Origin of the sequence: Actinoplanes sp. NPDC051343 (assembly GCF_044455125.1) — a bacterium.
Classification (GTDB): Bacteria; Actinomycetota; Actinomycetes; order Mycobacteriales; family Micromonosporaceae; genus Actinoplanes.
Genome location: NZ_JBITEL010000005.1, coordinates 511,077 through 565,403, shown reverse-complemented (window position 1 = coordinate 565,403; position 54,327 = coordinate 511,077). Strand labels below are relative to the sequence as shown.

Genomic DNA, 54,327 nt, shown 5'->3' with positions numbered 1-54,327 from the left:
TGGTTCGTGGCCCGGACGTTCCGGTCGACCGGTCGCCGCCTGGTGCCGATCTTCTTCGCCTCCTCGATGGCGGCCATGGTCTGGATGGGCGTCTCGATGCCGGCCCAGGCCTCAGCGGGCTCTCACCCGGGCATGGCCATGGACGGCATGTCGATGCCGGCCGGTCCGATCGGTGTCACCGGATGGGTCAGCGGGCTGCTCGGCGGCTATCTGGTCGCGGTCGCGTTCTGGTGGATCTTCCGGGGGCTACGGCTCGGGCCGGCGGTCGGCCGTCCACAGCCGCTGAGCTGGTCGTCGCTCTGCCACGGCCTGATGAGCATCGGTATGGGGCTGGCCCTGCTCGCCATGGCCTGAGGTCTCTTCCTGGACCGACGAAACGCGGGCACGCGGTCAGGCCGGTAGGCGGACGGCGAGCGCGGCGACGTCGTCGTCGCGGTTGGCCGCCACGTGCGTGACGATGTCGGCGAGCAGCTCCGGCAGTGGTGTCGTGGCGTGCTGCCGGAGGCGCTCGTGCAGCCGTGCCGAGCCCTCGTCGACGGTGCCGGTGCGGGTTTCGATCAGGCCGTCGGTGTAGAGCAGGAGCGTGGATCCGGCCGGGAGCGGACTGAACTGGTTGCGCCGGCGTACGAGCAACTTGGAGCCGAGCAGCAGGTCGCGGCCGGCCAGGGCTTCGACGGTGCCGTTGGGTTGCAGCAGGACCGGCGGCGGGTGCCCGGCGTTCGACCACTGCAGCTGATAGCCGCCGCCGGGTTGCGGGTCGAGGTAGCCGACGATCGCGGTGGCGATGGTCGAGTCTCCGAGCGCGTGGTTGGCGGTGTCGAGGCGACGCAGCAGAGCCGACGGTGGTTCGTGGCGGTCGATCAGGAAGGCGCGCAGCATGCTCCGTAGCTGGCCCATCCGGGCGGCGGCGTTCATGTCGTGGCCGCTGACGTCGCCGATGACCAGGGCGAGACGGCCGTCCGAGTTGGGGACGGCGTCGTACCAGTCGCCGCCGATGTGCTCGCCGGCGTTGGCCGGGTAGTAACAGGCGGCCAGCTCGACGTAGGAGATCGAGGGCAGGTCGGGCAGCATCGCCTCCTGCAAGGTGCGGGCGGCGTCCGCGCGGGCCTGCAGCTGCTGGGCGCGTTCCAGGGCGAGGGCGACGTAGCCGGCAAGCGTGGTGATGACGGCCTGCTCGCCGGTGTCGAAGGCGTGCGGTTGATCCCAGGCGAAGCGCAGGGTGCCGAGGACGCTCGACGTTCCGAGCAGCGGTGCGCACACCAGGGCATGCCAGCCGAGGTGCTCGACGTCGTCGGCGAGCTCGGGATAGAAGTGGGCGAGCGTGGCCCGGTCGCCGAGGAAGACCGGCCGTCGGCTGCGCACCGCGACCGCGGCCGGGTGCTCGCTGTCGAGCGGAGTCGTCGACCAGTGCGGCGGCGTGCCGGGCGGCAGCGGATGCGTGGTGACCAGGTCGAGTCGTTCGCGGCGGCTGTCCCGGAACATCACGGCGACGTGTGCCGGCGCGAGGTCGCCGCTGACCAGGCTGGCTACGGCGGCGACCACGTCGGTGACCGTGCTCGTGTCGGCCAGGGCCTCGCTCGCCCGCAGAAGCAACCGGCTCCGGGCCAGCGCGAGCTGGACTTCCGCCGACAGCCCGCGGGCTTCCTCCTCGGCGCTGCGGCGTTGCTCGAGGAGCAGGCCGCTCTCCGTCCGGGCTTGCTCGGCCTGGTGCGCGGCGATCCGCAGCCGGAGTTCGGACGCGCAGGCGGAGGCGAGGTCGGCCAGGGTTTCGAGTTCGGCGCTGGTCCAGTCGCGAGGGCTGGTGTCGATCGCGCACAGCGACCCGAGGACGTTGCCGTCGTCGTCGGTCAGCGGCATGCCGGAGTAGGCGACGACGCCGAGGTCTTTGATCGCCAGGTTGTCGCGCAGGAGTGCGTCGGTGCGGGCGTCCGCGACGATCAGCGGCCGGCCGGAGAGCACGACGTGCCGGCAGAAGGAGTGCGAGAGGCCGGTCTCGCGGCAGCGCTGCCACGGCTGCGCGAGCCCGGCCGCGCCGGGAAAGTATTGCCGTGTGTCGTCGACCAATGAGACGAGGGCGACGGGAACCCCGAGTGTGCGGCGGACCATTCGGGTGAAACGGTCGAAGGCCGGGTCGGGTCGCGGACCGAGGCGAGTGCTCGCCAGAGCGTCGAGCCGGGCTCGGCCGCTGAGGCCGCCGGCGGCTGTCGGGTCGGTCATCGGGGCAGCAGTGCCACTTCTCGGCAGAAGTCGTTGATCGCCTGCACGTCGCCGCCTCACGCCTCAATCGGTCACCAGAGATGATTGTACGAAGCCCAGGGCCGCTGAGCGTCGACCGCACGCCTCATGATGCGCGGTGCGCGGCGGTCGGCGGCCGCACGGGAGGTCACGATTCGGCCGTTACTTGCCGTTCGTCAATTATCGAGAACATCCTGGTCGGCCGGTGGTTCGGGGCCGCGTTTGGACTCTCCGGCTCCGGGCAACCCCACCGCGAGGTGGGAAGCCCCGAACGGCCGACCCGACAACGAGGAGATCCCGATGAAATTGCTGACTTTCGCCGCCGGACTGGCCGCGGGCTATGTGCTCGGCAGCCGAGCCGGCCGGGAGGCGTACGAGCAGATCGTCGCTCAGGTCGGTCAGGCGCGCCGCCACCCCACCGTGGTGCAGGCGCAGGAGAAGGCGAAGGACGCGCTCGGCACCGGCGTCGACGCCGTGAACGCCAAGCTGCACGCGGCCGCCTCCGACGAGCCGGCGACCCCGCGGCCGGCCAAAGCCACCCCGCAGCGCCCCCGGCACGCCAACACCACGGCCACCGACCGGCCGGCCGACGGCGTCGCCTAGGGCAGACCTACGGGTCAGGCCTGCCGGGCGGCCTGACGTCGTGAGGTCTGACGCTGTATCTTCGCGTCCACCCCGCAACCGTCCATCGTGCACCAGCGGCGACTGCGGTTCTTGCTGGTGTCGAGGAAGAGCCCGATGCAGCCGGCCTCGGCGGCGCAGGCCTTGACCCGGTCCAACGGCCCGTCGGTGAGCAGCCGCACCGCCGAGACCGCGACCGGCCACCACGCGCGGCGAGGGTCGTCACCGGTGAATTGCCAGCCGTAGGCGATCTCGCCCGGGGTGAGCCGGGCGTGTGCCATCGCCTCGGCATAGTCGGTCTGGAGCCGGCCGAGCGCCGCGGCCGGAACAGGTTGCCCGCGGCCGACGGCGGCGAAGACCGTGAAGACCGCTTCCCGCAGCTCGATGGCGGTGCGGAGGTCGGCGTCCGTCCCGCGGTGGTCGAGTCGCGCGGCGGTCCCGGCGTCGATCAGCCCCGCGTACGCCGACCAGGCGCTCAGGTCGGCGTACGAGTGCAGGAGTTCCTCCGGTTGTGCGGTGGCGCGTCCGTCCACCGTGTTGGCGAAGTCCAGGCAGGCGACGCCGCCGAAAAGTTCGAGGAACATTGATTCCACCTAAAGAGGTTTTACCCGCATCATCGGCGGTATGTTTCTGGTCAATGAAGCTTAGCCCGCATCAACCAGGGGGATACCGTGTTGATACTCAGCGTGCTGGCGTTGGGCGTTGCTGACTCGATGGTCGGGCCCTACCTCGTGCTCTTCGGCACGCAGACGGCCCACCTGTCCCCGTTGCAGGTCGGCGTCTTCGTGTCGCTGGTCTCGGCGAGCGGCCTCGCGGTGAGCACGTGGCTGGGCCGCCGGTACGACCGGGGTCCGAGCCGGTGGCCGGCGCTGGTCGCGGTCACCGTGGCCGCCGCCGGATACGCGGCGCTGACCACGACCACCACCTACCCCGTCCTGCTGCTTGTCGCGGCCGGACTGCTGAGCGCCGGAACGGCGGCGTTTCCGCAGATCTTCGCCCTGGCCCGGACGCACGACGATCTCGCCGGCGAGGCGACCTCGCGCCGGCGCACTCCCGCCTTGCGCTCGACCTGGTCGCTGGCCTGGGCCGCCGGACCGATGATCGGCGCTGCCCTGCTGGCGTCGGGCGGCTACCGCCGGCTGCTTCTCGTCACGGCGCTCGCCTTCCTGCTGGTCACCGTGCCGCTCCTGCTTCTCGGCCGCACCCCGCGGGCGCGGCGCGACGGACACGCCCGCCCGGGCGGGGGCCGGCCCACCCGGGCGATGCTCCTGGCCGCGGGCAGCTTCACCTGTTTTCACACCGCGATGCTGGCCGGGTCGGTGGTGCTTCCGCTCTACGTCACCGGCACGCTGCACCAGCCCGACAGCAGGGTCGGCCTGCTCTTCACGGTGTGCGCGCTGGTCGAGATCCCGGTGGCGCTGGCGATGATGGTGGTGCCCGCGCGCGTACGGAAAACGGTCATCCTGGCCGGCATGGCACTGTTCGCCGCATATTTCGTGCTGGTGGCGGTCTCCACCACGGTGCCGCTCCTCATCGGTACGCAGGTGGCCCGGGGCGTGGCCCTCGCGTCCGCGGGTACGCTCGGCATCACCTTCGTTCAAGATCTTGCGCCGCAGTCGCCGGGTCGTGCCACCACCCTGTTCTCCAACACCGTCACGATTGGATCACTGGTGTCGGGGCTGCTGGCCGGGGCGGTCACCCAGACGCTCGGCTTCCGCGCCGCCCTGTTGACCTGCGCCGCGCTCGCGATGTGCGGATGGGTTCTGCTGGCCCCGGTGCGCCGCGCCGCACCGGCGACCTTTCAGGGTGCTCACAGTTTCGACGAGGGTCAAGGCAAGCTTCGAGCCCGTACGCTTGAACGGCACGCAACCTGCGGCAACCCTCAGAGGGAGGCTGGAGAAAGTGAAATCTTCCAACCCGGTGCTCTCGCGCCTGGGCCGGGCCGCTGAGCAACAGCGGACCGGATACGGGGCCTACGGCCCTCCCGGTGAACCGGGCTACGGCCAGCCGTACCCGACGGCCGCATACCCCGCCGCACCGCCTGCCGTGCAGCCGATGACCATCGACGACGTGGTCGTCAAGACGGTCACGCTGCTCGGACTCACCGGCATCGCCGCGATCGCCGCGTGGAACCTGATTCCCGACGGCTACATGGGTGCCGCCTGGATCGGCGCTGCGGTGGTCGGCCTGGTCCTCGGTCTGATCATCTCGTTCTCCCGGATGGCCAACCCGGCCCTGGTCGTGACGTACGCGGTCGTCGAGGGCGTCTTCGTCGGCATGGTCAGCAAGACCTACCAGGAGTTCCTCGGCTACAGCGGCATCGTCCTGCAGGCAGTGGTCGCCACCTTCGGCGTCTTCTTCCTGATGGCGGCGCTCTACAAGTTCAAGGTGATCCGCGCTACGCCGAGGTTCACCCGGGGCATGATCGCCGCCATCGGCGGTCTTTTCGCGCTCATGCTGATCAACTTCGTGCTGTCGCTGTTCGGTTTCCACACCGGCCTTCGTGACAACGGCGCGGTGGGCATCATCTTCAGCCTGGTTTGCATCGTGGTCGCGTCGCTCAGCTTCATTCTCGACTTCGACCAGATCGAGCAGGGCATCCGCATGGGCCTGCCGCAGCGCTATTCGTGGACGGCGGCGTTCGGCATCCTGGTCGGCCTGATCTGGCTCTACCTGGAGATCCTGCGCCTGCTGAGCTACCTGCAAGGCAGCAGTCGCGACTAGCTGACCGATGCGTCAACGCCCGGCCCGGCTCTCCACGGGCCGGGCGTTGTCCTGTTCTAGGGTTTTCCGGTGACCGATTTCGCCACGTCCGTGGACCGTCTGCACAACCAGGTCCGCCACTGGGAGCAGGGCCGCTGGTGGTCCCGCACCTCCGGCGCCACCGCCACCCGCGGCGACCTCACCTTCGCCCTGATCCAGCGCCTCGCCGACCTGGGCGCCGACGCCGAGCAACGGCCCCGCCGGCCGGTGCCCCGCGAGCACGACATGGTGCTGCCCGACCAGTTGCGTGTTCTCGCCGACGATCTCCTCGCCGCGGCTCGGTCCGAGCCCCGGCGGTCCGAGCCTGCCCTGGCCGAGCCTGCCCTGGCCGAGCCTGCCCTGGCCGAGGCCATCCTGGCTGAGGCCGCGGCGGCGGTCGACGAGCTGCGGCTCGCGATCTGAGCGGGACGTTTCAGGCGGCCGGGTCGTCGGCCAGCCGGCCATAGATGACGTCGTCGGAGAATGCGCCCTCGACCCAGCCCGCGTGGCGCCGGACGCCCTCTTCGGTGAACCCGGCCCGGACCGCGGTCGCCCGCATAGCGGCGTTGTCGGCCAGCGTCTCGATCTGGATGCGGTGCAGGCCGCGGGTCTTGAAGCCGTAGGTGCACAGAGCCTGTACGGCGTCGATGGCCAGGCCCTGGCCACGGGAGCCCGGCAGAAGGGCGAGCCCGAGGGCCGCCGAGCGGTTGTGCAGGTCGATCCCCCATAGCCCGCATTCGCCGGCCAGTTCGTCGCCGTGCAGCGTGACGATCGAGAAGACCGCGTTTGCCGGATCGGGGTCGCTCACCGCGTAGAACTCCCCGGACCGGCCGGGGGAGACCGGCCACCAGGGCCGGACCGCGGCGCGGGAGTAGTTCGGCACGTCCTCGTACAGTTCCCGCTGCAGAACCGCCACGTCCGATTCGATGCGGGCGCGCAGCCCGATCTTGCGACCTCGAAGCATGGTGACCTTTTAGCCCGCTCGCGCGTCTTTCATCAAGTCAATAAAGGCGGGTACCGCCGGGCGCGGCGAAGTGCCCGGCGGTACCTGATGTGCCCACACGAATTCTCAGAGGAAAGCCAGCGGCAATGCGCCTCCCGAATTCAGCTCGTCCACCGCGGTGCGGTGAGCGTCAGTGGTCAGCGGTGGTGGCGGACCGGGCCCTGGTGGTGGCGGACCGGGCCCTGGTGGTGACCGAACGGGCCCGGACGACCGGGACGGAACGAGCCCGCCCAGACCGGCCGGAACTGGCCCGGGAAGCGGTTGATGGCGCCGAAGGGCACCCCGAACCCGACCCGGTTCCAGTCGTCGTCGCTGGCGACCTGCAGGGCCCACGCGCCGCGACGGAGGCCGATGCGGACGATGCTGCAGTTGTGGTCGTCCCAGTTGCCGGCCCGCTCACCGAACTGGCCCGCCAGCTCGCAGTCCCGAAGGTTGCGGTAGTAGCCGACGATGTCGTCGCCCGAGCGCCACTGGGTGTGGTGCGCCACCGTCTTGCCCTCGGGAGCGGCGGTGCCGGCGGTCGCCGCGTTAGCCGGGCCGGCGCCGGTTGCCAGCGCGGCGAGCAGGCCGAAGCCGCCCATGGTCAGGATGCGGGTGAGGTTTTTCATCGCGATTCCTTTCATGCGGTGTTTCGCGGTGCATTTCGAGATGGAAAACCGCATTCGCACTACGTCGGTTGTCGCCGGAATGACCGCGACCGGTTGACCGTTCGGCCGACCTTTTTGGTCGTGTTGATCCGCATACGCCCGAAGAGGGCAAAATACGAGGCATACTTGTATATCAAGCGGATCGAGACCACTTTCGCCGTCAGTAACCGACTGACTACCCGTTAGATGTAGTACTAAGGGGCCATACAGCCGACTGATCGCATCGGACTGCCTGCCCTTCGGGTCACCCCGGCGCCCGAACTCGCGACGGGCAGCTGACCGAGAGTTGGTCATCTCCCGTCGGTACTAACTCGAAATAGTGCAGATCTGCTTTTGCGCCCCATTGCTTTGCGACTTCCCCGCTGATAGCACTGGGCCAAAAGTCGGAAATAGACTGTCATGACGGACCCGCTCGCTTCTGGCATGTTGTTGGCATGCCCAAAACGTCTGGCCTTTCGGCCGCCATCGTGCTGCGCCCGTCTCGTGCACTGTGGACAAAGCGGACCGGCTTCGGGTAGCCGGCTGTGATCAACGCCCGCCGCGCCCCGGAGTGTCGGCTCCGGCGGCGTCGCGGGCTGAATTTCGATACATCCGGGACTGGTCGACCCCGCGTGGGGTAGAGGGGCGAGCCACCGGCCAGGTAAACGCGGCAAGGAATCGAACTTCATGGAACACAGGAACATCGCTCTTCCCGCTCGATGGCGGGCAGCCTACCGGGCGGCGCTGGCACTTCTGGAAAGCGACCAGCCGTACAGCGATCCGGCAGACCCCGTCACGCGCGCTCGAGTGCAACGTCTGCGTACGGATACCCGCAGGTGGATCCGCGAGCAGAAGATGCTCGCCTCGGCCGGCGTCCTCACACCCGTCCAGACCTTCTTCATCGCGCAGATCCCGGACAACTGGCGAGAGATCGACTTGCGTCGGCGCCAGCGCCGGAGGTCGTGACCCGAGTGACGACCGCGCGCCCATGAAACGGCAAAAGGCGTCTGAACCGCGATACGTCGCGGTTCAGACGCCGAAACCGTCGGTACCGTCAGCTCGGCTCGGGAGAACCGACCGGTCCGCCGGGCAGTTGTTCTTCGACGATCGGCACCGCACGGGCTCCGGACTGCTCGATCCAGAGCGCCCGTAGCTGGGTATGCATGAACGACGCGAGTCGATGACGGTAGTCGGAGTCGAACGTCCCCAATGCCTCGATCTGTTTCTGCAGTGCCTCGCGCTTGATCGCGAGACTCCCGACGGCGTCCTCGTAACGTTGTTTCGCTCGAAGGTCCAACTGATCGGCGCGGTCCCGGCCATCGGCCACGATCCGTTCGGCTTCGGTCCGCGCGTCCGCGAGGGCCGACTCGGCCCGGCGCCGGATCTCGGCGGCCTGGGCATCGGCTTCCCGGCTGCGAAGCTCGGCCGCCGCCCGAGCCTCGTCACGGAGCCGGTCCGCCTCGGCGCGGACCTTCTCGGCGTACGCATGTGCCTCGAGCCGGATCTGCTCGGCCGCGGCCTGGGCCTCGGAGCGGACCTTCTCGGCCTGCCGGTTCGCCGCGGTGATGTGATTTTCGGCCGTGCGCTGCGCCAGTGCCAGAACCTGAAGTGCTTCGTCCGGCGACATCATGATCGATGCCGGCGGGTTCGGCACGGTCTCGGTCGCCGTTATCACCGGAACCACAACGGCCGCGCTGCCGACGGCGCCGCGATGGACCGTCACCTTGACCCGTTCCGCTTTTTGATCATCCTTCACGACCGTCTCCATGATCTTCGGCGAGGCGAATGCGGTGATTCCCCGATGCGGTGGCGTAGCGCGCGTCATCGTCCATTCCCATCGGGCAGGTAGCCGCTGTGGTAGACCGTTCCGGGCGGTGCCGCCGACGAGGCGGACAGGCCCGCGCGGCTCGCGCCGCTCAACGCGGGCGGCGCCGAGCGCCACCACGACACCGACCGGTCCTGGCGCTGGTGGTACGCGGCGAGTACGGCCGGATCGTTGACCAGGTGATGGAGGTGTCGCGTGGCAAGCGCCAGGATGAGGACGCCTACTCCGGTGATCGACGCGTAGGTGAGGCGGCCGTTCCGGGCCAGGGATTGCACTGAACCGGTGATACCGGCGTCGGGGTACATGCGCGAGAACCTTTCGGATCGGCGATGGGGACGCGGTGGCGGACCGCGAAGCCTCGGCGCGAATGCTGGCAAAATCGCGCAAAGTTGGCAAAGTAAATCTGTCCCTTTGCCGGAAATCCAGTCTTTCAACGTCGAATTCGCGCACCGCGGTATGGCCCGGCCGCACGCGCTCTCGTCCAAACAGGTAACGAGGTATTCCTGAACGGGTGAGCGGGCGCGTCGGATAAGTCACTGAATCCGGCCTACGCTGTTCGGATTAATGCTTATGGCTGGACATGATTGAAGTGTCGGCGAGGACAGCGACGCGTACCGCTGAATGCCTGCGTAGGCCGCCAACTGTTATTCAGGTAGGGCAGCCAGAACGGGGACAACCGAGGGAGCCGAGCCATGCCAGAAGCCGACGTCACCGACGGCCGCGAGCTCTGCTGTGCCGGCGACCGCTGGCGACCGCTCGCCCAGCAGCTCGCGGCGCGGTTCGCGGCGGCCGGAGGCAGCGACGAGGGGATGATCCAGGCGGCCATCGGCGCGATCCTCGACGTCGAACGCCGTCTCGGTTCGCGGGGGCCGGAGTGCGCGTCCCTGGTCGTACCGCTGGTCGTCCGGGCTCTGCGGCGCCACCGGCGCGAGCAGTTCCGGCGGCGGCCGACGAACGCCCGGCCGTGTCCGGCGCTGCTGGCGGCGATCGCGTCGGCCGAGAGCGAGTTGTTCGCGCGCCTGCGCCGGTCACCCACGGTCGACGAGGTCGCGAGCCACCTGCACCTGGCCGAGCATCACGTCATCGCCGGGCTCGAGGCGGGATGGTCCGCGGTGGCGACCGGGTGAGACCCGACGCCCCGGATCCGCCGATCGGTCAGCCCCGGACGTCCTTTTGCCGCCAACCGTAAACCTGCGACCGAAAACCCGCGTCGTGGAATGGCAGTTTTTCGTGTCGCAAGAAGCGGTTCGTGAAGCGATAGGGCCCATTCCCGTAACGGCACGCCCTTAACCGGCAGTGGTGCCGGCGGCACTCGTCAATCGCGACGCGAACCACCCCGGGGATTCCCGGATCCGGTTAACGGGAATCCCCGGTTCAAAATCGACGTAGCAGGTGAACGATGACGGCCCCCGGCAACGACCCTCTCTTCCTCGCTCTCACGCTCGGCCTTCTCATGTCGACCGCGTACGCCCTGGGCCGGATCCATCAGTGGCACCGGCACGGTCTTCAACGGGACGAGGCGTACCGCCGGGGGTACGACCGGGCCTCGGTGTCGATTCTCAGCATCATGACCCGGCGGAGCCCGGTCCGCGTCGGCCGGCTTGCCGCCGATCGGCCGCAGCTTTACCGGACGCGGCACGAGGAATGCGACCGCACCGGCATCTGAACAGCGAAGACTTCCCTCTCCCGACCGATTCTGCGACCACCTCCATCGCGGGTTCGGTCGGCGGCGAAAAGGGTGGTCCTTCCCCCGCGAACCGGGAAGGGCCACCCTTTCGTCGTGCTCGGAGCGGCCGCGCGAAACCGTCGGAAAAAGTGGGATGATCGGCGGAAAGGGTCACCGTAGACGGCATTTCGTCGCGTTGTTTCAGCGCTTTAAGCTTGGCCCATGCTGACCGGTGACAACAGTGTCTTCCAGCTCATCGCTTGCATCCTGATTTCGGTGCTGGGCGCCTATGGCGGCGGACGCATCCATCAGTGGTACAAGCACAGCATGGACCGCGACAGATCTTTTCGCGAAGGATACAGCCACGGCTATCACACTCTCTTTGCCGTGGCTGCCCGCAACACGCGGCTCGACGCCGAACTGCACGACATGATCGGTCCGGACGGTTCCGGCGAATGAAACGCCGGCCGGGAAGAACAGCGATCAGCTGAGGCGTTCGAGGACCATCGCCATGCCCTGCCCGCCACCGACGCACATCGTCTCGAGGCCGATGGACTTGTCGTGCCAGTCGAGGGAGTTGAGCAGGGTGCCGGTGATGCGGGCACCGGTCATGCCGAACGGGTGGCCGACCGCGATCGCGCCGCCGTTGACGTTGAGCTTGTCGAGCGGGATGCCCAGGTCCTTGTACGACGGGATCACCTGGGCCGCGAACGCCTCGTTGATCTCGACCAGGTCGACGTCGTCGATGGTCATGCCGGCGCGGGCCAGGGCCTGCTGGGAGGCCCCGACCGGGCCCAGGCCCATGATCTCGGGGCTGAGGGCGGTGACGCCGGTGGAGACGATGCGGGCGAGCGGCGTGATGCCGAGCTCGCGGGCCTTGGTGTCGCTCATGATGACCACCGCGGCGGCGCCGTCGTTGAGCGGGCAGCAGTTGCCGGCGGTGACCCGGCCGTCGGGGCGGAATACCGGCTTGAGCCCGGCGACTGCCTCGACCGTCACGCCGGGGCGGGGGCCGTCGTCCTTCGAGGCGACCGTGCCGTCGGGGAGAGTGACCGGAGTGATCTCACGTTCCCAGAAGCCGTCGGCGATCGCCTTCTCGGCCAGGTTCTGCGAGCGGACGCCGAACTCGTCCATCTCCTCGCGCGAGACGTTCTTGATCTGCGCCAGGTTTTCGGCTGTCTGCCCCATGGTGATGTAAATGTCCGGAGCGGCACCGTCGAGCCGCGGGTCGTGCCAGGTGCTGCCGCCGGTCGCGGAGGCGGCCGTGCGGGCCATCGCCTCGGAGAAGTACGGATTTTGCCATCCGCCGCCGACCAGGGCCTGCGCCTCCGACGGCAGCCCGTCGGAACTGCCCCGGGCGAAGCGGGAAACCGTCTCGACACCGGCCGAGACGAAGATGTCGCCCTCGCCGGCCTTGATCGCGTGGAACGCCATGCGGGTCGTCTGCAGCGACGACGAGCAGTAGCGGGTGATGGTGGCGCCGGGCAGGCCGTCGAGCCCTAGCTTGATGGCGACCACGCGAGCCATGTTGAAGCCCTGCTCGCCGCCGGGCAGACCGCAGCCCAGGTAGAGGTCTTCGATCAAGGTGCGGTCGAGCTGCGGCACCTTGCTGAGCGCCGCGTCGACGATGGTGGCGGTGAGGTCGTCGGGACGCAGGTCCCTCAGCGAGCCCTTGACGGCGCGGCCGATCGGGGAGCGGGCGGTGGCGACGATGACAGCTTCCGGCATGGCACCACGTTAACTCGTCGGTAACTTAGCCGGAAGTATAGATAAGTCACACCCCTGACATGGCCGCCTTGGCTACCGCCGGGTACAAAGCGTGGGCCCAGACGCGGTAGCCGTCGGCCGACGGATGGAAGCCGTCGTAGCAGAGCGTGCCCGCGTCGGCGCGAAACACCGCACCGGTCTCCACGCCCAGGTCGACCACCACCCCGCCGGCCTCCTGCACCGCTGTGGCCTGCGCCTTGGCCATGCGGCGACCGAGCAGGCCGGCCACCTGACGCAGCGGCGGCGCGATCGAGCGGATGGCACCGAGGTCGGGGCAGGTGCCGACGACGACCCGTACGCCTGCGTCGCGCAACCGGCGCACGGCCTGCCCCAGCTGAGCGGCCGCCTCCTCGGGCGCGCGCATGCTGGTCGCGTCGTGCGCGCCGATCAGCACCACGGCCACGTCGGGACGGTCGCCGAGCAGCGCCCGCGCGACCTGGGTGGCCAGGTCGGCGGCCCGGGAACCGGCCACGCCGACGCTGGAAAGCAGCACGTGACGCTCGCCCGAATCGGGGCCGCCCTCGGAGAGCAGCCGCGCCAACTGGCCGCCGACCGTCTCGGAGAGCCACTCGACGCCGACCCCGATCGCCGCCGAGTCGCCGAGCAGCACCAGCCGGAGCGCGGGAGCCGACACCGGACCCATCGACGTGCGCAGGGCGAGGCCCATGGTCGGCTTGGCGTAGCGCCGGGCCTTGGCCGCGAGCACCTCGCCGGCGAGCAGGGCGAACCCACCCACCCCGGCGGCGAGCAGACCGGCCGTCGCCGCCTTGCCTATGCGTGCATTGAGCCCGGCCATGTCGCCTCCCTGCTGAGCGCAGTCAGTGATCCTCTGGCGTCCAGCCTACGGCGCCCGAGGCGGAGCGGCCGCTCGGAACGGATGCGCTGTCGTCATGAGAAGGGGTGCGATGGTGTCCGAACCAGAGCCGCGGCTCGCCGAACCAGGGATGCCGTCGCAGCACCGCCCAGCGCCCGGCCGGTCCGCGAACCGGGCTGACCTCGGTGCCCGCCGCGCGTACCGCCTCCTGCGCCGCCTCGGGCAGGCTGCGCACGCCGACCTCGGCGGCCGGGCGGTCGTCCTCGCCCAACGCGGCCAGCAGGGTCGGCAGGACCACGGCGGCGGCCCGGGCGTAGCCCTCGGCGGACGGGTGGAAGTGGTCGGACGAGAACATGCGCACCGGGTCGGCGGCGAACATCGGGCCCAGCAGGTTGCCCAGCGACACCGTGCGACCGCCGGCCTCGACCACCGCCACGGTCTGCGCGGCGGCCAGGTCACGGCTCCACTTCCGGGCGAGCCAGCGCAGCGGCGGCTTGATCGGCTGGATCGCGCCGATGTCGGGGCACGTGCCGACGACGACCTTGCAGCCGGCGTCCCGCAGGCAGCGAACGGCGTCGGCCAGATGGCGTACGGCGGCGGCCCGCACCGAGGCGTGGGTGACGTCGTTGGCGCCGATCAGGATGACCGCGACGTCGGGCCGGTATTCGAGGGCGGCGTCCACTTGGTAGGGCAGGCCGGACGACATCGAGCCGACGACGGCCACCCGGTGCAGCCGCACCGGGCGGTGCAGCCGCCGGGAAACCCCGGTGGCCAGGAGCGCTCCGGGAGTCTCGCGCGGACGGTGTACGCCGTACCCGGCGGCCGAGGAATCACCCAGGATGACCATGCTGATCGGCTTGCCGCCGAACTTCGCCCCGTAGACCCCGTCGCCGCGCGGCGGGGGAGCCTCGGCCATCGGGATGATCCGGCGGGCGTCCGCCGCCTGGCGCAGCAGCAGACCGACCGACAGCGCGGCCACGCCGGCGATCGTGCCGGTGACCCCACCCGCGATCTGCCCGGCCACCTTGATGCGGCGCCAATCCTGGTTGCTGAGCTGGATGACGCTCACTGTGCCTCCCCCGTCCCCCTTGATTCGAGGCTAACGCGTGGCGGCGACCGGCAATCATGGCGCGCTTAAGTAATGCTTGGGGGACGGAGAGGAGTTGGAGAATGGCTAAGACGCTGAAACGAACGGCCGCCTTCACGGCGCTGACCAAGGCGTTGGTCTCCGGTGCCCGGGGTGGTCCCTCGCTCGGCAAGCGGGTGGCCGCGCTGCCCCGCATGCTCAAGGCCACCGCGAAGGGGGAGTACGACGGCGGCATGCGGGTGGCGTTGATGGCGGCCGCCACGGCGTACGTGGTGTCGCCGATCGACCTCATCCCGGAGGCGATCTTCCTGGTCTTCGGGCTCGCCGACGACGCCGTGATGATCGCCTGGCTGGCGGGCACCGTGCTCAGCGAGACCGAGCGCTTCCTGGAGTGGGAGAAGCAGCGGGCGAGGACCGTCGTAGTCTGAGGTGTGAGCTATTACGACAACGTCGTCGAAATGATCGGCAACACGCCCCTGGTCAGGCTCAACAGCGTCACCGAGGGCATCGCCGCAACCGTCCTGGCCAAGGTCGAATACCTGAACCCGGGCGGTTCGGTGAAGGACCGCATCGCCCTGCGCATGATCGAGGACGCCGAGGCCGCCGGCCTGCTGAAGCCGGGCGGCACGATCGTGGAGCCGACCAGCGGAAACACCGGTGTCGGCCTGGCCCTGGTGGCTCAGCGGCGCGGCTACAAGTGCGTGTTCGTCTGCCCGGACAAGGTCAGCGAGGACAAGCAGAACGTCCTTCGGGCGTACGGGGCCGAGGTCGTGGTCTGCCCGACCGCGGTCGCCCCGGAAGACCCGCGTTCCTACTACAACGTCTCCGACCGGCTGGCCCGCGAGATCCCCGGGGCCTGGAAGCCGGATCAATACAGCAACCCGGCCAACCCGCGTTCCCACTACGAGGAGACCGGCCCCGAGCTGTGGAAACAGTGCGACGGGCGGATCACCCACTTCGTGGCCGGGGTCGGCACCGGCGGCACGATCAGTGGCGTCGGGCGCTACCTCAAGGAGCAGGGCGACGTACGCGTGATCGGCGCCGACCCGGAGGGTTCGGTCTACTCCGGCGGCACCGGCCGTCCCTACCTGGTCGAGGGCGTCGGCGAGGACTTCTGGCCCACGACGTACGACCGCGGCATCTGCGACGACGTCATCGAGGTCTCCGACTCGGACTCGTTCGAGATGACCCGCCGGCTGGCCCGCGAGGAGGGCCTGCTGGTCGGCGGCTCGTGCGGGATGGCCGTGGTGGCCGCGCTCGAGGTGGCCCGCAAGGCCGGCCCGGACGACCTGATCGTGGTGCTGCTGCCGGACGGCGGCCGCGGCTACCTGTCCAAGATCTTCAACGACGACTGGATGGCCCGGTACGGCTTCCTGCACGCCGTCGGTGACGAGCCCAAGGTCGCCGATGCGCTGGAGGGCAAGGGCGGACGCATTCCGCCGCTCGTCCACGTGCACCCGACCGAGACGGTCCGCGACGCGATCGACTATATGCGGGAGTACGGCGTGTCCCAGCTTCCGGTGCTCAAGGCGGAGCCGCCGGTGGTGACCGGCGAGGTGGCCGGCTCAATAGCGGAGAAGGCCCTGCTCGACGCCCTGTTCACCGGCCAGGCTCACCTGCACGACACGATCGAGCGGCACATGAGCGACCCGCTGCCGATGATCGGTGCCGGTCAGCCGGTGGGGGAGGCGGTCGCGCTGCTGGAGAAGGCGGACGCCGCGCTGGTGCTCATCGACGGCAAGCCGGCGGGCGTACTGACCCGCCAGGACCTGCTGGTGCATCTGACCTGACGGCCTGACCTGACAACCCTGGTCCGACGGGCGGGGCAGCGCAGAGATCCGCGGTGGACGATACTTCTCCGCCGTGGATCAACAAGACCCGTTCGACGGTCTCGAGGACTGGGCCAGGAAGACCGAGAAGCGCGTCCGCCGGGAGCGCTGGCAGCGCCGCGGGTTCTGGATGCTCGCGGTCGTGGTCGCCGCCCTGGTGGTCGTCGCTGTCGTACCCGGGCTGAGGTCGGCGGTCGCCGGAAACCGGGAGGCGTCCGGCGCGTACCCGACGGAAAGCGTGCCGTCCGGCATCAGCGTGACCACGACCGCGAAGGCGGTACCGACCGATCCCTTCGCCGGGTCGCCGGCGGCTCATTATCCGAAGGGTGCTGCCGGCATCACGATGCCGGCGGCGACCAAGGTCGCCGGTTTCTCCGCCGCCCAGGTGGGTGCCGCTCTCAAGGACGTACGCGCCGCGATGATCGCCGGTCGGCTCGACCCGCAGATGCTGGTCGGCCACAAGCCGGACAAGTTCCTGGGCCTGCTCGCCCCGAACTCGCGCAAGGTGATCAAGGGCTGGTTCAGTGGCCAGGACCTGTCAACGGTGGCGACCTGGATCGACCCGGCAGTGCGTCTCGACCCGGCCGAACCGCCCCGGGTCAGCGGCCGCACCACCTATCGTTCGCTTTCGGTCGGCGGGATCCGGACCCTGCGGATCACCACCAACTACGTCTGGGTCTATGCCTTCGAGGGCCCGGAGCATCCGCTGGCGGCCGAGCACGACCAGATCGACTGGGACTTCCCGGACACCCGTAACCTGCGGACCGGTGACCGGGGAATGTGGCTGATCAACACCAGGTCGTACGGTGCCCTCGTCGACTGCACGGCCGCCGGCAAAGGCCTGCTCGCGCCGACCCGCATGGACAGCGCGCCGGTGGCCGCACCGTCCAACACCGAGGACCCCGACAACTACCTGCGCGCCGACCACTCCCTCGACATCGGTGACGACTGCGGAAACCCGCCCAGCTAGTGCGACGCCGTCGGCCGGAACGACGGTTATCTGACCGGTATGGCTGGCAACGTGTTCCGGGCGAGAGCGATGCCGGCGCGGACCGCCGGCGTCCGGCCCGATCAGGTGCGCGACGTGCTCGACGTCCGCGACGACGCGCTGGCCGCGCTGACCGTACTGGCACTGATCGCGCGCATGCTGCGCGAACTGCTCGCCGACCGGCCGGACCGCGGCTACCCGCTGAGCGCCGCGGCGATCACGGTCGGAGCGGTGAAGGTGGCCCTGCCGATGCGCTGCGGCCGCCTCGGACGGGTGTGCCCGCTCCCGGCCGAGGCGGGCGTCGTCCGCACCTACGAGACCGCGGTCGCCCGGGTGCTGACCGCGCTCGACGACATCGACCCGCCGCCGGCCGCCCGCGCCCGCCGGCGGCCGCCCAGCCTCAGCAAGCGGGCCGGTTCGCTCGCCGGTCTGCGGAAGGCGATCCGGGCCACCGACCTCGCCCGCTCGGCGGCCCAGGACCTCTCCGACGAGCTGTACGCCATCGGCGTCGACGTGTGCGGCTTCGACCTCTGCGACCTGGTCGTCGACGAACTCGAACTGCTCGAGGGCTTCGTCTGGGACAGCACCACCCGGTGGCCGCGCCCGCTGGTCGACCCGGTGTTCGCCCGCTCGGTCTCGAACGGGGACGGGACGATGACGGTCCGCGCCCCCGCGATGCTCATCTGGCCAGGTGACTGACGGCGGTCCAGCCGGGGTCGGGCGTCACCTTCAAGCGGATGCGGCCGTCCGGCCAGTCGAGCAGCAGCGGTTCGAGCACCGCCGCGGCGGCCGGGCGCTCGGCGTACAGGTGGGTGGTGCGGACGCCGTCCGACGTCTCGTGTGCGACCACGACCGCGCCGTCGACCCGGGCGTCGATGCGGTCCTCCAACGCGTAGAGGGCCGGGAAGGCGTCCTCGGCCGGGAAGCCGTTCTCGTCCCGCGACCGGTAGGGCACGTCGATCCGGATGTGCAGGTCGTACGCCGGCCACCGTGCCGCCTTGAGCGGCGTCTGCACCAGGGCGACCAGCGGCTTGCCCTTCCGGCTGCCGGCCATCGTCGACCACAGTGCCTCCCCTTCGGCCGGGACCATGCCGTCGACGACCTCGGCCAGACCGGCCCCGGTCAGATCTGGGCCGGTCAGATCAGGGCCGGTCAGTTCGGGGCCGGGCTCGCTCGCCGTGCTGATCGCGCCGATCCAGATCTCGACCCGGTCCTCGCCGAGCACCCAGTCGAGGGACAGGAAAGCGACCTGCAGCCGGGCCTCCTCGGGCAGTCCGGGAAAGACCGGGTGCCAGACCGTCACGTGCACGACGCTGGCTTCGGCGTCGACGACCGCCCCGAACCGCAGCTCACCGAGGTCGAGCCGGTGCCCGGCGATGTCGAGGACCGCGCCGTCGAGCGCGCCCGGGTCACCTTGGCGGGCCGACGCGTACCCGAAGGTGCGGTCGGCGTCCGGCGCGGCCCGGCGCCACCGCTCGGCCAGCGACCGCAGGCCGGCGTCGCCGGCCGAGGTGACCACCAGCAGGTGAGCGGAGTCGGCGCCGGCCGTGAACTCCCACTGCAGACCGGGGTGGACCGCCGACACCCGGTCGCCGATCTCGGCCACCAGCGCGTCATCCGGCGTCCCGGCGATCATCTTCTCGGCCCGCGGGCGCGCGGTCGCCCACCACGCCCAGAACTCCTGGATAGCGGCCGTGGGGTCACCCTTGCCCCGCCGTCGGAAGATCACGCGCGCGAGGCTACCTGGTGCTCCGACCGCTGAAAAGATCGCCGGCCGGCCAGGCGCGCGGACCGATGTGGACAGTGATGTCCTCGAGCAGTCAGAACAGCAAGCGGTAGAGCAGACGTTCACACCCGTGGCTGAAAAAGATCGACATATCCCAACATGCTGCGCAAACTGAGGCCATGCCAGCGTTCTACAGCGACGAGGAACGAGCCGCCTGGGTCCTCGCCGAGTCATTGATCGAGCGGGCCCGGGAGATGATGAAGAACGCCGAAACCGCGCTCACGACGTGGAAAGTCGGCAAGGAGATGAACCGCCTGCGCTGTGCGCGCCGCGGGATCAGCACGTCGGACGCCGAGATCCGGTGGTCCGACTCGGCCAACGCCAAGAATGCGATCACCGACAACACCTTTCACACCGGCCTCGCGACGATGTACTTCGGTGCCGCGGCGGCGAATTATCAGCGTGCCCTATATCTGCGGAACCGGGCCCGCTAGCGCTCCTCGTGCGGCTGTTGCACGATCGGCTTCGGCTCCGGGCGGGGCGTATCGGTCGGCGCGGCCTGGGCCGGAGTGGCCAGCGTCAGGCCGAGAATCGCGCCCGCGCCGATCAGACCGAGCCCGGCCAGCGAGATCGGGCGACGCTCCTGCTTCTCCATCTGGTCCCCCTGACGTTCGACCGGCCCACCACGGTGCCAGTCCTTCCTGAGAACCGGCTGTGCAGAGCCTGCTAATCGGTTGGCCTGTCTAGAGCGGCCGGATACGGGCAACATGAACGGGGTGCAGATCGCGACCGAAACCGAGCGCAAGTACGACGTACCCGAGGGCTTCGAGCTGCCGTCCCTGACCGGATCGGCCGGCATTCGCAGTGCCGGCACCGCCGAGACCCACGACCTCGACGCCACCTACTTCGACACCGACGAGCTGAGCCTGATGCGGAACCGCCGGACTCTGCGACGCCGCACCGGCGGGCACGACGCGGGCTGGCATCTGAAGACCCCGGCCGAGGCGGGCAGCCGCCGCGAGCATCGGCTGCCGCTCGGCACCAGCAATGGCGAAGTGCCGGTTGAGCTGCGCAAACAGGTGCGCGCGATCATCCGGCGCCGGCCACTGCAACCGGTCGCCGAGCTACGCACCCACCGGATCGAGACCCCGCTCGAGGACGAGTCGGGCCGCACGCTGGCACTGGTCGCGCAGGATCGGGTGACCGCGGTGGTCGACGGCGAGGAGCAGCGCTGGCAGGAGATCGAGGTCGAGCTGGTCGACGGCGACGCCAAGGTCCTCGACGCGGTCGAGCGCAAGCTCTTCGCCGCCGGGGCCCGGGCCGCCGCCGGTCCTTCCAAGGTCGCCCGCGCCCTCGGCGACCGCGCGCCGGTCTCCGACCCCAACGGCAAGATCAAGGTCAACCCCGTCCTTCGGTACGCGAAGGAGCAGCGGGACGACCTCAACCGGTTCGATCCGGGCGTCCGGCGCGGGGAGGGCGAGGCCGTGCACAAGATGCGTGTCGCCACCCGGCGCCTGCGCAGCTGCCTGAAGACCTTCAAGCGCACCTTCGGCGACGCCGACGAGGTCCGCGACGAGCTCAAATGGCTGGCCGGACTGCTCGGCGAGGTCCGCGACGGGCAGGTCCTGTCGGGCAAGCTCCTCGAGGGGGTGGAGTTCCCCGACGTGGCCGCCCGTGTGCGCGAACACCTCGGTGCGCAGGTCGAGCGGGGTCAGGCGGCCCTCGACGAGGCGCTGGAGAGCGAGCGCTACCTCGTCCTGCTCGACCGCATCGACCGGCTGGTCGATCGCACTCCGCGGGTCGAGAACGACCCGCTCCGACGGGTCCGTCGTGATCTCGAGAAGGCCGACGACCTGCTCGATCAGGCAGTGGCCGCGGGGCAGGACCACGAGCTCCACGAGGCCCGCAAGGCCTACAAGCGGGCCCGGTACGCGGTCGAGGTCTTCCAGCCGACCGTCGGGCGACCGGCCAAGCAGTTGGTCGGCGCGCTCACCGATCTGCAGGACGTGCTCGGCGCCCATCAGGATTCGGTGGTCGCCCGGGAACTGCTCGAACAGTGGGGTTCCGACAGCTTCCACTTCGGCATTCTGTGGGCCCGGCAGGAACAGGTGGGCCGGGAGACGTACGCCCAGTTGCCGGTGGTTGTCGAGACGTCCCGGAAGAGGAAGCTTCGGAAATGGCTCGGCTGATGTTCACCGCCGGGAAAGATGCGGGGTAGGTGTGCGTGGGTATGAATTCACACATGCAGGCCGAGCCAGATCACGCATATGAAAACGGATACCAGGACGAGCAGGTGACCCCGCCCTACAGCGGCCCGCTCAGCGAGCTGGGCGGCTATCGGGTCGCGGACGACGATGACGACGACCCGGTGCTGCTCAACGCCGACGGCACCCCGGTGGACACGTGGCGCGAGGACTACCCGTACGACGAGCGGATCTCCCGCCACGAGTACGACCACCAGAAGCGGCTGCTCCAGATCGAGCTGCTCAAGCTCCAGAACTGGTGCAAGGACACCGGCGAACGCCTGGTGATCCTCTTCGAGGGACGGGACGCGGCCGGCAAGGGCGGCACCATCAAGCGCTTCATGGAGCACCTCAACCCGCGCGGCGCCGGCGTGGTCGCTCTGGAGAAGCCGAACGAGCGGGAGGCCAGCTCGTGGTACTTCCAGCGCTACATCAGCCATCTCCCGGCGGCCGGCGAGATCGTGCTGTTCGACCGCTCCTGGTACAACCGGGCCGGCGTCGAGCGGGTCATGGGCTACTGCACGCGGGCCGAATACCTCGAGTTCATGCGGCAGGCTCCGGAGCTGGAGCGCATGTTCGTCCGCTCCGGCATCCACCTGATCAAGTTCTGGTTCTCGGTGACCCAGGGCGAGCAGCGCACCCGCTTCGCGATCCGGCAGGTCGACCCGGTACGCCAGTGGAAGCTCTCGCCCAACGACCTCGCCTCGCTCGACAAGTGGGGCGAGTACACCGAGGCGAAGGAGGCGATGTTCTTCTACACCGACACCGCCGACGCGCCCTGGACGGTGGTGAAGAGCAACGACAAGAAGCGGGCCCGGCTCGAGGCGATGCGGCACGTGCTCAACCGGTTCGACTACGCCGACAAGGACGAGGAGATCGTCGGCCGTCCCGACCCGCAGCTCATCGGCCCCGCGTCACTTGCGGTGGAAGGCACCGAAATGTCCCCGCGGGTATTCCCGCGTCTCTAGTGATTTAAAAAGCGTTGGCGATCGGCCGCCGCCCAGCTAAGTTGGCCGTACACGTGAAGGGAGGTGGTCCGAAGTTGTATAGCAACGGGACTCGTGAGGTGGCTGTCCGCTAGCCGCTGTCCTCGACAGCTTCGTGATTGAACGTCGAGACCGTGTGGCAGCGGTCAGGCGAATACGCGACAGCCACCCGACCCCCGGGGATCCGGCCTTGTCCGACCGGACCACGTTCGCTTCGGCGCCGTGGAAGTCCCCGGGGGTCGCTTTATTTGTGGAGTCCCTTTGACACGCGAATTGGTCGTTCTCGGCACGGCGAGCCAGGTCCCGACCCGGCACCGTAACCACAACGGCTACTTCCTGCGCTGGGACGACGGGGCGATCCTCTTCGACCCGGGCGAGGGCAGCCAGCGCCAGATGCTGATGGCCGGCCTGGCCGTCACCCCGATCCGGCGCATCTGCATCACCCACTTCCACGGCGACCACAGCCTCGGCCTGCCCGGCATCCTGCAGCGCATCTCGCTCGACAAGGTGCCGCACCCGGTGGTCGTGCACTACCCGGCGGCCGGCCAGGAATACTACGAGCGCCTGCGGCACGCCACGAGCTACTGGGACAACGCCCAGATCATCGCGTCGCCGGTCGGCGACGACTTCGCCGACGGGCCGCTCACGGCCCTGCCTCTCTGGCACTCCGTGCCCGCGTACGGTTATCGCATCGAGGAACCACCCACCCGCCGCATGCTGCCGTCGGCCCTGGCCGCCCGCGGCATCTCCGGTCCCGCCGTGGGTGAGCTGCAGCGAGCCGGACGCCTCGGCGACGTGACCCTGGACCAGGTGTCGGCCGAGCGGCCGGGGCAGAGCTTCGCGTTCGTCATGGACACCGGCCTGTGCGACAACGTCTACAAGCTCGCCGCGGGCGTCGACATGCTCGTGATCGAGTCGACGTTCCTGGCGTCCGACGCCGAGATGGCCCGCATGGTCGGCCATCTGACCGCCGGTCAGGCCGCATCGGTGGCCCGCGAGTCGGGGGTGCGCCGGCTCGTGCTCACCCACTTCTCCCAGCGCTACCAGGACCCGGCCCGCTTCCTCGACGAGGCCGGGGCCGAGTTCGACGGCGACATCGTGATCGCCGAAGACCTGATGCGCATCCCGGTGCCGCCTCGTGTGGAAAGTCCGGCCCGGTGACCGAGGTCCGCATCGTGCATCTGAGCGGCGCCGTGTTCCGGGCCCTGGCCGAGGGTGACCGGGCCGGTGCGGAAGCCGCCAGTTCGGTGCAGCTTTCCGACTACCTCGCCGGCCCCGAATGCCGCGGCCTGTGGCGGATGCGCAGCGAGCAGTGCGATCGGGACCCGGTCGCCGCGGCGTGGGTCACCGGCATCGTCCGGGACGAGCGGCAGTCGCTGGCGGTCGGTGCGGCCGGCTTCCACGGGCCGCCGGACGCCGATGGCATGGTCGAGATCGGCTATCGCATCGATCCTGCCTACCGGCGTCGTGGCTATGCGCGTGCGGCTCTCGGGGCGCTGCTGGCCCGGGCCGCCCGGGAACCCGGCGTCCACCGGGTGCGGGTCAGCATCCGCCCCGACAACCTGGCCTCGTCGAACCTGGCGCTGTCGTACGGCTTCCGCCGGATCGGCGAGCAGTGGGACGACGAGGACGGGCTGGAACTCGTCTACGAGCTTCCGGCCGGCGAACAGCCACTGCAGGGCGGCTTCGTCAGCGACGCCGTGCTGGTCGAGGGCACGGTGCGCAAGCCGCCGCCGGGCGACGCGGAGTTCGTGCACCGCCTGTTGCGGCACTTCGAGGAGCATCGGTGGGCCGGTGCGCCCCGCTACCTCGGCACCGACGACCGCGGCCGGGACGTGCTCAGCTTCGTCGACGGCGAGGTTCCGTGGCGGCCCGGTCAAGAGATCCGGACGGAACGCAGCCTGATCGAGGTGGCCCGGCTCGTGCGCCGGTTCCACGATCTGACGGCCGGCACCGAACTCGCCGGCGGGCACGAGGTGGTGTGCCACAACGACCTCTCGCCGAAGAACACGGTCTATCGCGACTCGCTTCCGGTGGCGTTCGTCGACTGGGACATCGCCGCGCCGGGCGACCGCATCCACGACGTCGCGCATGTCTGCTGGCAATACTGCGGGCTCGGGCCCGACGTGCGGGACGCCGCGGAGGCGGCCCGGCTCGTGCGGGTGATCGCCGACGCCTACGGGCTGGCGGACCGCCGGGCTCTGGTCGACGCGATCCTGTGGTGGCAGGACCGGTGCCGGCGCGGCATCGACGCCGCGGCCGACGCCGGCGAGCCCGCGATGGTCCGGCTCCGGGAGAACGGAACGGTTGACGCCGTACGCGCCGCCTACGACTGGACCTACGGACACCGCGACCTACTACGCCAGTAGGTTGGACCGATGCACCTGCGTACGGGAAAAGATCTTGACTTTGAAGCTGTCGGACGCGTGCATTGGCGCTCCCGCTCCGCGGCCTACGCCCACATCCTGGCGCCGGAGACGCTGGGTGGCGGGTCGGCCGAGGCCCTCGGCGACTGGTGGTCGGAGCGGTGGAAATGGGAGCAGGAGACACATCGGCTGACCGTCGCCGACCGCGACGGGGAAATCGTCGGATTCACCTACGTCGGGCCGAGCGAGACCGACGGCGCCGTCGAGCTGTACGCCATCCACGTCGTGCCCGAGCTCGTCGGCACCGGGATCGGGCGTGAGCTGATGGCCAACGCGCTGGAGCAACTCAAGGAGATCGGCGGCGAGCGGGCCGTCCTCTGGGTGCTCGAGGAGAACGATCGCGCGCGCCGGTTCTACGACCGGGGCGGCTGGGTGCCCGACGGCGGGACCCGCGTCGAGGCGGTCAGCGGGCAACCCGTGCCGCAGCTGCGATATTCGCTATCACTTCGGTGACTCGGTGGGCGGGAACGCGCGACCAGGTGTTGCGGGGGAACCTGTGGTCACGCGTTCCCGCCAACCGCCCCGCCCGGAAACCGGGGTTGCGCCTGGCCGGAGGCGCGGGAAACAGCGGAGGCATGCCGTTTCCCTGCAATCCGGTCGCTGGGCGGGTTGTGGGCGCGGGACGCCGGTGCGCTGGCGGGGCGCGCCGGCATCGACCGCTCGACGACGTCGGCCGCCGGGCTGAAAGCCTTGGCCTGCCGGGGGACGGTCAAGCTGTCGGGCGACGTCGATGCTTTCTGGAGTTTTAGTCGAAATAGCCGCGGTTGGTGTCCGAGCGGCGCCGGCCCGGGGGCGAGTCGGCGCGGCGACCGCTGTTGTCCTCGAACCCGGCCCGCAGGCCCGGTATCGCCCGGATGCTGTTCAGGTCGTGCCGGAGGGTCCACGCCTCCCGCCACGGGCGGCGGGACGCGGCGTCGGCCCGCTCGGCCAGACGCCGGGGCGCACACGGCCACCGCCATCCACACCAGACGCAGCTAGCGTCGTCGCCCGGTCCGGCATGGCGATCCAGCATCTGCTGCGCGTCCTGCCAGAGCAGTCGATCCACGATGTCGGCCGGCACGGACTCGTCGGCGATGACCATCCTTGCTCCTCCCGGAATCGGCGGAACTCACATCACATACAACCCCCAAATACCATCAGCCGGTCGGACGTAGTGTGCGACTCTCGCAACTATCTGTAACCGGCAGTGTTCGCCATGGGCGGACGGCGGCCGGGCATCGACGACCCTCCCGCCCGTGTTGACTGCGACATGGATACCGAACACACGGGTGTCGAAGCCGGGGCGCTTGACGCGTACAGCGAGGTCGTGACCGGCGTCGCCGCGCACCTGCTGCCCTCGGTGGCCGCCCTGTCCGTGCGCACCCCGCAGGGTGCCGGCGCGGGGTCGGCAGTCACCTTCACCGACGACGGATTCCTCCTCACCAACGCCCACGTCGTCGCCGGCGCGCACAGCGGCACCGCCGCGTTCGCCGACGGCACCGAGACGAAGTTCGACGTGGTCGGCGCCGACCCGCTGTCCGACCTCGCCGTGGTCCGGGTACACAACCCGGGCGCGCCGGCGGTTCTCTTCGGCAACGCCGACACCCTGCGGATCGGCCAGCTGGTGGTCGCGGTCGGCAACCCCATGGGGCTGGCCGGCTCGGTCACCGCCGGCGTCGTCTCCGGCCTCGGCCGGTCACTGCCGGCCCGCGACGGCCGGCGGGTCCGCATCATCGACAGCGTCATCCAGACCGACGCGGCGCTCAACCCGGGCAACTCAGGCGGCGCCCTGGCCGACTCCACCGGCACGGTGGTCGGCATCAACACGGCGGTGGCCGGGTACGGCCTGGGCCTGGCCGTGCCGATCAACAGCACCACCCGCACGATCATCGGCGAGCTGGTCGGCACCGGAAAGGTCCGGCGGGCCTGGCTCGGCGTCGCGGGCGTACCCACCCCGCTGCCGCCGCAGCTGGCCGACCGGCTCGGCCAGAAACTGGGGCTCAGAGTGGTCGAGGTCGTCCCGGGCAGCCCGGCCGGCAGCGCCGGCATCTACCTGGGCGACATCCTGATCACAGCGGGCGGCCAGCCGACCTCGACCGTGCAGGCCCTCCAACGGCTCATGCTGGGCCCGGCCATCGGCCAGAGCCTGCCGATCACGTTGCTACGCAAGAACGCCTTGGTCGACGTCGTAACGATCCCGGCGGAACTGGGGTAGGGGGTCGGGTCGTTGGGGTGCGACCGTGTCGGTGAGGGCCTGGACACGAGCTCGGTGACGGCGGGAAAGTGGGCGCGGCGTTGCCAGTCCATGAACAGATCCACGTCGCCGCTCGGGCGGTCGCCCATGCCGTGGACGCGCACCGCGTAGCCGCCGGCGAGGGCAAGTCCGTGTTCGGGGCCCGCGGCCGTCAGGGCGATCTCGGCCCGTGGCGAAACCCTATGCGGCTGCCGCCCTGGAGGCGGTGTCCTTGAGCTGCGGGAAGCGTTCCTCCCACGCCCGGCGAAGGTCAGCCGGGAGCCAGAGCGTTGGCCAGAGCCGAGTGAGGGTGGCGCGGTCCAGGAACGCGTGCAGGTCGTCCGGCTTGGTGGCCTCGATCAGGACCGTGCGGTAGAGGTCGACCGTGCGATCGGGAGCCTCGAGCTTGTAGTCCGCCGAACCGGACCAGTCGAGGTGGGATGGGAGGGTCACAACGCCGGTGATCCGGCCGCGCAGCAGTGCGAGATCATCCGTGACAACGATCGGCTTGGCGTAGCGGCGCATTCTGGTCAGCTCCCGAGGTCATCGTCTCGCGCCAACGGGCGCCCCGGTCGGGGCGCCCGTTTGTCGTCAGCTGGCGGTCTTGGCGACACCGACGGGGCAGTTCATGCCGTTGGGAACGAGGCTCGACACATGTGCCGTATTGAATCAGCGCGACCGGTATGCATCCGCACGGTGCTCGATCGCCGTCACGGTTACGACGTGGTCGTCTTCGTCGATCTCATAGAGGACTCGGTACGTGCCCCGTCTGGCCGACCAGGTGCCTTCGAACGGGGGCAGAAGAAGTCGTTTGCCGACCCGATGCGGGCTGTCGAGGAGGGCGGTCGTGATGAACTCGTACACGGCCGCGGCGATTTTCTCCGGCAGCCGTCCGGCCAGGGCGCGTGCGGCCGGTCCGGCCACCTGAAGCCGGTAGCGGCCGGGGCTCGGCGCGGTCACCGTGCCCGCTTCGATCGCTTCGCCATCAGTGCTGCCAACTCGTCGGCGTCGAGGACGTCACCGGCTTCGACCGCTGCTTTGGATTCGGCAAGTTGCCGCATGGCTTCGGCGCTGGACAGGACCTCCAGGGTCTCTTCCAATGCCGCGAGATCATCGGCGGAGATGAGCACCGCGGCGGCATGGCCGTGCCTCGTGATCTCTATCCGCTCATGTGTCGAGGCCACCGCGTCGATGAGTTCCGAGAGGCGGTTGCGGGCGTCGGTGAACGGTACGGCAGTCATGCTCGAAGTATAGGCAGACTGGCGCGAAGTCTGTACAGATTTTCGGGGTGCTCGGTCGGCCAAGGCCACCGGGCCGTCAGCCCGGTGGCCTGCCGTTGCTAAGCGGTCTTGGCGACACCGACGGGGCAGGTCATGCCATTGGGGACAGGGCTCGAAAAATGTGACCCATACTAGCCATGGTCTTCAACTCAAAGCGTTGTCGGCCGCTCGTCAACCAGGCGATCGGCAAGCTCTCGAAGGCCTGCCCCACAGAGAATCACGTTCCGTTGCCCGAGACGTCTTGTGAGCATCAGGTGGTATGCCGTGACAGCATCCTGTTTGCCAGACGTCACAATGATGCTGTGACTTCCCTGTTTGGCCCCCTCTCGCAGTGGCCCGTGCGCGCTATCTCCGACTGTGACTAGCTCAGCAATTCCGGCCGCGGCAACTGCTTGCCCGAGGTTCTTGTAGTCCTCGTTCGTGTGTCCCGTGACCTTGGCAAGGATCACGATCTTGTCCGGCCGGTCCGGCTCCACGCCGGCGAAGGCCTTAAAGACGGGGCGCATTCCAGGGGCTCGGCCGTCACGATCCGTGCCAACCAGGCGCATGACGACAACGCCATCGGATGCACTCCGGTATTCGAGTAGTCCTTCGTGACCTGTCACCGGCACCCAGGAGGCGGACGGGCTTGTCATGAAAGTGTCTCGTTAACGAGTAGCCTCATAAGACTTTGATAGGCCAGGATAAACGCGCTGTCAGGCATATAGATGATTGCCACGAGAAACAAGGCCGCGCGGACGAGAGAGAGCAGCCGCATGCAGCGGCTATCGCGCGAGCCCCCTACTTGAGGGCGGACATCGGTTCGAGGGGCAACTGATATCTGCGGGACAGGGCTTTATCTGTGTGACCCATGAGAGGACCTGCGCGGCGACCCATCCCGACGTGCCATGTGCTTAAAGTCTGCGTGTATACCTCTGGCCTGTGGTCATCTTGCCAATCGCGGCTTGCCACTCCCGTTGCTTCCGCACCGCCTCAACCTCGGCCTTGACGAGTACTCGCCAGCTCGACCTTCCCGCCTTGGCCGTCACCCGCAACTCGACTTCGCCGATTGGCGGAACGGCATCAGGACCAACCTCCATGTCCGCGAAGTCAACCCGCCATCTTGCGCGATCACCGACGGCCAGCCCGGTCACCACACCGCCGGGCGAGTGGACAGCACTGCCACGAGGTGCACCAACCTCAACCCCATCCTGGCTATCCGGAAACATCACCCCAGCCGTCAGCAGCTCTACCCGGACCTCATCCAGGTCCAGCGGCTCCACCAGTTGCAACGCGAGTCGCTGCCAGCCCCCAGTACCCGTGTCGCTCCCATTGACGTCCTCCACCAGCGCGGTGAACACAGGCGTGTGCTCATGCTCGGCCATCCGCTCATCAGCGTTGGCCGATCGCCGGCTACTTCCCGCCGCCCACACCGCGATGACTGCGCCGCCGATCGAAACCGCAGATCCTGCCCAGGTCGGCGCATCCCCCCAGTCCATCCGCCTAGCTCCTTCTACCCAAAATGGACGATTGTCCGACTCACAGTAGCGGAGGGTGACTCCTGTTGGCGTTGCAAAGTTAGCGCTCGGCTCACCCGTAGAATCTCTGGAATGAACGAGGATGACTTCAATACCACCGCAGGGCGTCTCGCCTTCTATGTTGAGTCAGCACTATATGCTGACGCACAGCAGCCCGCCCTCCAAGAGTGGAAACGGATCTTCGGCATTGACGAAGTAGGCGGCGTTCTCCGTTGTGCGTCAGAACTAACCGAATTGGCCCAGCAAGTCGCTCTTCAAGTGAGGGCGCTTCCAGATGATGAAGACCCAGATCATCTCTTAGAAGAATGGCCTAACATCGAGGTCTTTCTTGGATGTTTTGGACATGTCGGAAATAGCCAAATGGAGTTGTTTCAACGGACGCTTTCGGCAGCAACAGTGTACAGCCTGAAGACATGTGCCCGTGCGCTCCGGCGCCAACGCCAAGCCGAGCCGGTCGTTCCTGAAGAAGACGCGAAGAGCTTAGTTGAGCTTGTGCGAGCCGTTATCGACGAGATAGCCGCTTCTGGCCTTCCGGCTGACCTAAAACGTGAGCTAATCAATCGGCTTAGAGATGTCGAGTGGGCGATACTGAATGTTCGAATTGGCGGATATGAAGGAATTGCGAAGGCGCTGGATTCCTTCACTTTCAGATCAACGCTCAATTCTCGTGGTGCCGGTGACGAGGATAAGGAAAGAATGGTCAGCTGGTGGACTCGGCTCTGGACCGGTTTGACTAAGGCTGCACGAGGCGCAGCAGAGCTGTCAGGACCTGTTGCCACGACCGTGGAAAATATCCGCCAGATCACCGGAAGCTAGGCATGATTGAGTGGCGCTCAGCTTGTAGTTAAGTGTAGGCAATCGAGCACATGAATTTCTCGGGGCGCGCGGCTTTAGAATGTGTCGCCCTGAGCGCGCTTGAGGCGTCGAACGCACTCTAGCGATTTCGTCGCGACACCCAACCAGCCTGCGCGAGAAGGCTCAAGACGTAGCCGCAGCGGCCAATGATTTCTTTATCTTTTGAGGCTTTCTTGGCTCTGATGCGAAAATGCACATGGCCCCGATGAAGAGGCTGAGCGAAAACAGTATTACAGAAATTAAAGCCGTGGCAGAGCTAATGCGCGCTAACTGCTCCTTTTGCCATGATAGCTGATTTCCGAGAAGAGCAACGTCCCGATAGTTAGTCACTTCTCCCGCCGCTTTCGTAAGGTTCACATCGTTAGTCCGCAACTCTGCTTCCGCTCTTACTATGTCGTTGATGTTGCGACTTTCGACGGCAAGATGAAGGCGATGGGCCGACATGCTTTCGGTACCCGCCTCATTGACCAAGTCTTTGGCTGCGGATTGATCATTCATTTGCGACCCTCGAAGCTTGGTGTCAGAATAACTGATATCACTCCGGATTGAGTCCTGTCTCAGGCTTAGTAATCCGTAAATTAGGACCGCAATGATGATCGTGATCAAGGCAAGGGAAACCGTGACTGCCTGCCTAAGTGACCACTCGGCTTTGGTTTGGTTCACATCGAATACGAGATCACCGATACCGGCCGCAGACACCACGATGGCAAGAACCAAAAGATCGCCATTTTCAAACAGGTCTACGAACGTCGGTATGGCGTTGCCGTCAATCCAGCCGGTTAGTATCCGGGAGGCGATCGGCAGGAGAGGCAGTAGAACCCCGAACAGTGCCCAGCGTGTAAAGGTGGCCTTCATGGAAGGATCCTTCCACGAGGGTTATCTCTTGCCTACTTCCTGAGCATTCAGGTGGATATCGGTGCTCTAGCGCGCTTCGCGATGCAGGTCATCGCAATTAGGGTGGGAATCCGGTCACTTACTTGCCCGGGGACAGGGCTTAAGCTATGTGACCCATCGGCGTATGGTCGCTGTCATGCGTGCTGCGATCTACTGCCGGATCAGCCAGGACCGGGCCGGAGCAGGGCTTGGTGTAGCCCGCCAGGAGGAAGACTGCCGCACCCTCTGTGAGCGTAGGGGATGGGTGGTCGTTGAGGTCTACCCCGACAATGACGTCAGCGCCTACTCGGGTGCACCGCGCCCGGCGTGGTCGCGTCTACTGGCCGACGTCCGAGCGGGCACTGTTGACGCGATCGTCGGGTGGCATGTCGACCGGCTGACGCGGTCGCCACGGGAGCTAGAAGACGTAATCGATCTCGCCGACAAGTACGGTGTCGAGCTGGCCACGGTCACGGGAGACGTCGACCTCAGCACGCCCACGGGCCGCCTGGTTGCCCGGATGCTCGGCGCCGCCGCTCGGCACGAAGCCGAGCACAAGGCAGAGCGGCAGAAACGCCAGCGTAGGCAAGCGGCCGAGGCCGGGAGGGTTGCCGGCGGAGGATACCGTCCGTTCGGCTACGAAGCTGACCGGGTGACCATCGTCCCCGAGGAAGCCGAGATCATCCGGGAGTGCGTCCTCCGCGTGCTGGCCATGGAGTCACTGGCGAGCATCGTCCGCGACCTCACGCAGCGCGGCATCACGACGACCGCGGGGAACAGCTTCAAGGTCACGAGCCTCCGGCAGCTTCTCTGCCGGGCGAGGATCAGCGGTCGCCGCGAGCACACTCCGCGGAGCAACTGGGAGACGACGCGCCCGATCATCGGGGACATCGTGGCCGATGCAGTCTGGCCCGGGATCATCACCGCGGACGAGTCCGACCGCGTACGCGCGATCCTCACGGACCCTGACCGGCAGACCCGCCAGCCCGGCCAGCGCATGAACAGCTACCTCCTGACCGGCCTACTTGTGTGCCACTGCGGCGCGCGTCTCGTCGGCCGGCCGAGGTCGGGCGTGCCGCGTTACGTGTGCTCCAACGCCCCTGGCTACGACTCGTGCGGCAAGACCGCCACGAACACACAGCGAACCGATGACCACATCCGCGACCTGGTCATCGTGGCGTTGGACTCACCCGACTTCATCGAACGGCTACGGTCCCGGCAGGCCCTCGGATCCGAGGCATCCGACGCGGTCAAGGACGACGAACTACAGCTCGAAGAGCTGGCCCAGCAGTGGGCCCGCAAGGAGATTACTCGCCGAGAATGGATGGCCGCCCGCGTGGTCGTTGAGCAGCGGCTAGAGCGCAACCGGGCCGCCGCGGCCCGAGAGTCCCGCCGGCACGTGCTCCGCGGCTTCGTCGGCACGCTGGAAGAGATGTACGAGCGCTGGGAGCTCATGAACGTCTCGCAGCGACGTGCTGTGCTCAGCGCCACCCTGCACTCCGTCAAGGTCAATCCGGCCGATCCGCGGAAGCGATGGGATCCCGATCGCTTCGCACCCGAATGGATAGCGTGACCAAGGGGGGCGATGCCCGAGCCTCCGAGGTGGTGGTGCCAGAGGCTGCGTGCGCCTGCCATCTGAGGTCGCCGACTTGGCTCGCCCCCGATAGATGATCAGCCATATAACCCTCAGTACCTTGACCTGGTGCCGCGCTTAGGGCGACAGTTACACAATGGACCAGAATTCGCCGCCGCCGTCGGCGGAAGATCAAATTCAGGCTGCCCGTAGGCTCCTTCGCAGTCACCGTCACCTATTTAGCCTGCATTATGATAAATCTCTTATGAGGAAAGAGACTCCGAAGTCTTTCGGGTCTGGCGATGATGAGATGGTCTACCTCTATGGGCGAATTCTCTTTCTATTAACCTTGGCGGAGACGACCTATTCGTCAAATCATATTCTGATCAGTCAAATGCAGGTCGATGGTTCAAAACTCGACATAGTCATGGATGCCATCAATCAGCTGGACTCGGCTGGATTGGCGATTGCGGACGCTGAAAAAAGGCGAGTAAAGCTTGTTGAGAAAGAGAAGGAAGAACTGCGGGCGATATTCAAAGTTCAAGATGCCTCGCAATATCTGCCTTCTTCAAACCCAGGGCCCCTCCTAGTAGTTCCGCAATCTGTACTCTTTTACGATGATGACTCGGCGGAAGCTCTTTTCGAGGATGCCCCGCCTGCCGAGTTTAGCGGTGAGTCACATCAACTTTTGGGACGAACGGGCCGGTTGTCCCGGTGGAGAGCATTTATAGCCGTCATGCGCGCCTCGCTGCGCAGGAGATCGGTCGAGCCGGCTCGCTCTCGCGATTCTATGGTCGACGAGGCTACGGATGACTTAAATGCCATTCTAAATCTCCTCGGACCACCTCCCGAAAGTTCAGCCTCGCCCGCATCGACGCCCGATGTTCCGGTAGGTGCCGCGTGAAGACGGATCCCGATTCTTCGTCGTGGGAGGGATTGTCGCCGTGGGACAAGGCCGCGCAGTGGCATTTGGTGGCTCCGCACATTGCGGAGGACGTTATGGCGCTGGCGCGCGAGCGCGCCAAAATGCAGTGGAAGGTTGAGGAGGAAGACGCGGCTCACCGAAGAAAGATGGAGACCCGCCTCTGGCTTACGCAGATTTTTGGGTTGGTGGGTGGTCTACTAAACGTCGCAGCGCTCACCGTACTGGCTTGGCACTATGCCGATACTGGGAACATCGTTCCCGGCCTGACTATGTTCGGTGCCGGAAGCGGCCTCACTGCAGGCGTCTATGCGGTTAGTCGTTCGATAGGTGTGCGCGCCCGGAAGGCTGAGAAGAATTCATCCAAGTGATAAACACCGAGAGGCGTGAGTGTTCGATACGCTCGCTGATAGCGGGGGATTGGCCGAGCCGTCTATCAGCTAGCGGGTTCGGTCGTCCAGATCGCTGGAATGTGATCTGGTTCGCCCACTCTTCATTGGCTTTTCGAACGGGGGGTCCGTCGGCGCCGCGGACGTCGTGCCGAGGTCCATCTCCCGCCATTCACCCGGCCCGTTGGCCATCCTCAGTCGGTCGACCATGTCGCGGGCTGCCTCTTCCGAGTCAAAGTCCCATTGAAGGATCTTGCCGTCGGAGTGTCCCTGCCGGGCCGTGACCCTGTAGCTGGTTGAGAGCCAGATGTCCCGGCGTCCGAGTCGGCCCCAGACCCCGTTCCACCATCGACCCAACACAGCCATGCGGGCAGACTAATCGAACGTATGTACTAGCGCGAGTGACGGGGCCCCGAGAACCTGTCACCGGCGTTTTCCCAGTTCAGCGGTTATCGGGTGACACCAGTGACGTGAGTGACACGGTGACAGGGGCAGCGGCATTCGCTGCTCGTGATCTAGCGGAAGCGCCAGGCCCCCCGGGTGACAGTCGCGCCCGGTCGCGTCACTCACGTTTTGCAGCTCAGCACGTATTGAGTGACAAGAGTGACGGCAGTTGCCCCGGTGACGTAGCGGTCACTACCGTGACAGACGTGGAGTGAAGTGACAGCGGCGGCTGGCCGTCACTCACATCTTCCCAGTTCAGAGCCTGTCGGGGACACCAGTGACAGTGGTGTCCCCCTGTCAGACCCCTATGAGATCGCGCAATAAGCCGCCGTGGCGTCGTCGTATGTCTTGCCGCGCGGCCAGCGTGTCCCCTCTGGATCAGAGCGCTCGGCCGCTCGGACCTCGGCGATCAGGGCCGCCGGACCTTGGTCGTCGAGCAGGGCGAGGGTGTCAGTCCATGTGGCGAGGTTGAAGCGGTCGACCATTCGGCTTGCCCCGTCACTAAGCAATGCGAAATCCTGCACTTGGTCGATCGGATGATGCCCCAGAAGCGCCTCATAGGCTGCTGCCGGGTTTGCTGCGGCAACCCAGAATCCTCCCGGTTTATTGCGAAAGTCGCGAATCTTGCTCATAAAAACGCGCCGAGCTTCCTCATGCATTGGGGTCCCGTGCGGAACGCTGGTCATTGCGTCACGGAACGGGCGTGCAGCATCAGCTTCTCTCGTATCGCAGATCACTTGCTCACAGCCGCCGCGCTGCCGGACCACCAAGACAGAGTCAGCGAGCACTAAATGCTCAAGTTGGCCGTTGCGTATTCGCGCAATGATGACTGTCGCGCTCGGGGTGCCGACGTGGGCCAGATCGCACGTATGAGCATGTGAATCCGCGACGGTCTTAATCGCGCCAGCTAGCAACTCCGGTAGTTCGCCACCGTCACCCGCCGTCAGTCGAGCAATTAGAGTCGAACCCAGGTTACGCGAAAACCAGGCTACGCCGTGATTGCAACCGCTGTCAGTGCCAGAGAGGCCAGCCCCGTCGAGAAGAACAACGGCATTCGGGATTGCGGCTACGAAATCCTCGTTTTCGTGAGCGTCGGTGGCTGGCCTCGTCGCCATAGCGACTCGCATTAGACCTCCTCAAAACGATGGATTGGGGTTGCCAAATCAACGGCTATAGGTTCACGGGTATCGGGATCAAAATCTGTTCTGACAATAACGGAGAATTCCGAGGCGTGGACCTCGGCGAATAGTTCGGCGAGCCTGGCGGTCAGCAGATGGATAACCCCTAGAGAACCGGGTGGATGAATGCCGGTAAAAACAAGGACGGATCCTTTACCGTCGGGCCGGCGAAGTCGCCCGAGATATGCGTAGTCCTGGTCTAGTGCCGGCGTCGTATCCTGACCTGACCGGAAGACCGCGCCACTGCGCCGGTCGACGAGGGTCCATACGCCATCTGCCGCACGCTCGAATTGCAGCGCTGAGTCTTGAGCGAGGGTTGCGGCGACAGGCTCCGAAAGCCGCGGGCCGCAAATCACGACGAGATTGGGTCGATTGAGGTCGATCGCACCGCCCACGGGCACGTTCTCGAAGAACGGCTCAAGGCCAACGCTACGGGCGTAGTCGCCAAGGCGCTGTGCACCGGTGACGTCCTCAACAGCAACGACCGGTCGCCCCTTGATTGCTTCCTGCTTGAGCGGCGTGGCGATGGTCACCTGCCCAACGCCGAGGAAGGCCGCCTCAGGTGCTGGGCCTCCGTGTCGGATCTGATGGATACGCCCACGGCTGAGCCCGGCCGCCTCGGCGATCTGTGCGTAGGACATTCCGCTCTCGTGAAGATCCTGGATGGTGCGTCGTCGTAAGCGGGATAACTCGGTGACCTGTTGCTGTGCGACCGATAGCTGTGCGGTCGCGGCCCGCAACAGATCAAAAGGATCTTTGATTGCGGCGATGCGAGCAACGGCGTCTGTGCTGTTGTCCACATCCGTGCGACTTCTACTCACTGTCTAGCCCCCCTTGACGGATACAGACTAGCCGCTTACTTTGGTGTCTACCCCCCTAGACGACGCGCCCCGCATCGCAGTGGCGCTGTCTAGGGGGGTAGACGGAGCCTTCGTGGATCGCCACCGAGCGATCCCGTCCTAGGAGGAACGCGTGACTATCCCCCGGCATGACGACGAACCGACCGGCGCCGACCTGTCCGCGATCGAGGCCCAGTGGCCGCTGATCGAGGCTGAGTTGTCGCTGCTGGATGCCGAGATCGCCAATATCTACGCCGCCGAGCACGGCGGCCCGACGCCGCTGGACTGGCGGCGTCTGCGTCGGGCTGAGGCTCGTGTCACCCGCGTGGCCGCTGAGCTGGCCGCACGTCCCGTCGCCCTTCGCGAGGTGGCGTGATGACCCAGGACATCAAGCGTCTTCGCCGCGTGGGTTGGGGCGTGCGGGGTGTGTTCGCCCTCGGCATCGCAGCCTCGCTGGCCGGCAACGTGCTGCATGCCGGTGACAACCCGATCAGCCGGGCGATCTCGGCGTGGTCGCCGCTATCACTGCTGCTGGCCGTCGAGCTGATCTCCCGGATCCCGGCCCGCCGCGGGCCGGCCTCGTACGCCCGCCTCGCCGCTACCGCGGTAATCGCGGGCATCGCGGCGTGGGTGTCGTACTGGCACATGGCCGGTGTCGCGGCCCATTACGGCGAGACGAGCGTGAGCGCGCACCTGCTGCCGTTCAGCGTGGATGGCCTGATCGTGGTCGCCTCGATCAGCCTCGTCGAGATCGGCGGCCGGATCCGCACGATCGCCGACCCCACGCCTGCTGCCACGCCTGTACCGGCTGCCGTTCCTGCGCCGGTGAGCGTCCCGGATCCCGTTGTGGCGCTTGCGATCGAGGCCGAGACCGCCCCGGTTGCCAAGCCGCGTGTCAAGCGTGTGGCGACGCGGCCTGCGTCGGCCGAGAAGGTTGCGAAGGCCGCGGCAAAGCTGCCTGGCGCGAGCGTCTCGCAGATCGCTGAGAAGGCCGGTGTGTCGGTGTCGACCGCCCGCCGTCACCTCGCCGCGGTGAAGGTCGCCGCCCCGCTGTCGCCGGCCCCGCTTGCTGCGGAAACGCCGGAGCTGCTCGCGGCCGCTGCGTGAGGAGACGAGCGATGACCGAGATCCACGAAGCGCACGCCGAACTGCACAACCTGCGCGTCGACCTGGCCAACCTGCACGACTGGGCTGAGAACGCGCTCAACGACGAGCACGCCGACCGGCAGCGAATCGCCGAGTACCTGTCCGCGTCGCTTGACGCGCTGGCGAACGGCAAGCCGTGGGACCTCCCGCGGCGCCTGAAGTACGCCTCCTCGCAGCCCGACCGGCGCCTCTCTCGACACGGATAGCACCGCCCGGCGGCACGGCCCAAACCGACCAAAGCAGCGCCGTACCGCCGGCCCTCCCATCGGCCCATCAGACCTTAGGAGAGGCCCCCATCATGCTCCGCTCCAACCGTTCCGCAGAAGACGCCGTCGCCAACCACACCCGCCAGAGCGAGCAGGCCGACCGGCGCGAGGCCGCCAAGACCGCCGATTCGGCCCGGATCCGGGCGAGCCACGCCGCCGGCCGCGACAGCCGCTCGATCGGCACCACCCGCACTGCCTACGGCCGATAGGAGACAGTCCAAATGACCACCCCTGACCACAACCCGCAACCGGACGACTACGACCGTTTCGTCGCCGCCTTGGCCGACGTCGCCGACGGCAACGTGGTGGACCTGAACGCGCTCCGGACCCGCCGCGCAACGAGCCCGGGCGAGTCGGTCCCGGACGACGACACCGACGCCGAGACCGTCGATGACAGCCCGGCCACCGACGGCGGCCCGGTCGACGCAGCGGAGGACATGCCGCACGAGGTGCTGTTGCGGCAGCGCGAGCGCCGGCCGATCCTGGCGGACTGGGCGCGATCGCGTCGTGCGTTCGCCGCGGCGGCTAGGCATCAGAGCAAGGACGCCGGGTACGTGCTGGCGTATCACGCGGTGCGGTCGCCGAAGTACGCGGCCAAGACGGCCGTGTGGGCGCCGATCGGCCTGTTCCGCGGTCTCGGCCAGGCCCTGCACTGGGCGACCGCGGAAGAGGGCAACTGGCACCTGCGTCAGGCCGCCGCGAACAAGGGTGAGGCCGACGTGTGGTTGAAGCTTGACGCCCGTCGGCAGCGGCAGACCGCGTGGCGTTGGTGGGTGTTCGCCCTGGCCACCGCAGCAATCGTGACCGGCTTGGTGGTGCTGGCGTTCGGCCCGGCGTGGTGGCGGCTGCTCGCCGCGCTGGTGGTGGTGCCGTTCCTGGCGACGCGGGGTCGGCCGGCCGACAAGCCGATCACTGACCGCGTCAGTGAGGGCAACCGGTATCGCAAGCTGACCGCTGAGTTGGTGCGGCGCGCGATCACGTCGGTACAGATCGGCGCCATCAACAGCGCCGTGTCCAAGGACCCGAAGGCGATTAGTTTCCCGGTCGACATTCACCGCGACGGCCCCGGGCACATCGCGATCGTGGACCTGCCGTTCGGTGTGGAGGCCTCCGAGGTCGTCGCCCGCCGCGGCCGGCTCGCCTCCGCCATGCGCCTGCCGATGGACCAGGTCTGGCCGGAGACCGCCCCGGGGCACACGGGCCGGCTGGCCCTGTGGGTCGGCTACGAGCCTGCCTCGCAGATGAAGCAGCCGACCTGTCCGCTGCTGGCCGAGTCGACGAAGGTGGATCTGTTCAAGCCGTTCCCGTTCGCGACCACGCCGAAGCTCGACGTCATCATGGCCGAGCTGATGTACCGCAACTGGCTGTTCGGTGGCCAGCCCGGCTCGGGTAAGACGTTCGCGTTGCGGCTGCTGATCCTGGCCGCGTCCCTGGACGCCCGGGCGGAGATCCGCGGCTACGAACTCAAGGGTGTGGGCGACTTCGCGGTACTCGAGCCCGTGATGGCCGAGTACGGCAACGGGTTCGACGACGAGACCCTGGCCCGCGCGTTCGCGTTCATCGAGTGGCTCTACGAGGAAGCCAGGCGCCGGTCAAAGAAAATCGAGCACTACGCCCGCATGGGCAAGGCCCCGGAGAACAAGGTCACCCCGGAGCTGGCCTCGCTCAAGGGGTCCGGGCTGCACCCGCTCATCGCCTGGTTCGATGAGCTGCAAGAGCTGATGACCAGCAAGTACGGCAAGGAAGCCGGCGAACTGCTGGAGAAGGTCATCAAGCTCGGCCGGGCCCTGGGCATCGTGATCCTGATCGGTACCCAGATCCCGGACAAGGACAGCCTGCCGACCGGGATCACCCGCAACGTCAACTCCCGGTTCTGCCTGTCGGTCGCTGACCAGACCGCCAACGACATGATCCTCGGGACCTCGGCCTACAAGCAGGGGCTGCGGGCGACGGTCTTCCAGCCGGTCATCGAGGCCGGGTGGGGTGTGCTGCGCGGCTTCGGCAAGGCGGAGTCGGTCCGGTCGTTCTACGTCGACACGACCGCGGCGGCGCGGATCGTTGCTCAGGCGGTCGCGCTGCGCACCGCGGCCGGCACGCTGCCGACCGACTCGGCCGAGCGCGACGTGGCGCCGACGCACGCGGTGCTCGACGATCTGGCCCGGGTGTGGCCTGGCGACGACAAGTCCGCGTGGAACGAGACCCTGTGCGCCGGGCTCATCGAGTTGCGGCCGGACGTCTACGGCGGCTGGGAACCCGCCCAGCTCACCGCGGCCCTCAAGCCGCACACCGCGGTCAAGGTCATCGACGTCGGTCGCCGGGTGGACGGCAAGTCGGTCACCCGGCGCGGGATCCGGCACCCCGACCTCCTGTCCGCGATCGCGGAGCGTGACCGCAAGCGTAAGACCGACTGACCGTCGCGAGGCTGCTAGCGCTAGCGGCCGGACCTGCTAGCGCTAGCACCTCCGCTAGCACCTGATCAAGATTCTGGGCTGCGACCTAGCGGATAGCAGCTCACGGCCCCGCACACCCAAAAACCGGCCCGGGAGGCTGTTGTGAACCCCCAGCTCGCCGCCGCTAGCGTCCTCATCCTCACCCTCACCACCGTCACCCTCGGTTACGCCTTCGCGTGCTGGGTGTGGCCCTTCAAGTCCTGCCCGCGCTGCGAGGGCAGCGGCAAGCGGCCCTCGCCGTCCGGCCGCGCGTTCAAGCTCTGCCGCCGCTGCGAGGGCACCGGCCGCCGCCTGCGCGCCGGACGTTGGATCTACAACCGGTTCGCCGGGATCCGTCGGGACGCCCGATGAAGGCCCGCACGATGGGCCGGCTCCACCGCGAGCCCACCGAGCACACCGAGTGGTGCACCCGCGACCACCGGTGCGGCGTGGGCGAGCACCGGTCCGCTGACCTGATCGCCGACGCGATCGGCGGCCGGGCCGTCATCACCCGCGTCCGTGCCGGCGACGTCGAGTACGCCGAGATCCGCGCGCGGATCCCCTTGCACAGCACCGAAACCGGCGCCCGCTGGCAACTCGCCGCCACGCTGCGACTCATGCGCGAGCTGCTCGCTGCGGTCGCGATCCGCCGCGGCGTGCTGCGCGGGCAGACCGAACGGCCGGCGATCAATCGGAGGGCCGCGTGATGAGCCGGCCGCTCGTGCTGGATCTGTTCTGCTGTGCCGGCGGGGCCGCGGCCGGCTATCACGCCGCAGGGTTCGACGTGCTCGGCGTGGACATCGTCGACCGGCCGCGCTACCCGTTCCGGTTCGTCCGCGCCGAGGCCCTGTCCTACCTGGACCGGCTGACCCGCGGGGGCGGGATCCGGGCGTTCTCCCTGATCCACACCTCGCCGCCGTGTCAGGCCGGGTGCGCGTTGACGCAGGGCACGAACCGGGCGATGGGGTGGGGCCGCGACCACGAGCAACTCATCCCCGACCTGCGCGAGCTGCTCGACCGGACCGGACTGCCGTACGTGATCGAGCAACCCAACGGATCCGCCCCGGTCCGCAAGGACGTCACCTTGTGCGGGGAGATGTTCGGCCTCGGGGTGATCCGGCACCGCAACTTCGAGCTGCGCGGCTGGACCACACCGCGGCCGGTGCACGTCAAGCACCGCGGCCGGGTACGCGGATGGCGCCACGGCGTCTACCACGACGGCCCGTACGTGGCTGCCTACGGCGACGGCGGCGGCAAAGCCAAGGTGGCCGAGATGCAGGCGGCGATGGGCATCGACTGGACCGACGTGCGCGAGGAACTGACCGAGGCCATCCCGCCGGCCTACACGGCGTGGCTCGGCCGCGCCTTCCTGGCCGCCGCCGCGAACCGAGCAGGTCGGCTGAGCGCGATCGTGCGGAGCGCCGCCTGATGGGCCGCGTCCGGGCGGCGTTCCACGATCCCGAGGGCACCCGGTACGGGCTGCCTACCTACTGGTGGCGCGGCGCGCCCTCAGGCCTCGCCACCCGGCGGCAACTCCGCGCCGCCGGACTGTGCCCCGGCCGTCAGCCGATCGCCGCGCAGATCCTGTGGGCCGGCGTCGGCGGGGTGCGGACCGCCTACCTGTACCGGCTCGACCTGGCCCGGCCCAAGCGCACCGCGACCCCTGCGCAGCTCGACGCGGTGCGGGCCGCGTTGCGCGCTCGGCGCACCTGCCCGACGTGTGGCCACCTGCGGCCCTACTACATCCCGCGGTCGTTCGGCGAGTGTCTCGACTGCATCTACGAAAGGCGCGGATTGTCATGACCAGCACCGCCTTTGCTCCTGAGTGGACACTCGGGGCGACGCGTTCGAGTCACCGCTGGGCGCAGATGCCCGGCAACTGGGACCGGCTCAACACCCGTGCCCTGTTCCCCAGCGGCAACCGGTGGGGCATCCCCGACCTGCCGCCTGCCTCTGCCGAACCTGCTCGATTGGTGCCGTACAACGCCCGCCACGCGATCGCCGCGGCTCGACCGGGGGACGCGGTGCATTTCTTCCTCGATGACTATCGGTTCGAGACGGTGTGGTCGAAACCCGAGCGTGGCCTGTCGCGTTGCTGCTCGGTGGGTGCCGCCCTCACCCCCGATTTCAGCCTGTGGTCGAACATGCCCCTCGCGATGCAGCTGTGGCAGGTCTACCGGTCCCGCTGGTGCGGGGCGTGGCTGCTCTCCCACGGTGTGACCGTGATCCCGACCGTGTCGTGGTCGACGCCGGAGTCCTACCCGTTCGCGTTCGCCGGCATCGCGACCGGCTCGATCGTGGCCGTGTCCACCGTGGGTGTCGTCCGCGATCGCGAGGCGCGGGCGCTGTTCGCCGCCGGGTACGCCGCGATGCTTGACCGGGTGCGCCCGGCGCGGGTGCTGGTCTACGGCACCGCGTCGGCAACCTGCTCGGTTGGTGACGTGCCGGTCCGGGCGTACCCGTCGCGATGGGCGGCGAAGTGATGGGCGGCCGGGGAAGCCGCGGCCGGGCACTGCCGCAACCGGGCTGGGAGAACGGGCCGACCACACCGGCACCGGCACCGGCCGAGCAGAGCGACTGGCCGGATCCGGTCGCCAAGCCGCCGGCCACGCCGGGCGATCGGATCCGCGACGTCTACACCGATCTCGCCGGCAGCGAGGGCCGCTGGATCGACCTCACCGAGGTCCGCGCCCGGCTCGACGGCCTGCCCCGCGAAGAGGTCGACGCGGCGCTGCGCGACCTGATCCGTGACGACCGGGTGCGGCTGGAACCGGAGCCGTTCGGGCACCGCATCGGCCCGGCCGAACGCGAGGCGGCGATTCACATCGGTGGCGAAGACCGACACAAACTCTGGATCGAGCCCGCCCCGGCGCCGGCAGGAACCGAGCAGGTTGCCGGCGCAGCCAATCGGCCGCTGGGTGACCGGGTCCGCGAGGCCTACGGGGAACTGAAGACCGGCGGCGAAGGGTTGGTCAGCCTTGCCCAGTTGCGCGACAAGCTGCCCGACGTCAGCCGGGCGGAACTCGACGAGACGTTGCTGGAGATGGACCGCCGGCGCGAAGCGCAACTCGAACCGGATCCGCACCGCATCGCGTTGACCGACCGGGCCAAGGACGCGGCCATCTTCCTCGGTGGTGAGGACATGCACCTGATCGTCATCGACACGCCACGAAACGACGAGCCGTGAGCACCAACCGAGCAGGTCGGCCGGGCGGGCACTGGATCGCCGCGAGTAAGGCCCTCGGCCGGCTGGTCTCGACGGCCGGTACCTACCCGCACATCTGCGACCGGACCATCGCGGCTGAGGACACGATTTCCGGCCTGCCGGTGCAGGTCGCCCGGTGGGAGAAGGCCCGCTACTGCGCGGCCTGCGCCCACGACACGTACGTCCGCACCCATCCGTCCACACCCGACATCCGGAGGCCGGAACCCATGCCCAACGACGAATCCCTGCGCGAGGTGGCGCTCGCCGCCGCGGCGCGCGGCTGGTACGTCTTCCCGCTTAGGCCCGACGACAAGCGGCCCGCGTTCCCCGACCACCCGGCCGACGCGTGCACCGGCCGAGACCCCCGCTGCTGCGACGGGCACACCGGGTGGGAAGCCCGCGCCACCACCGACCCTGACCGGATCCGGCGCGGCTGGGCACAGCTCCCGTACGGGGTCGGTATCGCGTGCGGCCCGTCCGGGCTGCTCGTCGCCGACCTGGACATGCCGAAGGACGGACAGAGCGCACCGGCTGAGTGGTCGGACCCGTTGTGCCGCAACGGTTCTGACGTGTTCGCCCTGCTCTGCGCCCGTCACGCCGGCGACGCGGCGCCCGAGGTTTGGGGCACCTACACCGTCACGACCGGCCGGGGCGGCACCCACCTCTACTTCCGGCACCCGGCCGCCGGTCCGGCCCTGCGCAACACCGCCGGCGGGCGCGGCAACGGCCTCGGCTGGCTGGTCGATACCCGATCGCATGGCGGGTACGTCGTCGCGGCCGGCAGCACCGTCGCCGGGCGTCCGTACACGGTCGCCCGGGATCTACCGGTCGCCGACCTGCCCGGCTGGCTCGCGCAGCGTCTCGCCCCCGCACCGCTGCCGCCGCAACGCCCGATCGCGGTCGCCCTGCCCACCGGCCGGGCGGGTGCTTATCTGGACGCGGCGATCGGCCGACAGCTCGACTACCTGCGCGGCGCGGCCGAGGGCGAGCGCAACCACGCCCTCTACGTCTCCGCGGTCGCCCTCGGCCAACTGGCCGCCGGGGGCGCGCTACCGGCCGAGCAGGCGGCCGGGCTGCTCGAACGCGCCGCGCTGTCGATCGGCCTGACCCGTTTCGAGACGTTGCGTACCGTCCGTTCCGGCCTCGCCGCCGGCGCGAAGCGTCCCCGGCAGGTGGCCGCGTGAGCGCCGTGCCGGCCGACCGGCCGAGCCTGCGCGTTGCCGGACCCGACGATGTGGCCGAGGTCCTGTCGCCCGAGCAGGAGCGTCCCGCCCGGATCCGTACCTCGTGGTCTGCCGCGGACATCATGGCGATGGAGTTCGCCCCGCCCAAGTGGGCCGTGCCGGGCGTGCTGTCCGAGGGCGTCAACCTGCTGTGCGGGCCGCCCAAGGTCGGCAAGTCGTGGATGTCGCTCGGCCTCGGTGTCGACGTCGCGTTGGGCGGTAAGGCGTTCGGCTCGATCCCGGTCGAGCGCGGCCCGGTGCTCTACCTCGCCTTGGAGGACACCGCGCGGCGGCTGCAAAACCGGCTTGGCAAGGTACTCGGCTCCCGCAAGGCCCCGGCCGGGCTCACCCTCGCGACCGAGTGCCCGCCGCTGCCCCAGGGCGGCGATCAGGCCATCGCCGCGTGGCTTGACCGCAACCCCACCGCCCGGATGGTCATCATCGACGTGTTCGCCAAGCTGCGCGGCAACTCCGCACCCGGTGACTCGGCCTACGACGCGGACTACAAGGCCGTCAGCCGCGCGAAGAAGGTCGCCGACGACTACGGCGTCGCGTTCGTTCTCGTTCACCACGTGCGCAAGGCCGGATCCGACGACTTCCTCACCGAGGTCTCCGGCACCAACGGCCTCGCCGGGGCCGCTGACGCCACGTTGGTCCTCAAGCGGGCACGCAACCAGGGTGACGGGGTCCTGCACATCACCGGCCGCGACGTCGACGAGAACGAATACGCGCTCGCCTTCGACCCTGCACTCGGGGCGTGGCAGATGCTCGACGGGCCGGCCGAAGACCACAAGCTCAGCGAGACCCGGTCCGTGATCCTGCGCTTCTTGCGCACCGCGCCGGGCAGCACACCCAAGGTCATCGCGACAGGGGTCGGCCTCGCTTACGACAACGTCAAGCAGACCTGCTCGCGGATGCTTGCCGACGGCCAACTCGCCGCCGAACCGGGCGGTCGGTACCGAGTGCCGGGTGTCACGGCTGCCACTCCCGTCACCGGTGTCACTCAACCGGTGCTGACCTGCGAAAACGGTAGTGACAGTGCGAGTGACAGCGAGGGGGACGACTGATCATGGCAGATCGGCTGAAACAGGGAGGATCCGGGTTGATCCCGGTCGGATGCATAGGAACACCCCAGGGCGCCGGAGATCTTGGTTCAGCGTGGCTCTCAGAGGGCCGCGCAGAGGGCCGTAGCGACATCGAGCCCCGTACCCTCGCCAACACCGCATCGCTGCACCGGGAGGCCGTCACCGTGCGACTCAAGGCCGTCGACAGCGCCACCGAAACCGCTGCGGAAGCGGATTCGATCACCAGCCCAACGCCTCAGTGTTTCAGCAAGGAAGTGGGGTCCCGGTCGCTGGCGCTTGTCGATCAGGGCCGCCCCACGAGCGCCGCGCGAGTACCGGTCAACATCAATCAACTTCGCGTACTCGTCACCCGATCGAGGGCAAAGCAGGGTTTGCCCCCAACCATTGAGGACGCCGACGTTCTTGAGAGAGTCGCTGTGATCTTCAAGCTAGCTGCCGAGCCTGCCGCTGCACCGGCTGCCCATGCCCGACCGGACCGCAAGGCCGCATAGCAGGAGAATGGCGGAACGCCCCAGCCGGTTTGGGCTGGGGCGTTCGTCGTTGTCAGGGTGTGCTACTGAGGCCGAGATTAGGGGCACAGTAAGTGAGCCCTGTAGGTACAGAATGCAGTTACCGATTGGTCGCCGGCACGCGGACATTAGGCCCGGTGTCGCGAGTAGGCCACAATCGACGACTGTGAGGGACGCGGGACGCAAGAGGCTCGTTGTCATGTTGCTGGTCGCGTGTGTCGCTGCCGCATTGTGGATGTTCCTTGGTAACGCCGATGGGCGGCTGGTGGGGAACGCGAACGTCGTTGGCGGGCTAATGGGGGTCGCTTCGTTCGCGGCCGTAGCTGTGGCATTTTGGCCGAAGCGGGCCGTATTCGTAGATGAAGGTTCGCGCGCAACTGAGGAACAGTTGCAGGCCGCGGCTGCGTATCTGGCCCGGGAGACGTTGGCGTACTGGAGGGAGCAGGCGAAGGCGCGGCGGATTACGACCCCTGCGCCAGCGCGGGTCTCATGGCGTTGGGCTGGCTTGAACGTTGCGCCCCCGCCAGCTGAGGTGGTCGGTGCCGAGAGCGCGTTGGTGTTGCTGACCGATCGCGTGGTGTCTGAACTGCGGAGAGACCTTTACGAGGTGTTGCCGGACCCCGGGCGCATGGTGATTCTTGGAGGACCGGGGGCCGGCAAGACGACCGCGATGTTGTTGCTGCTCATCGACGTGCTAACTCGTCGCGCTGAGCTCGCTGCGGCGGGGCGAGTTAGTGAGGCGGCCGGGCCGGTGCCGGTGTGGTTGACTTTGGGTGGCTGGAATCCCCGCGAAGTGGCGCTGTTGGAGCACGCGGCAACGGTGATAAATCGGGACTATGCCGGTGTTGTCGTATACGGAGGCCCTAGCACTGCGATGGATTTGTTGCAGGCAGGGCAGATTGCGCTGTTCCTCGATGGGCTCGATGAGATGCCTGATGATCTGCGGGGGCCCGCTCTAGGGGCGATCGACAAGGCTGCTTCGGGGGTCCGAGTAGTCGTTACCAGTCGGCCGGCCGAATTCCAGTCGGGTAGTGCGTTTCACCGATTGTGGGATGCCGCCATCATTGACATCCAGCCTGTCGACCTTGAACATGCGTGCGAGTTCTTACTGGAGCAGCAGATCGGTGCTCGGCGTCTGGCTTGGCTGCAGGTTACAGACCATATGCGGCGACGCCCCGACAGTGTTGTCGCTATGACTTTGCGCAATCCATTGGCATTGAGCCTCGCCCGGGACACCTACACCCACACGTCTGCCAACCCGGCAGACCTGTTATCTCACACAACTGCGGATGCTCTGCTCCGGTATTTACTTGCCCGACTCTTGGTCATTGCCTACCCTGACCACAAAGAATATGAACACAACGTGTACTGGCTCACCTGGATTGCCGAGCGTCTCTGTGGCGACCGAGATATCCGCTGGTGGAGAATGCCGTCTTGGACGACAAGGGGCTCCCGCCTTAACTGGATCGACAGCCTCGTTGTTGTCCTGCTCAGTCTCGGCGGCACCGGGCTCTTGCTCCCTTTGAGCGGATTATCTATTCCGCTTCTAAATGAGCCCAGGCCAAGACCTACTAATTGGCTTCAGTTTGGACTCGTGGGGTTAACTTCGATGGGACTCATGGGTGCGATCTTGGTTTGGATGGGATCGATTATCAGACTGCGTGGACCGTCCGTGCTCATTTGGCGTAGACCTAAACGCGAAGAAATAGGAAGGATTGCAGGTATTGCACTCACAGCTGGGTTCTTCCTCGCGATTGTGACTTGGGTGTTCTACGGGTTTTTGATTGGGTTCGTGCGTGGGCTTGTACCTGGTTTGGCATTCGGTGTGGTGGGCGTACTCATCTGCTTGGTTATTTTGGTCCTGAATCTCTCGACCAGGCCGCTATCTGGCGCCAAGGTGGCCAGCCCATCGGAGATTCGCAGTGGGGATCTTCGACGCACGATCGGTTGCGGAATCGCGTGCGCTCTCACGTTCGGTCTAGCGTTCGGATCCCTGTTAGGTATCGGGGGTGGCGATGGAATCGCGTTCGGTCTCACGTTCGGACTCGCGATCGGTCTCACGTTGGGACTCGTGTCCGGTCTAGCGTTCGGGCTCGGACCGGCCGTCAGAATGGCCGTTCTTGAGCTTGCCTTCGCATTACGTGGCACTCCTGTGCGGCTCATCTCGGTGCTAGAGACAGCCGTGTCGCGGCAAGTCTTACGCCAGGCCGGAGCCGTCTATCAGTTCCGCCACGCGGCGGTGCAGGATCTTCTCGCCCCCCCCGCCCCGCCTTGCGACGGCACGGGGACGCGCATCCGTTCGCGCCGCTAGCGGTAGCGATACTGAGCTTCTAGAGCAGTCAGCTTCCGATCAGGGTGCCGCCTCGCCGCAGTCAGCTTCCGATCAGGGTGCCGCCTCGCCGCAGTCAGCTTCCGATCAGGGTGCCGCCTCGCCGCCCTCCGAAGGGGCACAGTAGTTGAGCCCTGTAGGGCCGTGGTTGCAGTAGCCGTACGGGTTCTTGCTCTCCGAGAGGTACTGCTGGTGGTAGTCCTCGGCGTAGTAGTACTGCGTCAAGGGCTTGATCTCGGTGGTGATCCGGCCGTGGCCGGCGGCCGTGACGACCGGCTGGAAAGCGTCCAGGGCGGCCTGGGCCGTCGCGGCCTGTGCGGGCGTCGTCGTATAGACGGCCGAGCGGTACTGGGTGCCCACGTCGTTGCCCTGGCGCATGCCCTGGGTCGGGTCGTGGTTCTCCCAGAAGGCCTTCAGCAGGTCCTCGTAGGCGATCTTCGACGGGTCGTAGACGACCTGTACGACCTCGGCGTGGCCGGTCGAGCCGGAGCAGGCCTCTTCGTAGGTCGGGTTGGTGGTGAAGCCGCCGGCGTAGCCGACCGAGGTCGAGTAGACGCCCGGCAGCTGCCAGAAGATCTTCTCCGCGCCCCAGAAACAGCCCATGCCGAAGACGGCGACCTCGTAGCCGGACGGCCACGGGCCCTGCAACGGGGTTCCGAGGACGGTGTGCTTGGCGGCCACCGGCATCGCCAGCGGGCGACCCGGCAGGGCCTGGTCGGGGGTGGGCAGCTCGAGCTTCTTGTGCCGCAGGAACACGGTCACTCCCTTCGTCTGCCCTGTGCAACGCCGGGGATTAGGCGATCCTTACCCGAGTTCTTTGGCGATCAGGGAGGCGAACGACGACGCCTCTTCGTCGTTCTCGTAGCGTTTGCGGGGCCAGAAGAACCCCCGCAGACCGTCGCCCTTCGTGCGGGGGATGACGTGGGTGTGCAGATGCGGCACCGACTGGGACACGATGTTGTTGATCGCCACGAAGGTCCCTTGCGCGTCCAGGGCAACCGGTACCGCGGCTGCCACCCGCTGCACAAGTCCGAAATATCCGGGCAGGTCCGCGGCGGGTAGTTCGGGCAGGGTCACCACGTGCGTACGGGGCACGACCAGCACATGTCCCTTGAACACCGGCCGGGTGTCCAGGAACCCCAAACCCTCCGGCACGTCGATGACTTTGAACGCCGGGACGGAACCCGCCACGATGCCACAGAACACGCAGTCGGCCACGTGGTGAGACTAGCCTTGCGCAGCATGACCGCTAACGACTACGGGTTCGACACCCTTGCCATCCACGCCGGCCAGGAGCCGGACCCGCGTACCGGCGCGGTGGTGCCACCGATCTACCAGACGAGCACCTACGCCCAGGACGCGGTCGGCGCTCCGCGCCTCGGCTATGAATACAGCCGCTCCGGCAACCCGACCCGCGACGCCCTCCAGGAGTGCCTCGCGGCCATCGAGGGCGGCCGGCGCGGGCTCGCATTCGCGAGCGGCCTTTCGGCCGAGGACACCCTGCTGCGGGCGGTCTGCCGGCCGGGTGATCATGTGGTCATTCCGGGTGACGCGTACGGCGGTACGTATCGACTTTTCGCGAAGGTGGCCGAGAACTGGGGGCTGGACTGGACGGCGGTCCCGCTCGACGACCTCGACGCGGTACGCGCCGCGTTCCGGCCAGGGGTGACCAGGATGATCTGGGCCGAGACGCCGACCAACCCACTGCTCAACATCGCCGACATCCCCGCGCTGGCCGGTCTGGCCCACGAGTACGACGCGATGTTGGTCATCGACAACACCTTCGCCTCGCCGTACCTCCAGCAGCCGTTGGCCCTCGGGGCCGACGTCGTCGTCCATTCGACGACCAAGTACCTGGGCGGGCACTCGGACGTCGTCGGTGGCGCCCTGGTCACGGCGACCGACGACCTCGGCGAACAGCTCGCGTTCTTCCAGAACGCGATGGGCGGCATCAACGGGCCGTTCGACGCCTGGCTCACCCTGCGCGGCATCAAGACGCTGGGCGTACGGATGGAGCGGCACTGCGACAACGCCGAGCGGATCGTCGGTTTCCTGCAGGAGCACTCGGCCGTGTCGAGCGTCCTCTACCCGGGTCTCGAGGATCACCCGGGGCACGAGACCGCGGCGAAGCAGATGCAGCGGTTCGGCGGCATGGTGTCGTTCCGGGCCGCCGGGGGCATGGAGAAGGCGATCGAGATCTGCAACCGTACGAAGCTCTTCGTGCTCGGAGAGTCGCTCGGCGGGGTCGAATCGCTGATCGAGCACCCGGGTCAGATGACACATCTGTCGGCTGCGGGCTCAGCGCTTGAAGTACCGGCCGATCTCGTGCGACTGTCTGTCGGCATCGAAACGGTTGACGATCTGCTCGCCGACCTGGAGCAGGCTCTAGGCTGACCCGCAGCAGGGCCGCCATAAATGCATGGAGATCGCGGTATGGAGTACGGGACGTCCTGGGTAGGTGCCACCGCGAAACAGATTTCCCGGGCGGTGCGGCGCGGTGACGCGCCCGCCACCCAGGTCGTCGCCGACCATCTGGAACAGATCTCCATCTCCGACCCCTCGCTGCACGCGTTTCGCGTGGTGCGCGGGGGCGAGGCGCTGAGCGAGGCGGAGAAGGTCGACGACCAGGAAGACCTGGCCGGCCTGCCGCTCGCCGGGGTGCCGGTCGCGGTCAAGGAGAACACCGCGGTGGCCGGTCTGCCGACGTGGTCGGGTTCGGCCGCGGTCCGGTCCGCGGCGGTGGCCGAGGAAGACCACGAGGTGGTCCGCCGGCTGCGCGGCGCCGGGGCGGTCGTCGTCGGGGTGACCCGGATGCCCGAGATGGGCCTGTGGGCGACCACCGACGACGAGAGCGGCGCCACCCGCAACCCGTGGAACCTCGACCACACACCGGGCGGCTCGTCCGGCGGCTCGGCGGCCGCGGTCGCGGCCGGGCTGGTGCCGATCGCGCAGGGCAACGACGGGCTGGGTTCGATCCGCATCCCGGCCGCCTGCTGCGGGCTGGTCGGTCTCAAACCGGGCCGCGGCGTCGTGCCGTGCCGGCTGGGCGTCAACGACTGGTTCGGCCTGGCCGAGAACGGCGTGCTCACCACCACGGTGGCCGACTCGGTGCTCGGTTTCAGCGTGCTCGCCGGGCGGCCCCCGGCCAAGCTGGTCGAGCCGTCGAAGCTGCGGATCGGCGTCTCGACCCGCTCACCGGTGGTCGGCATCAAACCCGACGAGGCCAACCTGTCGGCCGTCACCACGGCTTCCAAGTTGCTGGTGCAGGCCGGGCACGACACGGTGGCGACCGAGCCGCGCTACCCGAACGCGCTCGGCATCGGCGTGCTGGCGACCTGGTTCGCGTCGGCCGCGATCGAGGCCGACTCGCTCGACGACCTGTCCGCTCTCCAGCCGCGCACCCGACGGCACATCCAGCTCGGCCGGGTGGCCCGCCGCAGCGGCCTGGTGCGACAGGCCCAACGCGACGGCTGGCGCGAAAGGTCGATCAACTTCTTCTCCGACAAGTCGGTCGACCTGCTGCTCATGCCAGCCCTGGCCGCCGCTCCGCCGCCGGCGACCTCCTACTCGGACACGAGCTGGCGCGACAACATGTCGGTCAACATGCGGTACGCGCCGTACGCCGCCCCGTGGAACGTGGCCGGCCTGCCCGCGATCGTCTTCCCGGTCGGCCTGCGCCCCGACGGCCTGCCGCTGGCCGTCCAGTTGGTCGGACCGCCCGACTCGGAGCTGCTGCTGCTAGCGGTGGCCGGGCAGTTCGAGGTGCTCAACCCCTGGCAGCGTCACGCGTTTGTTTGAGTTGTACTTGCTGGCTCTACCTGCTGGCTCCGCTTCGCTGCGCGGGCGATCGCCTTTGACCCGGTGTCATGACTCGCGGTTTCCGACACTCGCAAACCCGGCGAGCGGCGGAAACCGCGTGCCATAACACCGGCGGCGATCGCTGTACTTGCTGGCTCCGCTTCGCTCCGCGTGCCATGACACCGGCGGCGATCGCCAACCCGGCGGGTGTTAGGAGGCCGCGGGTCTTGACGCTGGTGGCGATCGGCGGGCGTTAGGAGGCCGCGGGCCTTGATGCCGGTGGCGGTCGGCGGGCGTTGGGAAACCGCGGGTCTTTACGCCGGCGGTGATCGCGGGCCCGGCGGGCGGCAGGAAAGCGCTCGGCATCACGCCGGGGGCAGTCGGGCTTGGGCGGGTGGCACGATCTTAGTTATGACTGCTCCGTCATCGCCGCTGGATCTGCTCACGCTCAAGGACATCGAGGCCGCCCGCGAACTGCTGACCGGGATCGTCAACCCCACCCCCATGATCGAGTCGAAGCCGGTCTCCGACGTGATCGGGCGGATGGCGCTGCTGAAGTGCGAAAACCAGCAACGTGCCGGGTCGTACAAGGTGCGCGGGGCGTACACCCGGATCTCCCGGTTGGCGCCGGAGGAACGTATGCGCGGGGTGGTCGCGGCCAGCGCCGGCAACCACGCCCAGGGCGTGGCGCTCGCCGCCGGCCTGCTGGGCATCGAGTCGACGGTCTTCATGCCGGAGGGCGCGCCGCTGCCCAAGGTCACGGCCACCAAGGGGTACGGCGCGTCGATCGAGTACGCGGGCACCAGCGTCGACGACGCGTTGGAGGCGGCGTACGCGTTCGCGCACCGGACCGGGGCGATCCTGATCCACCCGTTCGACCACCCGGACGTGATCGCCGGGCAGGGCACGGTCGGGCTGGAGATCCTCGACCAGTGCCCCGAGGTGGCCACGATCATCACGGCGGTCGGCGGGGGCGGGCTGATCTCCGGGGTGGCGGTGGCGGCCAAGGCGCTGCGGCCCGACATCCGGATCGTCGGGGTGCAGGCGAGCGGGGCCGCGGCGTACCCGCCCTCGCTCGCCGCCGGCGAGCCGCGGAGGCTGCCGTCCGGGGCGACGATCGCCGACGGCATCGCCGTCATGCGGCCCGGTGACCTGCCGTTCGCCCATGTCAGCGCCATGGTCGACGAGGTCGTCACGGTGACCGACGACGAGCTGTGCACGGCGCTGCTGATGCTGCTCGAGCGGCACAAGATGGTGGTCGAACCGGCCGGTGGGGCGGCAGTCGCCGCCCTGCTCACCGGTGCACACGTGCCGGAGCCGGAGGGTCCGGTGGTGGCGATCCTCTCCGGCGGCAACATCGACCCGATGCTGCTGCTGCGGGTGATCGAGCACGGGCTCGCCTCGGCCGGGCGCTTCCTGCGGCTGGCTGTGCGCTGCGGCGACCGGCCGGGTGAGCTGGCCCGGCTGCTGGCCGAGATCGCCGGGCAGCGGGCCAACGTCGTCGACGTGGAGCACTCCCGGCAGAGCCCGCGGCTGAACTTCGGCGAGGTCGAGGTCGCGCTCTCGGTCGAGACGCGGGGGGCCGACCACTCGGCGGCGCTGATCAGCGTGCTGCGGGCGTCGGGCTATCGGGTTTCGCTGCTCGCCGACGCGACGCCGTAAAACGCGGGG

General features: G+C 68.0%; 63 protein-coding genes and 1 pseudogene (1 of these 64 cut by a window edge). 43 read left to right on the top strand and 21 right to left on the bottom strand.

Annotation, left to right across the window (positions count from 1 at the left end; all coding sequences use genetic code 11):
- Window positions 1-354, top strand: partial view of a DUF5134 domain-containing protein gene (locus ACIA5C_RS20065; protein ID WP_396056629.1) — the 3' portion only. Its footprint begins 234 nt before the window's first position; only the last 354 of its 588 coding nucleotides appear in the window; its start codon lies off the left edge, out of view; its stop codon occupies window positions 352-354.
- Between the two features lie 36 nt (window positions 355-390).
- Here ACIA5C_RS20065 and ACIA5C_RS20060 read toward each other — a convergent pair whose 3' ends face one another.
- Entirely contained in the window at window positions 391-2,217 is a 1,827-nt protein-coding gene (locus ACIA5C_RS20060; RefSeq protein WP_396056627.1) for a SpoIIE family protein phosphatase, read from the bottom strand.
- A gap of 318 nt (window positions 2,218-2,535) precedes the next feature.
- Here ACIA5C_RS20060 and ACIA5C_RS20055 point away from each other — a divergent pair, with 318 nt between their 5' ends.
- On the top strand, window positions 2,536-2,838 hold the full coding sequence (locus tag ACIA5C_RS20055) for a hypothetical protein (protein ID WP_396056625.1): 303 nt from the start codon (window positions 2,536-2,538) through the stop codon (window positions 2,836-2,838).
- 14 nt (window positions 2,839-2,852) lie between these two features.
- On the opposite strand, the gene ACIA5C_RS20050 is transcribed toward ACIA5C_RS20055, so the two are convergent.
- Entirely contained in the window at window positions 2,853-3,440 is a 588-nt protein-coding gene (locus ACIA5C_RS20050) for a CGNR zinc finger domain-containing protein (RefSeq protein WP_396056623.1), read from the bottom strand.
- Window positions 3,441-3,527: 87 nt separating this feature from the next.
- Here ACIA5C_RS20050 and ACIA5C_RS20045 point away from each other — a divergent pair, with 87 nt between their 5' ends.
- The 3 genes from ACIA5C_RS20045 (at window position 3,528) to ACIA5C_RS20035 (ending at window position 6,021) form a co-directional block, all read left to right on the top strand.
- Window positions 3,528-4,805 (top strand): MFS transporter, encoded by a 1,278-nt coding sequence (locus ACIA5C_RS20045; protein ID WP_396056621.1) that lies wholly within the window; start codon window positions 3,528-3,530, stop codon window positions 4,803-4,805.
- Complete coding sequence (locus tag ACIA5C_RS20040) at window positions 4,759-5,580, top strand: Bax inhibitor-1/YccA family protein (protein WP_396056619.1); 822 nt, start codon at window positions 4,759-4,761, stop codon at window positions 5,578-5,580. Before ACIA5C_RS20045 ends, ACIA5C_RS20040 begins: the two co-directional genes overlap by 47 nt.
- 69 nt (window positions 5,581-5,649) lie before the next feature.
- Entirely contained in the window at window positions 5,650-6,021 is a 372-nt protein-coding gene (locus ACIA5C_RS20035) for a hypothetical protein (RefSeq protein WP_396056618.1), read from the top strand.
- Window positions 6,022-6,031: 10 nt separating this feature from the next.
- Here ACIA5C_RS20035 and ACIA5C_RS20030 read toward each other — a convergent pair whose 3' ends face one another.
- Together ACIA5C_RS20030 and ACIA5C_RS20025 are read right to left on the bottom strand one after the other, a co-directional pair.
- The gene (locus tag ACIA5C_RS20030; protein ID WP_396056616.1) at window positions 6,032-6,562 is read right to left on the bottom strand and encodes a GNAT family N-acetyltransferase; all 531 of its coding nucleotides are present in this window, start codon (window positions 6,560-6,562) and stop codon (window positions 6,032-6,034) included.
- 176 nt (window positions 6,563-6,738) lie between these two features.
- Window positions 6,739-7,209: a hypothetical protein gene (locus ACIA5C_RS20025; protein WP_396056614.1), complete on the bottom strand. Its 471-nt coding sequence runs from the start codon at window positions 7,207-7,209 to the stop codon at window positions 6,739-6,741.
- Window positions 7,210-7,914: 705 nt separating this feature from the next.
- Here ACIA5C_RS20025 and ACIA5C_RS20020 point away from each other — a divergent pair.
- Window positions 7,915-8,193 carry a hypothetical protein gene (locus ACIA5C_RS20020; protein WP_396056612.1) on the top strand — a complete coding sequence of 93 codons (279 nt, stop codon included), beginning with the start codon at window positions 7,915-7,917 and terminating at the stop codon, window positions 8,191-8,193.
- 88 nt (window positions 8,194-8,281) lie between these two features.
- Here the strand turns inward: ACIA5C_RS20020 and ACIA5C_RS20015 are convergent, their stop codons facing one another.
- Window positions 8,282-8,995, bottom strand: coding sequence for a hypothetical protein (locus tag ACIA5C_RS20015; protein WP_396056611.1), 714 nt, complete (start codon window positions 8,993-8,995; stop codon window positions 8,282-8,284).
- 53 nt (window positions 8,996-9,048) lie between these two features.
- Window positions 9,049-9,357, bottom strand: coding sequence for a hypothetical protein (locus ACIA5C_RS20010; RefSeq protein ID WP_396056609.1), 309 nt, complete (start codon window positions 9,355-9,357; stop codon window positions 9,049-9,051).
- 387 nt (window positions 9,358-9,744) lie between these two features.
- Between ACIA5C_RS20010 and ACIA5C_RS20005 the strand changes: the two genes are divergently transcribed.
- The 3 genes from ACIA5C_RS20005 to ACIA5C_RS19995 all read left to right on the top strand — a co-directional run bounded on the left by ACIA5C_RS20005 (window position 9,745) and on the right by ACIA5C_RS19995 (window position 11,177).
- Complete coding sequence (locus tag ACIA5C_RS20005; protein WP_396056607.1) at window positions 9,745-10,179, top strand: hypothetical protein; 435 nt, start codon at window positions 9,745-9,747, stop codon at window positions 10,177-10,179.
- Window positions 10,180-10,451: 272 nt separating this feature from the next.
- Entirely contained in the window at window positions 10,452-10,718 is a 267-nt protein-coding gene (locus tag ACIA5C_RS20000) for a hypothetical protein (protein ID WP_396056606.1), read from the top strand.
- Window positions 10,719-10,940: 222 nt separating this feature from the next.
- Entirely contained in the window at window positions 10,941-11,177 is a 237-nt protein-coding gene (locus tag ACIA5C_RS19995; RefSeq protein ID WP_396056604.1) for a hypothetical protein, read from the top strand.
- A 24-nt stretch (window positions 11,178-11,201) separates the two neighbouring features.
- Here ACIA5C_RS19995 and ACIA5C_RS19990 read toward each other — a convergent pair whose 3' ends face one another.
- Genes ACIA5C_RS19990 through ACIA5C_RS19980 form a run of 3 tightly spaced genes read right to left on the bottom strand, consistent with a single transcriptional unit; the run spans window position 11,202 to window position 14,368 of the window.
- Entirely contained in the window at window positions 11,202-12,446 is a 1,245-nt protein-coding gene (locus tag ACIA5C_RS19990; protein WP_396056602.1) for an acetyl-CoA C-acetyltransferase, read from the bottom strand.
- Between the two features lie 46 nt (window positions 12,447-12,492).
- Window positions 12,493-13,281 carry an SGNH/GDSL hydrolase family protein gene (locus ACIA5C_RS19985; protein ID WP_396056600.1) on the bottom strand — a complete coding sequence of 263 codons (789 nt, stop codon included), beginning with the start codon at window positions 13,279-13,281 and terminating at the stop codon, window positions 12,493-12,495.
- 22 nt (window positions 13,282-13,303) lie between these two features.
- Window positions 13,304-14,368, bottom strand: coding sequence for an SGNH/GDSL hydrolase family protein (locus ACIA5C_RS19980; protein WP_396056598.1), 1,065 nt, complete (start codon window positions 14,366-14,368; stop codon window positions 13,304-13,306).
- A gap of 101 nt (window positions 14,369-14,469) precedes the next feature.
- On the opposite strand from ACIA5C_RS19980, the gene ACIA5C_RS19975 reads away from it, so the two are divergent.
- The 4 genes from ACIA5C_RS19975 to ACIA5C_RS19960 all read left to right on the top strand — a co-directional run bounded on the left by ACIA5C_RS19975 (window position 14,470) and on the right by ACIA5C_RS19960 (window position 17,902).
- Complete coding sequence (locus tag ACIA5C_RS19975; RefSeq protein WP_396056596.1) at window positions 14,470-14,814, top strand: YkvA family protein; 345 nt, start codon at window positions 14,470-14,472, stop codon at window positions 14,812-14,814.
- A gap of 3 nt (window positions 14,815-14,817) precedes the next feature.
- Window positions 14,818-16,176, top strand: a complete 1,359-nt coding sequence (locus ACIA5C_RS19970) for a cystathionine beta-synthase (RefSeq protein ID WP_396056594.1) — start codon at window positions 14,818-14,820, stop codon at window positions 16,174-16,176.
- A 73-nt stretch (window positions 16,177-16,249) separates the two neighbouring features.
- Complete coding sequence (locus ACIA5C_RS19965; protein WP_396056592.1) at window positions 16,250-17,185, top strand: hypothetical protein; 936 nt, start codon at window positions 16,250-16,252, stop codon at window positions 17,183-17,185.
- A gap of 69 nt (window positions 17,186-17,254) precedes the next feature.
- The gene (locus ACIA5C_RS19960; protein WP_396056591.1) at window positions 17,255-17,902 is read left to right on the top strand and encodes a hypothetical protein; all 648 of its coding nucleotides are present in this window, start codon (window positions 17,255-17,257) and stop codon (window positions 17,900-17,902) included.
- On the opposite strand, the gene ACIA5C_RS19955 is transcribed toward ACIA5C_RS19960, so the two are convergent.
- Entirely contained in the window at window positions 17,883-18,932 is a 1,050-nt protein-coding gene (locus ACIA5C_RS19955; protein WP_396056589.1) for a DUF695 domain-containing protein, read from the bottom strand. The two genes, ACIA5C_RS19960 and ACIA5C_RS19955, sit on opposite strands and share 20 nt — an antisense overlap.
- 176 nt (window positions 18,933-19,108) lie before the next feature.
- On the opposite strand from ACIA5C_RS19955, the gene ACIA5C_RS19950 reads away from it, so the two are divergent.
- Complete coding sequence (locus ACIA5C_RS19950) at window positions 19,109-19,423, top strand: hypothetical protein (RefSeq protein ID WP_396056587.1); 315 nt, start codon at window positions 19,109-19,111, stop codon at window positions 19,421-19,423.
- On the opposite strand, the gene ACIA5C_RS19945 is transcribed toward ACIA5C_RS19950, so the two are convergent.
- Window positions 19,420-19,584, bottom strand: coding sequence for a hypothetical protein (locus tag ACIA5C_RS19945; RefSeq protein WP_396056586.1), 165 nt, complete (start codon window positions 19,582-19,584; stop codon window positions 19,420-19,422). The two genes, ACIA5C_RS19950 and ACIA5C_RS19945, sit on opposite strands and share 4 nt — an antisense overlap.
- 121 nt (window positions 19,585-19,705) lie before the next feature.
- On the opposite strand from ACIA5C_RS19945, the gene ACIA5C_RS19940 reads away from it, so the two are divergent.
- From ACIA5C_RS19940 to ACIA5C_RS19920, 5 genes are all read left to right on the top strand, one after another.
- Window positions 19,706-21,118, top strand: coding sequence for a CHAD domain-containing protein (locus tag ACIA5C_RS19940; protein WP_396056584.1), 1,413 nt, complete (start codon window positions 19,706-19,708; stop codon window positions 21,116-21,118).
- 53 nt (window positions 21,119-21,171) lie between these two features.
- Entirely contained in the window at window positions 21,172-22,140 is a 969-nt protein-coding gene (gene ppk2, locus ACIA5C_RS19935; RefSeq protein ID WP_396056582.1) for a polyphosphate kinase 2, read from the top strand.
- A 279-nt stretch (window positions 22,141-22,419) separates the two neighbouring features.
- Entirely contained in the window at window positions 22,420-23,319 is a 900-nt protein-coding gene (locus tag ACIA5C_RS19930) for a ribonuclease Z (protein WP_396056580.1), read from the top strand.
- Window positions 23,316-24,527 (top strand): GNAT family N-acetyltransferase, encoded by a 1,212-nt coding sequence (locus ACIA5C_RS19925; protein WP_396056578.1) that lies wholly within the window; start codon window positions 23,316-23,318, stop codon window positions 24,525-24,527. Before ACIA5C_RS19930 ends, ACIA5C_RS19925 begins: the two co-directional genes overlap by 4 nt.
- Window positions 24,528-24,584: 57 nt before the next feature.
- The gene (locus tag ACIA5C_RS19920; protein ID WP_396056576.1) at window positions 24,585-25,037 is read left to right on the top strand and encodes a GNAT family N-acetyltransferase; all 453 of its coding nucleotides are present in this window, start codon (window positions 24,585-24,587) and stop codon (window positions 25,035-25,037) included.
- Between the two features lie 292 nt (window positions 25,038-25,329).
- On the opposite strand, the gene ACIA5C_RS19915 is transcribed toward ACIA5C_RS19920, so the two are convergent.
- Window positions 25,330-25,665, bottom strand: coding sequence for a hypothetical protein (locus tag ACIA5C_RS19915; RefSeq protein WP_396056574.1), 336 nt, complete (start codon window positions 25,663-25,665; stop codon window positions 25,330-25,332).
- 168 nt (window positions 25,666-25,833) lie between these two features.
- On the opposite strand from ACIA5C_RS19915, the gene ACIA5C_RS19910 reads away from it, so the two are divergent.
- A complete protein-coding gene (locus tag ACIA5C_RS19910) occupies window positions 25,834-26,778 on the top strand; it encodes a S1C family serine protease (RefSeq protein WP_396056572.1) in 945 nt (314 codons plus the stop codon).
- A 219-nt stretch (window positions 26,779-26,997) separates the two neighbouring features.
- On the opposite strand, the gene ACIA5C_RS19905 is transcribed toward ACIA5C_RS19910, so the two are convergent.
- The 4 genes from ACIA5C_RS19905 to ACIA5C_RS19890 form a co-directional block, all read right to left on the bottom strand.
- Window positions 26,998-27,321, bottom strand: a complete 324-nt coding sequence (locus ACIA5C_RS19905) for a hypothetical protein (protein ID WP_396056570.1) — start codon at window positions 27,319-27,321, stop codon at window positions 26,998-27,000.
- Between the two features lie 144 nt (window positions 27,322-27,465).
- Window positions 27,466-27,756 (bottom strand): type II toxin-antitoxin system RelE/ParE family toxin, encoded by a 291-nt coding sequence (locus tag ACIA5C_RS19900; RefSeq protein ID WP_396056568.1) that lies wholly within the window; start codon window positions 27,754-27,756, stop codon window positions 27,466-27,468.
- The gene (locus tag ACIA5C_RS19895; protein WP_396056566.1) at window positions 27,753-28,037 is read right to left on the bottom strand and encodes a type II toxin-antitoxin system Phd/YefM family antitoxin; all 285 of its coding nucleotides are present in this window, start codon (window positions 28,035-28,037) and stop codon (window positions 27,753-27,755) included. The genes ACIA5C_RS19900 and ACIA5C_RS19895 overlap by 4 nt, the downstream gene beginning before the upstream one ends.
- 932 nt (window positions 28,038-28,969) lie before the next feature.
- Window positions 28,970-29,554, bottom strand: coding sequence for a hypothetical protein (locus ACIA5C_RS19890; protein WP_396056564.1), 585 nt, complete (start codon window positions 29,552-29,554; stop codon window positions 28,970-28,972).
- Window positions 29,555-29,665: 111 nt separating this feature from the next.
- Here ACIA5C_RS19890 and ACIA5C_RS19885 point away from each other — a divergent pair, with 111 nt between their 5' ends.
- Complete coding sequence (locus ACIA5C_RS19885; RefSeq protein ID WP_396056562.1) at window positions 29,666-30,409, top strand: hypothetical protein; 744 nt, start codon at window positions 29,666-29,668, stop codon at window positions 30,407-30,409.
- A gap of 162 nt (window positions 30,410-30,571) precedes the next feature.
- Here ACIA5C_RS19885 and ACIA5C_RS19880 read toward each other — a convergent pair whose 3' ends face one another.
- On the bottom strand, window positions 30,572-31,303 hold the full coding sequence (locus ACIA5C_RS19880; RefSeq protein ID WP_396056560.1) for a hypothetical protein: 732 nt from the start codon (window positions 31,301-31,303) through the stop codon (window positions 30,572-30,574).
- Window positions 31,304-31,466: 163 nt separating this feature from the next.
- On the opposite strand from ACIA5C_RS19880, the pseudogene ACIA5C_RS19875 reads away from it, so the two are divergent.
- The 4 genes and pseudogenes from ACIA5C_RS19875 to ACIA5C_RS19860 all read left to right on the top strand — a co-directional run.
- Window positions 31,467-31,868: pseudogene (locus tag ACIA5C_RS19875) on the top strand (recombinase family protein); the annotation flags it as partial.
- Between the two features lie 105 nt (window positions 31,869-31,973).
- Window positions 31,974-32,894 carry a recombinase family protein gene (locus ACIA5C_RS19870; RefSeq protein ID WP_396056678.1) on the top strand — a complete coding sequence of 307 codons (921 nt, stop codon included), beginning with the start codon at window positions 31,974-31,976 and terminating at the stop codon, window positions 32,892-32,894.
- Between the two features lie 157 nt (window positions 32,895-33,051).
- Window positions 33,052-33,798, top strand: a complete 747-nt coding sequence (locus ACIA5C_RS19865) for a hypothetical protein (RefSeq protein WP_396056558.1) — start codon at window positions 33,052-33,054, stop codon at window positions 33,796-33,798.
- Window positions 33,795-34,187, top strand: a complete 393-nt coding sequence (locus ACIA5C_RS19860) for a hypothetical protein (protein WP_396056556.1) — start codon at window positions 33,795-33,797, stop codon at window positions 34,185-34,187. Before ACIA5C_RS19865 ends, ACIA5C_RS19860 begins: the two co-directional genes overlap by 4 nt.
- A 767-nt stretch (window positions 34,188-34,954) precedes the next feature.
- Here the strand turns inward: ACIA5C_RS19860 and ACIA5C_RS19855 are convergent.
- A complete protein-coding gene (locus ACIA5C_RS19855) occupies window positions 34,955-35,764 on the bottom strand; it encodes a protein phosphatase 2C domain-containing protein (RefSeq protein ID WP_396056554.1) in 810 nt (269 codons plus the stop codon).
- Between the two features lie 11 nt (window positions 35,765-35,775).
- Window positions 35,776-36,627, bottom strand: a complete 852-nt coding sequence (locus tag ACIA5C_RS19850) for a sigma-70 family RNA polymerase sigma factor (RefSeq protein ID WP_396056552.1) — start codon at window positions 36,625-36,627, stop codon at window positions 35,776-35,778.
- A gap of 172 nt (window positions 36,628-36,799) precedes the next feature.
- Between ACIA5C_RS19850 and ACIA5C_RS19845 the strand changes: the two genes are divergently transcribed.
- From ACIA5C_RS19845 to ACIA5C_RS19775, 15 genes are all read left to right on the top strand, one after another.
- Window positions 36,800-37,042: a DUF6284 family protein gene (locus tag ACIA5C_RS19845; protein WP_396056550.1), complete on the top strand. Its 243-nt coding sequence runs from the start codon at window positions 36,800-36,802 to the stop codon at window positions 37,040-37,042.
- Window positions 37,042-37,773, top strand: coding sequence for a DUF2637 domain-containing protein (locus ACIA5C_RS19840; RefSeq protein ID WP_396056548.1), 732 nt, complete (start codon window positions 37,042-37,044; stop codon window positions 37,771-37,773). Before ACIA5C_RS19845 ends, ACIA5C_RS19840 begins: the two co-directional genes overlap by 1 nt.
- An 11-nt stretch (window positions 37,774-37,784) precedes the next feature.
- A complete protein-coding gene (locus ACIA5C_RS19835; RefSeq protein ID WP_396056546.1) occupies window positions 37,785-38,018 on the top strand; it encodes a hypothetical protein in 234 nt (77 codons plus the stop codon).
- A gap of 92 nt (window positions 38,019-38,110) precedes the next feature.
- Window positions 38,111-38,287: a hypothetical protein gene (locus ACIA5C_RS19830; protein WP_396056544.1), complete on the top strand. Its 177-nt coding sequence runs from the start codon at window positions 38,111-38,113 to the stop codon at window positions 38,285-38,287.
- 12 nt (window positions 38,288-38,299) lie between these two features.
- Window positions 38,300-40,489 (top strand): cell division protein FtsK, encoded by a 2,190-nt coding sequence (locus ACIA5C_RS19825; protein ID WP_396056542.1) that lies wholly within the window; start codon window positions 38,300-38,302, stop codon window positions 40,487-40,489.
- A 141-nt stretch (window positions 40,490-40,630) separates the two neighbouring features.
- Window positions 40,631-40,879, top strand: a complete 249-nt coding sequence (locus ACIA5C_RS19820; RefSeq protein WP_396056540.1) for a hypothetical protein — start codon at window positions 40,631-40,633, stop codon at window positions 40,877-40,879.
- The gene (locus ACIA5C_RS19815; protein WP_396056537.1) at window positions 40,876-41,214 is read left to right on the top strand and encodes a hypothetical protein; all 339 of its coding nucleotides are present in this window, start codon (window positions 40,876-40,878) and stop codon (window positions 41,212-41,214) included. The genes ACIA5C_RS19820 and ACIA5C_RS19815 overlap by 4 nt, the downstream gene beginning before the upstream one ends.
- Complete coding sequence (locus ACIA5C_RS19810; RefSeq protein ID WP_396056535.1) at window positions 41,214-41,936, top strand: DNA methylase; 723 nt, start codon at window positions 41,214-41,216, stop codon at window positions 41,934-41,936. Before ACIA5C_RS19815 ends, ACIA5C_RS19810 begins: the two co-directional genes overlap by 1 nt.
- Window positions 41,936-42,310, top strand: coding sequence for an RRQRL motif-containing zinc-binding protein (locus ACIA5C_RS19805; RefSeq protein WP_396056533.1), 375 nt, complete (start codon window positions 41,936-41,938; stop codon window positions 42,308-42,310). The genes ACIA5C_RS19810 and ACIA5C_RS19805 overlap by 1 nt, the downstream gene beginning before the upstream one ends.
- Window positions 42,307-42,990 (top strand): DUF4417 domain-containing protein, encoded by a 684-nt coding sequence (locus tag ACIA5C_RS19800; RefSeq protein ID WP_396056531.1) that lies wholly within the window; start codon window positions 42,307-42,309, stop codon window positions 42,988-42,990. Before ACIA5C_RS19805 ends, ACIA5C_RS19800 begins: the two co-directional genes overlap by 4 nt.
- Window positions 42,975-43,694, top strand: coding sequence for a hypothetical protein (locus ACIA5C_RS19795; protein WP_396056528.1), 720 nt, complete (start codon window positions 42,975-42,977; stop codon window positions 43,692-43,694). The genes ACIA5C_RS19800 and ACIA5C_RS19795 overlap by 16 nt, the downstream gene beginning before the upstream one ends.
- Complete coding sequence (locus ACIA5C_RS19790) at window positions 43,691-44,896, top strand: bifunctional DNA primase/polymerase (protein WP_396056526.1); 1,206 nt, start codon at window positions 43,691-43,693, stop codon at window positions 44,894-44,896. The genes ACIA5C_RS19795 and ACIA5C_RS19790 overlap by 4 nt, the downstream gene beginning before the upstream one ends.
- Complete coding sequence (locus ACIA5C_RS19785) at window positions 44,893-46,002, top strand: AAA family ATPase (RefSeq protein ID WP_396056524.1); 1,110 nt, start codon at window positions 44,893-44,895, stop codon at window positions 46,000-46,002. Before ACIA5C_RS19790 ends, ACIA5C_RS19785 begins: the two co-directional genes overlap by 4 nt.
- Before the next feature lie 182 nt (window positions 46,003-46,184).
- The gene (locus ACIA5C_RS19780) at window positions 46,185-46,511 is read left to right on the top strand and encodes a hypothetical protein (RefSeq protein WP_396056522.1); all 327 of its coding nucleotides are present in this window, start codon (window positions 46,185-46,187) and stop codon (window positions 46,509-46,511) included.
- 217 nt (window positions 46,512-46,728) lie between these two features.
- Window positions 46,729-48,840, top strand: a complete 2,112-nt coding sequence (locus ACIA5C_RS19775; protein WP_396056520.1) for an NACHT domain-containing protein — start codon at window positions 46,729-46,731, stop codon at window positions 48,838-48,840.
- A 105-nt stretch (window positions 48,841-48,945) separates the two neighbouring features.
- On the opposite strand, the gene msrA is transcribed toward ACIA5C_RS19775, so the two are convergent.
- Together msrA and ACIA5C_RS19765 are read right to left on the bottom strand one after the other, a co-directional pair.
- Window positions 48,946-49,614: a peptide-methionine (S)-S-oxide reductase MsrA gene (gene msrA / locus ACIA5C_RS19770; protein WP_396056518.1), complete on the bottom strand. Its 669-nt coding sequence runs from the start codon at window positions 49,612-49,614 to the stop codon at window positions 48,946-48,948.
- A 48-nt stretch (window positions 49,615-49,662) separates the two neighbouring features.
- Window positions 49,663-50,076 carry an HIT family protein gene (locus tag ACIA5C_RS19765; protein WP_396056516.1) on the bottom strand — a complete coding sequence of 138 codons (414 nt, stop codon included), beginning with the start codon at window positions 50,074-50,076 and terminating at the stop codon, window positions 49,663-49,665.
- A 24-nt stretch (window positions 50,077-50,100) separates the two neighbouring features.
- Here ACIA5C_RS19765 and ACIA5C_RS19760 point away from each other — a divergent pair, with 24 nt between their 5' ends.
- The 3 genes from ACIA5C_RS19760 (at window position 50,101) to ilvA (ending at window position 54,318) form a co-directional block, all read left to right on the top strand.
- Window positions 50,101-51,252 carry a cystathionine gamma-synthase gene (locus ACIA5C_RS19760; protein WP_396056514.1) on the top strand — a complete coding sequence of 384 codons (1,152 nt, stop codon included), beginning with the start codon at window positions 50,101-50,103 and terminating at the stop codon, window positions 51,250-51,252.
- A 39-nt stretch (window positions 51,253-51,291) separates the two neighbouring features.
- On the top strand, window positions 51,292-52,656 hold the full coding sequence (locus ACIA5C_RS19755) for an amidase (protein WP_396056512.1): 1,365 nt from the start codon (window positions 51,292-51,294) through the stop codon (window positions 52,654-52,656).
- A 411-nt stretch (window positions 52,657-53,067) separates the two neighbouring features.
- Window positions 53,068-54,318, top strand: a complete 1,251-nt coding sequence (ilvA, locus tag ACIA5C_RS19750) for a threonine ammonia-lyase (protein ID WP_396056510.1) — start codon at window positions 53,068-53,070, stop codon at window positions 54,316-54,318.
- Window positions 54,319-54,327: the final 9 nt, after the last annotated feature.

Coding starts and splice junctions, on each gene's coding strand:
- ACIA5C_RS20020 (WP_396056612.1), top strand. CDS start 7,915: ATGGAACACAGGAACATCGCTCTTCCCGCTCGATGGCGGGCAGCCTAC.
- ACIA5C_RS19950 (WP_396056587.1), top strand. CDS start 19,109: ATGCCAGCGTTCTACAGCGACGAGGAACGAGCCGCCTGGGTCCTCGCC.
- ACIA5C_RS19960 (WP_396056591.1), top strand. CDS start 17,255: ATGCCGGCGCGGACCGCCGGCGTCCGGCCCGATCAGGTGCGCGACGTG.
- ACIA5C_RS19830 (WP_396056544.1), top strand. CDS start 38,111: ATGCTCCGCTCCAACCGTTCCGCAGAAGACGCCGTCGCCAACCACACC.
- ilvA (WP_396056510.1), top strand. CDS start 53,068: ATGACTGCTCCGTCATCGCCGCTGGATCTGCTCACGCTCAAGGACATC.
- ACIA5C_RS20055 (WP_396056625.1), top strand. CDS start 2,536: ATGAAATTGCTGACTTTCGCCGCCGGACTGGCCGCGGGCTATGTGCTC.
- ACIA5C_RS19885 (WP_396056562.1), top strand. CDS start 29,666: ATGAACGAGGATGACTTCAATACCACCGCAGGGCGTCTCGCCTTCTAT.
- ppk2 (WP_396056582.1), top strand. CDS start 21,172: ATGCAGGCCGAGCCAGATCACGCATATGAAAACGGATACCAGGACGAG.
- ACIA5C_RS19975 (WP_396056596.1), top strand. CDS start 14,470: ATGGCTAAGACGCTGAAACGAACGGCCGCCTTCACGGCGCTGACCAAG.
- ACIA5C_RS19760 (WP_396056514.1), top strand. CDS start 50,101: ATGACCGCTAACGACTACGGGTTCGACACCCTTGCCATCCACGCCGGC.
- ACIA5C_RS20025 (WP_396056614.1), bottom strand. CDS start 7,209: ATGAAAAACCTCACCCGCATCCTGACCATGGGCGGCTTCGGCCTGCTC.
- ACIA5C_RS19910 (WP_396056572.1), top strand. CDS start 25,834: ATGGATACCGAACACACGGGTGTCGAAGCCGGGGCGCTTGACGCGTAC.
- ACIA5C_RS19825 (WP_396056542.1), top strand. CDS start 38,300: ATGACCACCCCTGACCACAACCCGCAACCGGACGACTACGACCGTTTC.
- ACIA5C_RS19895 (WP_396056566.1), bottom strand. CDS start 28,037: ATGACTGCCGTACCGTTCACCGACGCCCGCAACCGCCTCTCGGAACTC.
- ACIA5C_RS19865 (WP_396056558.1), top strand. CDS start 33,052: ATGGACCAGAATTCGCCGCCGCCGTCGGCGGAAGATCAAATTCAGGCT.
- ACIA5C_RS19775 (WP_396056520.1), top strand. CDS start 46,729: ATGTTGCTGGTCGCGTGTGTCGCTGCCGCATTGTGGATGTTCCTTGGT.
- ACIA5C_RS19815 (WP_396056537.1), top strand. CDS start 40,876: ATGAAGGCCCGCACGATGGGCCGGCTCCACCGCGAGCCCACCGAGCAC.
- ACIA5C_RS19945 (WP_396056586.1), bottom strand. CDS start 19,584: ATGGAGAAGCAGGAGCGTCGCCCGATCTCGCTGGCCGGGCTCGGTCTG.
- ACIA5C_RS19840 (WP_396056548.1), top strand. CDS start 37,042: ATGACCCAGGACATCAAGCGTCTTCGCCGCGTGGGTTGGGGCGTGCGG.
- ACIA5C_RS20000 (WP_396056606.1), top strand. CDS start 10,452: ATGACGGCCCCCGGCAACGACCCTCTCTTCCTCGCTCTCACGCTCGGC.
- ACIA5C_RS20015 (WP_396056611.1), bottom strand. CDS start 8,995: ATGGAGACGGTCGTGAAGGATGATCAAAAAGCGGAACGGGTCAAGGTG.
- ACIA5C_RS19800 (WP_396056531.1), top strand. CDS start 42,307: ATGACCAGCACCGCCTTTGCTCCTGAGTGGACACTCGGGGCGACGCGT.
- ACIA5C_RS19755 (WP_396056512.1), top strand. CDS start 51,292: ATGGAGTACGGGACGTCCTGGGTAGGTGCCACCGCGAAACAGATTTCC.
- ACIA5C_RS19890 (WP_396056564.1), bottom strand. CDS start 29,554: ATGGACTGGGGGGATGCGCCGACCTGGGCAGGATCTGCGGTTTCGATC.
- ACIA5C_RS20030 (WP_396056616.1), bottom strand. CDS start 6,562: ATGCTTCGAGGTCGCAAGATCGGGCTGCGCGCCCGCATCGAATCGGAC.
- ACIA5C_RS19915 (WP_396056574.1), bottom strand. CDS start 25,665: ATGGTCATCGCCGACGAGTCCGTGCCGGCCGACATCGTGGATCGACTG.
- ACIA5C_RS19985 (WP_396056600.1), bottom strand. CDS start 13,281: ATGGCCGGGCTCAATGCACGCATAGGCAAGGCGGCGACGGCCGGTCTG.
- ACIA5C_RS19835 (WP_396056546.1), top strand. CDS start 37,785: ATGACCGAGATCCACGAAGCGCACGCCGAACTGCACAACCTGCGCGTC.
- ACIA5C_RS19805 (WP_396056533.1), top strand. CDS start 41,936: ATGGGCCGCGTCCGGGCGGCGTTCCACGATCCCGAGGGCACCCGGTAC.
- ACIA5C_RS20010 (WP_396056609.1), bottom strand. CDS start 9,357: ATGTACCCCGACGCCGGTATCACCGGTTCAGTGCAATCCCTGGCCCGG.
- ACIA5C_RS20050 (WP_396056623.1), bottom strand. CDS start 3,440: ATGTTCCTCGAACTTTTCGGCGGCGTCGCCTGCCTGGACTTCGCCAAC.
- ACIA5C_RS19795 (WP_396056528.1), top strand. CDS start 42,975: ATGGGCGGCGAAGTGATGGGCGGCCGGGGAAGCCGCGGCCGGGCACTG.
- ACIA5C_RS19880 (WP_396056560.1), bottom strand. CDS start 31,303: ATGAAGGCCACCTTTACACGCTGGGCACTGTTCGGGGTTCTACTGCCT.
- ACIA5C_RS20005 (WP_396056607.1), top strand. CDS start 9,745: ATGCCAGAAGCCGACGTCACCGACGGCCGCGAGCTCTGCTGTGCCGGC.
- ACIA5C_RS19995 (WP_396056604.1), top strand. CDS start 10,941: ATGCTGACCGGTGACAACAGTGTCTTCCAGCTCATCGCTTGCATCCTG.
- ACIA5C_RS19855 (WP_396056554.1), bottom strand. CDS start 35,764: ATGGCGACGAGGCCAGCCACCGACGCTCACGAAAACGAGGATTTCGTA.
- ACIA5C_RS19810 (WP_396056535.1), top strand. CDS start 41,214: ATGAGCCGGCCGCTCGTGCTGGATCTGTTCTGCTGTGCCGGCGGGGCC.
- ACIA5C_RS19990 (WP_396056602.1), bottom strand. CDS start 12,446: ATGCCGGAAGCTGTCATCGTCGCCACCGCCCGCTCCCCGATCGGCCGC.
- ACIA5C_RS19905 (WP_396056570.1), bottom strand. CDS start 27,321: ATGCGCCGCTACGCCAAGCCGATCGTTGTCACGGATGATCTCGCACTG.
- ACIA5C_RS20060 (WP_396056627.1), bottom strand. CDS start 2,217: ATGACCGACCCGACAGCCGCCGGCGGCCTCAGCGGCCGAGCCCGGCTC.